At 71.9% G+C, this 44,858-nt stretch carries 37 protein-coding genes and 2 pseudogenes; 20 read left to right on the top strand and 19 right to left on the bottom strand.

Annotated features, from left to right (window positions below):
- From E9998_RS24560 to E9998_RS24545, 4 genes are all read left to right on the top strand, one after another.
- On the top strand, positions 1-914 hold a 914-nt coding region (locus E9998_RS24560; protein WP_136532385.1), incomplete at its 5' end, for an ABC transporter substrate-binding protein.
- Between the two features lie 161 nt (positions 915-1,075).
- On the top strand, positions 1,076-2,131 hold the full coding sequence (locus E9998_RS24555; protein ID WP_136532384.1) for a phosphotransferase family protein: 1,056 nt from the start codon (positions 1,076-1,078) through the stop codon (positions 2,129-2,131).
- On the top strand, positions 2,107-3,348 hold the full coding sequence (locus E9998_RS24550) for an acyl-CoA dehydrogenase family protein (RefSeq protein ID WP_240037744.1): 1,242 nt from the start codon (positions 2,107-2,109) through the stop codon (positions 3,346-3,348). Before E9998_RS24555 ends, E9998_RS24550 begins: the two co-directional genes overlap by 25 nt.
- Entirely contained in the window at positions 3,345-4,928 is a 1,584-nt protein-coding gene (locus tag E9998_RS24545; protein WP_136532383.1) for a long-chain-fatty-acid--CoA ligase, read from the top strand. Before E9998_RS24550 ends, E9998_RS24545 begins: the two co-directional genes overlap by 4 nt.
- Here E9998_RS24545 and E9998_RS24540 read toward each other — a convergent pair.
- Positions 4,919-5,344 (bottom strand): acyl-CoA thioesterase, encoded by a 426-nt coding sequence (locus E9998_RS24540; protein ID WP_204745643.1) that lies wholly within the window; start codon positions 5,342-5,344, stop codon positions 4,919-4,921. The two genes, E9998_RS24545 and E9998_RS24540, sit on opposite strands and share 10 nt — an antisense overlap.
- A 112-nt stretch (positions 5,345-5,456) precedes the next feature.
- On the opposite strand from E9998_RS24540, the gene E9998_RS24535 reads away from it, so the two are divergent.
- Together E9998_RS24535 and E9998_RS24530 are read left to right on the top strand one after the other, a co-directional pair.
- Complete coding sequence (locus E9998_RS24535; RefSeq protein ID WP_136532382.1) at positions 5,457-6,638, top strand: acyl-CoA dehydrogenase family protein; 1,182 nt, start codon at positions 5,457-5,459, stop codon at positions 6,636-6,638.
- Positions 6,639-6,665: 27 nt separating this feature from the next.
- Complete coding sequence (locus E9998_RS24530; protein WP_136532381.1) at positions 6,666-7,889, top strand: acetyl-CoA C-acetyltransferase; 1,224 nt, start codon at positions 6,666-6,668, stop codon at positions 7,887-7,889.
- A 65-nt stretch (positions 7,890-7,954) separates the two neighbouring features.
- Here E9998_RS24530 and E9998_RS24525 read toward each other — a convergent pair whose 3' ends face one another.
- From E9998_RS24525 to E9998_RS24515, 3 genes are all read right to left on the bottom strand, one after another.
- Positions 7,955-8,416, bottom strand: coding sequence for a MaoC family dehydratase (locus E9998_RS24525; RefSeq protein ID WP_136532380.1), 462 nt, complete (start codon positions 8,414-8,416; stop codon positions 7,955-7,957).
- Positions 8,413-9,162 (bottom strand): 3-oxoacyl-ACP reductase FabG, encoded by a 750-nt coding sequence (gene fabG / locus E9998_RS24520; protein ID WP_136532379.1) that lies wholly within the window; start codon positions 9,160-9,162, stop codon positions 8,413-8,415. The genes E9998_RS24525 and fabG overlap by 4 nt, the downstream gene beginning before the upstream one ends.
- A 140-nt stretch (positions 9,163-9,302) precedes the next feature.
- Positions 9,303-10,391, bottom strand: a complete 1,089-nt coding sequence (locus E9998_RS24515) for a zinc-binding dehydrogenase (RefSeq protein WP_136532378.1) — start codon at positions 10,389-10,391, stop codon at positions 9,303-9,305.
- Positions 10,392-10,465: 74 nt separating this feature from the next.
- On the opposite strand from E9998_RS24515, the gene E9998_RS24510 reads away from it, so the two are divergent.
- From E9998_RS24510 to E9998_RS24495, 4 genes are all read left to right on the top strand, one after another.
- Positions 10,466-10,699, top strand: a complete 234-nt coding sequence (locus E9998_RS24510) for a DUF4190 domain-containing protein (RefSeq protein WP_136532377.1) — start codon at positions 10,466-10,468, stop codon at positions 10,697-10,699.
- Positions 10,700-10,814: 115 nt separating this feature from the next.
- On the top strand, positions 10,815-11,450 hold the full coding sequence (locus E9998_RS24505; RefSeq protein WP_136532376.1) for a TetR/AcrR family transcriptional regulator: 636 nt from the start codon (positions 10,815-10,817) through the stop codon (positions 11,448-11,450).
- Between the two features lie 61 nt (positions 11,451-11,511).
- Positions 11,512-14,037: an MMPL family transporter gene (locus E9998_RS24500; RefSeq protein WP_136532375.1), complete on the top strand. Its 2,526-nt coding sequence runs from the start codon at positions 11,512-11,514 to the stop codon at positions 14,035-14,037.
- 93 nt (positions 14,038-14,130) lie between these two features.
- A complete protein-coding gene (locus E9998_RS24495; protein WP_136532374.1) occupies positions 14,131-14,538 on the top strand; it encodes a hypothetical protein in 408 nt (135 codons plus the stop codon).
- A gap of 36 nt (positions 14,539-14,574) precedes the next feature.
- Here E9998_RS24495 and E9998_RS27220 read toward each other — a convergent pair.
- A pseudogene (locus tag E9998_RS27220) lies at positions 14,575-15,099 on the bottom strand (TIGR03086 family metal-binding protein); the annotation flags it as partial.
- Positions 15,100-15,108: 9 nt separating this feature from the next.
- Between E9998_RS27220 and E9998_RS24485 the strand changes: the two are divergent.
- From E9998_RS24485 to E9998_RS24475, 3 genes are all read left to right on the top strand, one after another.
- On the top strand, positions 15,109-15,693 hold the full coding sequence (locus tag E9998_RS24485) for a hemerythrin domain-containing protein (protein ID WP_204745642.1): 585 nt from the start codon (positions 15,109-15,111) through the stop codon (positions 15,691-15,693).
- Between the two features lie 45 nt (positions 15,694-15,738).
- A complete protein-coding gene (locus E9998_RS24480; RefSeq protein ID WP_136532373.1) occupies positions 15,739-16,299 on the top strand; it encodes a P-loop nucleotide/nucleoside kinase family protein in 561 nt (186 codons plus the stop codon).
- 65 nt (positions 16,300-16,364) lie between these two features.
- Complete coding sequence (locus tag E9998_RS24475) at positions 16,365-16,850, top strand: DUF5956 family protein (protein ID WP_136532372.1); 486 nt, start codon at positions 16,365-16,367, stop codon at positions 16,848-16,850.
- A 72-nt stretch (positions 16,851-16,922) separates the two neighbouring features.
- Here the strand turns inward: E9998_RS24475 and E9998_RS26015 are convergent, their stop codons facing one another.
- From E9998_RS26015 to E9998_RS24435, 9 genes and pseudogenes are all read right to left on the bottom strand, one after another.
- Positions 16,923-17,066 carry a hypothetical protein gene (locus E9998_RS26015; protein WP_204745641.1) on the bottom strand — a complete coding sequence of 48 codons (144 nt, stop codon included), beginning with the start codon at positions 17,064-17,066 and terminating at the stop codon, positions 16,923-16,925.
- A gap of 39 nt (positions 17,067-17,105) precedes the next feature.
- The gene (locus tag E9998_RS24470; protein ID WP_204745640.1) at positions 17,106-18,602 is read right to left on the bottom strand and encodes an SNIPE associated domain-containing protein; all 1,497 of its coding nucleotides are present in this window, start codon (positions 18,600-18,602) and stop codon (positions 17,106-17,108) included.
- Positions 18,603-18,737: 135 nt separating this feature from the next.
- Positions 18,738-18,962, bottom strand: a pseudogene (locus E9998_RS26010) (SRPBCC family protein); the annotation flags it as partial.
- A gap of 51 nt (positions 18,963-19,013) precedes the next feature.
- Entirely contained in the window at positions 19,014-19,145 is a 132-nt protein-coding gene (locus E9998_RS26005; RefSeq protein WP_204745638.1) for an SRPBCC family protein, read from the bottom strand.
- Between the two features lie 184 nt (positions 19,146-19,329).
- A complete protein-coding gene (locus E9998_RS24455; RefSeq protein ID WP_136532371.1) occupies positions 19,330-20,541 on the bottom strand; it encodes a CHAT domain-containing protein in 1,212 nt (403 codons plus the stop codon).
- Complete coding sequence (locus E9998_RS24450) at positions 20,535-22,172, bottom strand: tetratricopeptide repeat protein (protein WP_136532370.1); 1,638 nt, start codon at positions 22,170-22,172, stop codon at positions 20,535-20,537. Before E9998_RS24450 ends, E9998_RS24455 begins: the two co-directional genes overlap by 7 nt.
- A 769-nt stretch (positions 22,173-22,941) precedes the next feature.
- The gene (locus tag E9998_RS24445; protein ID WP_136532369.1) at positions 22,942-23,976 is read right to left on the bottom strand and encodes a hypothetical protein; all 1,035 of its coding nucleotides are present in this window, start codon (positions 23,974-23,976) and stop codon (positions 22,942-22,944) included.
- A complete protein-coding gene (locus E9998_RS24440) occupies positions 23,973-25,967 on the bottom strand; it encodes a hypothetical protein (protein ID WP_136532368.1) in 1,995 nt (664 codons plus the stop codon). Before E9998_RS24440 ends, E9998_RS24445 begins: the two co-directional genes overlap by 4 nt.
- A 449-nt stretch (positions 25,968-26,416) precedes the next feature.
- Positions 26,417-27,235, bottom strand: a complete 819-nt coding sequence (locus E9998_RS24435; RefSeq protein WP_136532367.1) for an alpha/beta fold hydrolase — start codon at positions 27,233-27,235, stop codon at positions 26,417-26,419.
- A 122-nt stretch (positions 27,236-27,357) separates the two neighbouring features.
- On the opposite strand from E9998_RS24435, the gene E9998_RS24430 reads away from it, so the two are divergent.
- From E9998_RS24430 to E9998_RS24410, 5 genes are all read left to right on the top strand, one after another.
- On the top strand, positions 27,358-27,795 hold the full coding sequence (locus E9998_RS24430; RefSeq protein ID WP_240037745.1) for a MarR family winged helix-turn-helix transcriptional regulator: 438 nt from the start codon (positions 27,358-27,360) through the stop codon (positions 27,793-27,795).
- A gap of 114 nt (positions 27,796-27,909) precedes the next feature.
- Positions 27,910-29,181 (top strand): PA2928 family protein, encoded by a 1,272-nt coding sequence (locus E9998_RS24425; RefSeq protein WP_136532366.1) that lies wholly within the window; start codon positions 27,910-27,912, stop codon positions 29,179-29,181.
- Between the two features lie 69 nt (positions 29,182-29,250).
- The gene (locus E9998_RS24420; RefSeq protein ID WP_136532365.1) at positions 29,251-30,042 is read left to right on the top strand and encodes a hypothetical protein; all 792 of its coding nucleotides are present in this window, start codon (positions 29,251-29,253) and stop codon (positions 30,040-30,042) included.
- Positions 30,043-30,178: 136 nt separating this feature from the next.
- Positions 30,179-33,097, top strand: a complete 2,919-nt coding sequence (locus E9998_RS24415) for an Hsp70 family protein (RefSeq protein ID WP_136532364.1) — start codon at positions 30,179-30,181, stop codon at positions 33,095-33,097.
- Positions 33,098-33,194: 97 nt separating this feature from the next.
- Positions 33,195-35,159: an ABC1 kinase family protein gene (locus E9998_RS24410; protein ID WP_136532363.1), complete on the top strand. Its 1,965-nt coding sequence runs from the start codon at positions 33,195-33,197 to the stop codon at positions 35,157-35,159.
- Position 35,160: 1 nt separating this feature from the next.
- Here E9998_RS24410 and E9998_RS24405 read toward each other — a convergent pair whose 3' ends face one another.
- From E9998_RS24405 to E9998_RS24385, 5 genes are all read right to left on the bottom strand, one after another.
- Positions 35,161-35,904 (bottom strand): tetratricopeptide repeat protein, encoded by a 744-nt coding sequence (locus E9998_RS24405; RefSeq protein ID WP_136532362.1) that lies wholly within the window; start codon positions 35,902-35,904, stop codon positions 35,161-35,163.
- 53 nt (positions 35,905-35,957) lie between these two features.
- Positions 35,958-36,407, bottom strand: coding sequence for a hypothetical protein (locus tag E9998_RS24400; protein ID WP_136532361.1), 450 nt, complete (start codon positions 36,405-36,407; stop codon positions 35,958-35,960).
- 10 nt (positions 36,408-36,417) lie between these two features.
- Positions 36,418-36,879, bottom strand: coding sequence for a GNAT family N-acetyltransferase (locus E9998_RS24395; RefSeq protein WP_136532360.1), 462 nt, complete (start codon positions 36,877-36,879; stop codon positions 36,418-36,420).
- 68 nt (positions 36,880-36,947) lie between these two features.
- Positions 36,948-38,726 carry a chitinase gene (locus tag E9998_RS24390; RefSeq protein WP_136532359.1) on the bottom strand — a complete coding sequence of 593 codons (1,779 nt, stop codon included), beginning with the start codon at positions 38,724-38,726 and terminating at the stop codon, positions 36,948-36,950.
- A 57-nt stretch (positions 38,727-38,783) separates the two neighbouring features.
- Complete coding sequence (locus E9998_RS24385) at positions 38,784-41,066, bottom strand: glycosyl hydrolase family 18 protein (protein WP_136532358.1); 2,283 nt, start codon at positions 41,064-41,066, stop codon at positions 38,784-38,786.
- Between the two features lie 327 nt (positions 41,067-41,393).
- Here E9998_RS24385 and E9998_RS24380 point away from each other — a divergent pair, with 327 nt between their 5' ends.
- The gene (locus E9998_RS24380; RefSeq protein ID WP_136532357.1) at positions 41,394-43,247 is read left to right on the top strand and encodes a carbohydrate-binding module family 20 domain-containing protein; all 1,854 of its coding nucleotides are present in this window, start codon (positions 41,394-41,396) and stop codon (positions 43,245-43,247) included.
- Between the two features lie 108 nt (positions 43,248-43,355).
- Positions 43,356-44,729, top strand: coding sequence for an ATP-binding protein (locus tag E9998_RS24375; RefSeq protein ID WP_204745636.1), 1,374 nt, complete (start codon positions 43,356-43,358; stop codon positions 44,727-44,729).
- Positions 44,730-44,858 lie beyond the last annotated feature (129 nt).

The following is a 44,858-nucleotide window of genomic DNA, read 5'->3' as shown; positions in this document are numbered from 1 at the left end:
CCCCGACGCACTCGGCGGTCCTCGACTACCTCGACCAGCAGGGCGTCCCCGACCTGTTCGTCTCCTCGGGCTCGCTGATGTGGAACCAGCCGGGCGTGTACGAGAACACGTTCGCGTTCAACGCCGACTACGTGACCGAGGGCGCCGCCCTGGCGCAGTACGCGGTCGAGCAGGAGCCGGGCGCGAAGATCTGCGTGCTCGGCCAGGACGACGACTACGGCGAGGGCATCATCGAGGGCGTCGAGACCGTCATCGGCTCGAACGCGATCACCGAGGTCCAGATGTACACGACCTCGGCGGAGGACCTGACGGCGCAGATGGGCGCGATGATGTCGGCCGGTTGCGAGGTCAACGTGCTGGGCACCATCAACGGGTTCACGGCGATGGCGGTCGGCACGGCCGCGGCCATGGAGTGGTTCCCGCGCTGGTACGTCTCCTCCTCGGGCGCCGACTACCCGACGCTCGCGGGCTACCTCGGCGAGGACCTCGCCCCGACCCTGTTGCAGGGCATGGTGTCCGCGAACTACCTGCCGTTCAGCCCCGACGGTGAGTGGGTGGCGCTGTTCGAGGAGATCAACGCCGAGTACAACGACGGCGCGCCGTTCACCGGGAACACCGTGTTCGGGATGAGCGTCGGCTACCTGTTCGCCGAGGCCCTGGCCGCGGCGGGCGAGGACCCGACCCGCGAGTCGCTGGTGGCGGCGCTGGAGTCGGGCGACCTGGTGGGCAACGGGATCCTGCCGCTGTCGTACAGCGCCGACGACCACGCCGCGTACCGCGGCGTCGGGATCACGGTGGTGAACGAGGGCGTCCAGGACTTCGTGGGCACCGCCTACACCGTCGGCGCCGGGCAGGTCTCCGAAGTGGAGACCGAGCCCGTGCCTCTGGAGAACGAGGGCATCCCCGCAGGTTAGAACGGCTCCGCGCGGCCGGGGGTCCCTCGTCCTCCGGCCGCGCGGCTCCACCTGAAGCGCGCTTCAGGCGGCTTCAGCGCAGCTTCAGGTTCGGCGACCCACCATGGGGAGGCCGGAAGCGAACACCCCGGGCCCGAGGGCCCAGTACCGGAAGGAGACCGATGACCGAGGCGAACGGCGTGCCCGGACTCGACGTGGAGGGACTCGCCAGATGGCTGGCCCGGGAGCATCCCGGCCTGGCCGGCGAAGGCCCGCTGCGCGCGTCCCTCATCGACGGCGGGCGCTCGAACCTGACCTACCGGGTCGAGGGCGCGAAGACCCCGCTGGTCGTCCGCCGCCCCCCGCTCGGCCACGCGCTCCCCACCGCGCACGACATGCGCCGCGAGCACCGCGTCATCTCGGCGCTCCAGGGCCTCGTCCCCGTGCCGTCCACCGTGGACGTGGTCGACGACGTCGCCGCCGCCGAGGTCACCGGCACGGTCTTCTTCGTCATGGAGCACGTCGACGGCCAGGTCCTAGCCGACCCGTCCCAGAACGCCGACTGGACCGCCGAAGGCCTGCACCGCCTGGGCATCGGCGTCGCCGAGATCCTCGCCGACCTCCACGCGGTCGACCCCGAGTCGGTCGGCCTGGGCGACTTCGGCCGCCCCGGCGGCTACCTCGAACGGCAGATGCGCACCTGGCGGCGCCAGTACGACGCCTCCCGCTCGCGCGACCAGCCCGCCCTCGACCGCCTCCAGGACCGACTCGCCGCCGCCGTCCCCACCGGGCAGACCCGGGCCGGGATCGTCCACGGCGACTACCGGCTCGACAACATGCTCGTCACCGGTCCGCCCGCCTCGCCGCGCGTCGCCGCCGTCCTCGACTGGGAGATGGCCACCCTCGGCGACCCGCTCGTCGACCTCGGGATGCTCGGCATGTACTGGCACATCAGGGAACTGAGCGGCGGCGAGGCCGCCGCGGGCGCCATCGTCGCCGGCGCCGGCTACCCCGGCTTCGCCGAGGTCGCCGACGCCTACGCCGCCCGCGCCCGCACCACCACCCCCGACCTGGCCTGGTACCGGGCCTTCGCCTGCTACAAGCTGGCGGTCATCCTCGAAGGCGTCCACTACCGGTACGTCGGCGGCCTCACCGTCGGCGACGGCTTCGATCGCGTGGGCGCCCTGGTCGCGCCCCTGGCCGAGGAGGGCCTGTGGATTTCCGACCCGACGAGATGACCCGCGCCTTCGCCGACGAGGCCCGGACCTTCATCGACGAGCACGTCCTGCCCGCCGAGCCCGTGCTCGCGAAGCAGGTCGCCGACACCCCCGGCGCATGGACCGTCCGGCCCGTCGTCCGCGCCCTCCAGGAGACCGCGCGCGAACGCGGCCTGTGGAACCTGTTCCTCCCGCCCGGCCCCCACGGCCTCGGCGGCGGCCTCTCCAACCTCCGCTACGCGCCCGTCGCCGAACTCACCGGCCGCAGCCCCCGCCTCGCCCCCGCCGCCATGAACTGCGCCGCACCCGATACCGGCAACATGGAGCTCCTCGCCCACTTCGGCACCTCCGAACAGCGCGAGGCCTGGCTCGAACCCCTCCTGGAAGCCCAGATCCGCTCCGCGTTCTGCATGACCGAACCCGCCACCGCCTCCTCCGACGCCTCCCAGATCGCCACCCGCATCCACCGCGACGGCGCCGAATACGTCGTCAACGGCCGCAAATGGTTCGCCACCGGCGCCATGAACCCCGACTGCCGGCTCCTCATCGTCATGGGCAAGACCGACCCCAACGGGCCCCGCCACCGCCAGCAGTCCATGCTCCTCGTCCCGCGCGACACCCCCGGCGTCACCGTCGTGCGCCCCCTCACCGTCCTCGGCTACGACGACCGCGACCACGGCGGCCACGCCGAGATCGTCTTCGACGACGCCCGCGTCCCCGCCGCCAACCTCCTCGGCGAGATCGGTGCCGGCTTCGCCATCGCCCAGGCCCGCCTCGGCCCCGGCCGCGTCCACCACTGCATGAGGGCCCTCGGCATGGCCGAACGCGCACTCGACCTGTGCCGCACCAGGGCCAACGAACGCATCGCCTTCGGAGGCCCGCTCGCCGCCAAAGGCGTCGTGCGCACCTGGGCCGCCGAAGCCCGCGTCGAGATCGAGGCCCTGCGCCTCCTCGTCCTCAAGACCGCCTGGCTCATGGACACCGTCGGCGCCCGCGAGGCCCGGCTCGAGATCCAGTCCATCAAGATCGCCGTCCCCCGCGCCGTCCAGCGCATCCTCGACAACGCGATCCAACTGTTCGGCGCCGCCGGGCTCAGCGACGACCACCCCCTCGCCGAGATGCTCGCCGCCGCCCGCGCCATGCGACTCGCCGACGGCCCCGACGAGGTTCACCTCGCCGCCCTCGGCAAGGCCGAACTCCGTCTACCCTCAACCGCAACGGAAGGAGAAGTGCGATGACGCACCGTCCCGACCAGGCGATCGACGGCCCCGGGCAGGGGACGCTCTCGATCGCCGCCATCCTCGCCGAGGCCGCCCGCCGCAGGCCCGACGCCCCGGCCCTCCACTTCATGGGCCGCACCATCGCCTACGGCGAACTGTGGGACCAGACCCGCGCCTACGCCGGCGCGCTCGCCGCCCGCGGCATCGGACCCGGCTCCCGCGTCGCCATGCTCGTCCCGAACGTGCCCGACTTCCCGCGCGTCTACTACGCCGCGCTGGCGCTCGGCGCCGTCGTCGTCCCGATCCACCTGCTGTTCAAGGCCGAGGAGATCGCGTTCGTGCTCCAGGACGCCGAGGCCGACCTGCTCGTGGCCGCCGCGCCGCTCCTGGCCGAGGCCGCCCCCGCGGCCCTGCGCGCCGGGGTCCCGCTCACCACGGTCCTCGCCCCCGAAGGCCTCGACGTGGGCGGGGCCCCGGTCCCGCGCCTCGAAGCCGAAGCGGCCCAAGCCGAACCGATCGCCCGCTACGCGTCGGTGAACCCGCTGGCGGCGGCGACGATCCTGTACACCTCGGGCACCACCGGCACCCCCAAGGGCGCGGTCGGCTCGCACCTGGCGATGATCGAGCAGGTGCACTGCGCCCTCCTTGACTCCTTCGACGTGCGGCCCGACGACGTGCTCTACGGCGGCCTGCCGTTCTTCCACTCCTTCGGGCAGATGGCGGTGCTCAACATCGGGTTCCGGCGCGGGGCCTCGATCATCCTGCTGCCGAAGTTCGACCCGGACGAGGCGCTGAACCTCCTCGTGAAGTACCAGGCCACGCTGTTCACCGCCGTGCCCACGAACTTCGCGCAGATCGTTGAGGCCGCGAAGCGCTCGGCGCTGCGGCCGCCGCTGCGCTACGCCGTCTCGGGCGGGGCCGCGCTGCCGGTGGCGCTCCTGGAGGCCTTCGAGCGGACCTTCGGCGCCGAGGTCCACGAGGGCTACGGGCTCACCGAGACCTCGCCCACCGCCTCGTTCAACAACGTGGGCGAGCCGATCCGGCCGGGCACGGTGGGCACGAGCCTGTGGGGCGTCGACGTCGCGGTAGCCGAGTCCGAGACCGAGGACCGGATCGTGCTCCTCGACGAGCCGGGCGCGCTCGGCGAGGTCGTCGTGCGCGGCCACAACCTCATGAAGGGCTACCTGAACCGGCCTGACGCCACCGCCGCCGCGGTCATCGACGGCTGGTTCCGCACCGGCGACCTCGGCACGGTGGGCGCCGACGGCGTCGTGACCATCGTCGACCGCAAGAAGGACATGATCATCCGCAACGGCTACAACGTCTATCCGACCGAGGTGGAGGCCGTGCTCGCACGCCACCCGGCGGTGTCCATCGCCGCGGTCTTCGGCGTGCCGCACGAGACGCACGGGCAGGAGGTGCACGCGGCGGTCGTACCCGCCGAGGGCGCCGACGTCGACGCCGCCGAACTCGTCGCCTACATGAAGGAGCGGGTCGCGGCCTACAAGTACCCGCGCGCGGTGCACGTGGTCGAGGCCCTCCCGCTCGGTCCGAGCGGGAAGGTCCTCAAACGCGAGCTCCAGCAGGTCTACGGCTGACGCGCTCCGATGTGGAGCTCCGCTTCGACCGCGGCGCGGATCGGCGCCGGAATCGGCACGGGGCGTCGCTCCTTGCGGTCGACGAAGACGTGCGTGAACCGCCCCATCGCCAGCGGCGCCTCCCGTCCGGAGGCGCCCTGGCGCAGGATCGCCAGGTCCCAGGTGATCGCGGTGGTCCCGAGGCGGGCCACCGCGATATCGACCTCCAGGACCTCGGGGAACGAGGCGGGCGCGAGGAACTCGCAGGAGGAGGCGCGGGCCAGGCCGATCACGTCCCCGCCGGGGTCGAGGTCGGCGCGGCGCATCATCCAGGTGTTCACCGCCGAGTCCATCGCCTCGTAGTACACGGTGTTGTTCATGTGGCCGTACTGGTCGTTGTCGTTCCAGCGCAGCGGGAACAGATGGCGGTTGGTCACGGTCGCTCCTTCGGGGCGGTTCGCACGGGCCGCCGCGATCGAGGCGGCGCCACACCCATCCTAGTAACATACCGACTGGTCGGTTTTACCGGCTCGCACCACAGGAGGAACGATGACCGACACGCCGACCCTCGCCGCCGACTTCTACGCCTTCCAGGACCTGCTCACCCCCGTCGAACAGGCGGCGGCGCTGCGCATCCGCGAGTTCATGGAGCGCGAGGTGCGCCCCGTCGCCGACGACCACTGGGAGCGCGCCGAGTTCCCCCACCACCTCATCCCCGGGATCGCCGCCACGGGCGTCATCGGCACCGCGTGGCCCGAGTCCCGCCGGTTCGAGAACAGCGCGCTCTTCCGCGGCTGGGCCGCGGTCGAGATCGCCCGCGTCGACGCGTCCTTCGCGACCTTCGTCGGCGTCACCTCGGGACTGGCCATGGGCGCCATCGGCGTCGGCGGCTCGCCCGAGCAGCGCGCCGAGTGGCTCCCGCGCATGGGCCGCGGCGAGGTCATCGGCGCCTTCGGCCTCACCGAGCCCTCCGCCGGCTCCGACACCGCCCGCGGCCTGCGCACCACCGCCACCCGCCGCGGCGACACCTGGACCCTCGACGGCGCCAAACGCTGGATCGGCAACGCCACCTTCGCCGACCTCACCGTCATCTGGGCGAAGGACACCGCCGACGACCGGGTGAAGGGCTTCATCGTCCGCAAGGACGCCCCCGGCTTCAAGGCCGAGAAGATCGAACGCAAGCAGTCTTTGCGCGGCGTCCAGAACGCCGACATCACGCTCACCGGCGTCGAAGTCCCCGAATCCGACCGCCTCCAGCGGATCGATTCCTTCAAGGACCTCGCGGGCGTCCTGGGCCCCACCAGGGTCGGCGTCGCCTGGGAGGCCATGGGCATCGCGGTCGGCGCCTACGAGGCCGCCGTCCGCTACGCCGCCGAACGCGAGCAGTTCGGGCGGCCCATCGCCTCCTTCCAGCTCGTGCAGCAGAAGCTCGCCGACTCACTCGCCGACGTCACCGCGGGCCTCGCCGTCTGCGTCCGCGTCTCCCAGATGGAGGACGCCGGGACGCGCCGCGACGAGCACGCCGCCCTTGCGAAGGCCTTCTGCACCGGCAGGATGCGCGCCGTCGTCGCCCGCTGCCGAGAAGTGCTCGGCGGCAACGGCATCCAGCTCGACCACGGCGTGGCCCGGTTCTTCGCCGACGCCGAGGCCGTCTACTCATACGAAGGCACCTACGACATGAACACCCTGATCGTCGGCCGGGCGATCACCGGCGTGCAGGCGTTCGTCTGAAACCCCACCTCACCGAAAGGGAACACCATGACCGAGGCCTACATCGTCGCCACCGCCCGCTCGCCGATCGGGCGCGCCTACAAGGGTTCGCTCAAGGACGCGCGGGCCGACGACCTCGCCGCGCAGATGGTGCGCGCCGCCGTCGACAAGGTCCCCGGGCTCGACCCCGAACGCATCGACGACCTCATGCTCGGCTGCGGGATGCCCGGCGGCTACCAGGGCATGAACATGGCGCGCATCGTCGCGGTCCTGCTCGGCTGGGACACCGTGCCCGGCGCGACCGTGACCCGCTACTGCTCCTCCAGCCTCCAGACCACCCGCATGGCCTTCCACGCCGTCAAGGCCGGCGAGGGCGACGTGTTCGTCTCCGCGGGCGTGGAGTCGGTGAGCGGCATGGCGATCGGCTCCAGCGACCACCTCCCGGGCGCCGACCTGGAGAACCCCGTCTTCGCCGACGCCCTGGCGCGCACCGCCAAACGCGCGGGCGGCGCCGAACCCGGCTGGAGCGACCCGCGCGGGGCGGGCCTGCTGCCCGACCCCTACATCGCGATGGGCCAGACCGCCGAGAACGTCGCCGCGATCCGCGGGATCACCCGCGAGGACCAGGACGCCTTCGCCGCGCGCAGCCAGCAGCGAGCCGAACGCGCGATCGCCGAGGGCTTCTGGGCCCGCGACATCACCCCCGTCACGCTCGCCGACGGCACGGTCGTCACCGCCGACGACGGCCCGCGCCCGGGCACCACCGCCGAGAAGCTCGCCGCCCTCGACCCGGTGTTCCGCCCCGGCGGCACCGTCACGGCCGGGAACGCGTGCCCGCTCAACGACGGCGCCGCGGCGGTCGTCGTGGTGTCAGAGCGAGTGGTGAACGAACTCGGCCTCCAGCCCTTGGCGCGCATCGTCTCCACGGCCGTGACCGGCCTGTCCCCGGAGATCATGGGCCTGGGCCCCGTCGAGGCGGTCCAGCTCGCCCTGGTCCGGGCGGGCCTCGGCATCGCCGACATCGACCTGGTCGAGATCAACGAGGCCTTTGCCGCGCAGGTGATCCCGTCGGCGCGCGAGCTGGGGATCGACGAGGAGCGCCTGAACATCAAGGGCGGCGCCATCGCGGTCGGCCACCCCTTCGGCATGACCGGCGCCCGGATCACCTCGACCCTCATCAACGCCCTCGCCGACACCGGAGGCCGCTACGGCGTCGAGGCGATGTGCGTCGGCGGCGGTCAGGGCATGGCGATGGTCCTCGAACGCCTCTGACCGGACTCGACAGGAAGCGGAGCGGCCCTTGTGGGGCCGCTCCGCTTTGCGTTCTCCTCGCGAGGCTATTCGGGCACGTAGAGCGTGATCGTCTGGGCGACGAGGGCGGGCTTGTCGGCGTCCTCGATCTCGATCGTCACGGTGAACCCGGCGCGTACGCCGAGGTTGACCTGCTCGACCGAGGCGAGTTCCACGACGGCGCGGACGCGGGAGCCCACCGCCACCGGCTGGAGGAACCGAAGCCGGTCCAGGCCGTAGTTCACCGACATGGCGAGGCCGCCGATGTCGAAGAGGCCCTTCGTGAGGAAGGGCAGCAGCGAGAGCGTCAGGTACCCGTGGGCGATCGGGCCGCCGAAGGGGCCGGACTTCGCGCGTTCGGGGTCGACGTGGATCCACTGGTGGTCGCCGGTGGCCTCCGCAAATGCGTCGACGCGGCCCTGATCGACCGTGAGCCAGTCGCCGGTCGCTTTGGAGCCCAGGGCATTCGTGAGCGAACCGGGCGAGGGGACGGTGATCTGAGGGCTCATGCGCGCGGGCCTCCCGCCACGTACAGCACCTGGCCGGAGGTGAACCCGGCGTCCTCGGAGCAGAAGAAGGACACCGCGGCGGCGATGTCCTCGGGCTTGCCGACGCGCCCGACCGGCGCCTCTTTGGCCGCGTGCGCGAGGAAGTCCTCGAAGGGCACGCCGATGCGCTCGGCGGTCGCCTTCGTCATCTCGGTCTCGATGAACCCGGGCGCGACCGCGTTGGCGGTGATCCCGAAGCGGCCCAGCTCGATCGCGAGCGTCTTGGTGAGGCCCTGCATCCCGGCCTTCGCGGCGGCGTAGTTCGCCTGCCCGCGGTTGCCGAGCGCCGAAGTGCTGGAGAGGTTCACGATCCGGCCCCAGCCGGCCGCGACCATGTGCGACTGCACGGCACGGCTCATGAGGAACGCGCCGCGCAGGTGCACGCCCATGACGGCGTCCCAGTCGTCGGCGGTCATCTTGAACAGCAGGTTGTCGCGCAGGATGCCGGCGTTGTTGACGAGGATCGCGGGCGCGCCGAGTTCGGCGGCGACGCGGTCGACGGCCTCGGCCACGGCGGTTTCGTCGGCCACGTCGGCCCCGACGGCGAGCGCGGTGCCCCCGGCCTCCCTGATGGTCTTCGCGGTGGTCTCGGCCTGGTCCTCGGCGAGGTCGAGGACGGCGACGGCGTGGCCGTCCGCGGCGAGGCGGCGGGCCGTGGCGGCGCCGATGCCGCGGGCGGCTCCGGTGACGATGGCGGTGCGTGCCATGGGCTTTCCCTTCAGAGTTGACGGCCCGCGATACTGCCGGGCCTCGTACGGTGTGGAGTTGCGCTGCGGGAGCGGGTCCCGCCTGATTCGGTCGTGGAGCGCCCGGCATCGGCCCGGGCCCGCAGACCCCGGACCTCTATTCAGAAGGCGATGAGCTGTCGCAGGGCCTCTCCTGCGGCCAGTCGGTCGAGCGCCGCGGGCAGGTCGTCGAGCCCGATGCGGTCGGAGACGAGCCGGTCGAGCGGCAGCCGCCCCGACCGCCAGAGTTCGACGTACCGGGGCACGTCGTCGCCCGGTACGGCCGATCCGAGGTAGGAGCCGACGACGGTGCGCGCCTCGGCGGTGAGGCTCAGCGGGGAGATGCTCGCCCGCGCGTCGGGGTGCGGGAGCCCCACGGTGACCGTGGTGCCGCCCGGCGCGGTGAGCGCGTACGCGGTCTCGAAGGCGCGGGCCGAACCGGCGGCCTCGACCACGAGCGGCACGCGCTGCGCTTCGGCCTGGCCGGGGGTTCGAGCCTCGGCGCCCAGTTCGCGGGCCATGTCGAGCTTCGCCGGGACGGTGTCGACGCCGATCACCTCGTGGCCCAAGGCCTTCGCGACGAGCAGCGCGGCCATGCCGACGCCGCCGAGCCCGACCACGGCGACGGTCTGTCCCGCAACGGGTCTGCCCGCGTTGACGACCGCGCCGCCGCCGGTGAGCACGGCGCAGCCGAGGAGCGCGGCGATGTCGGCCGGGACGTCGGCGTCGACGGCGACGACGGAGGTCGCCGAGACCACGGCGTGGGTGGCGAAGGCGCTGACGCCGAGGTGGTGGCGGACCGCCGAGCCGTCGCGGTGCAGCCGGACCGCGCCGCCGACGAGGGTTCCGGCCGCGTTCGCGGCGCTGCCGACGGTGCAGGGGAGTCGGCCTCGCGTCCCGCAGGCCTCGCAGGCGCCGCAGCGGGGGAGGAAGGTCATGACGACGCGTCGGCCCGGGGTGATCGCGGTCCCCGGCCCGGCTTCGACCACGATCCCGGCGGCCTCGTGCCCCAGGAGCATCGGCACCGGGCGGACCCGGCTGCCGTCCACTACGGACAGGTCCGAGTGGCACAGGCCCGCGGCCTCGATGCGCACCAGGAGCTCTCCGGGCCCGGGCCCGTCGAGTTCGAGCGGCCCGATCGAGACGGGCTTCGAGGCTGCGTAGGGTGCGGGCGCACCGCAGCGTTCGAGCACGGCACCGGTGATCTCCACGGCGACCTCCTTGTCGACGATCGGGACCGACCAAGCATACCGACTGGACGGTTTGTAGCGCTACCCTCCCGCGTGTGTTTCCGCAGCGGCCTGCCCGCCCCCGCACCAACTGCTTCGCCGTCGCCGCGCTCGTGCTCGGCATCGTCGGGCTGTGCGGGTTCCTGGGCATCCTCGGCCTCGTCTTCGGCTACATCGCGAAACGGAGGATCGTCGAGCGGAACGAGGCCGGCGACGGCCTCGCGACCGCCGGGATCGTCCTCGGCCGGATCTCGGTCGTCGGCACGGTGGTGCAGTGGCGCGGCTGGTGATCGTGTAGGGCTGAGCGCGGCCATGCGCCGGTCGCCGCTTCGCCCGGCGATTGTGCGGAGGCACACATCGTGAAAACGATGCACTCAGTGCATCGTTGCATCTAGTGTAGGCGGCATGTCCGTCGCACCCGACGAGCCCGTCGACCGCCGGGCCGCGCTCAAGGCCAAGAGCCGCAAGGCGATCCTCGACGCCGCCGCGAGCCTCATGGAGGAGCGGCGCAGCACCGACTTCTCCGTCGACGAGCTCGCCGCCGCCGCCGACGTCTCGCGCCGGACCGTCTTCAACCACTTCGGGTCCCTCGAAGACGTCGTCACCGCCGTCTCCGGCGAGATGCTCGGCGAGGTCGTGGACCGCATGACCGCGCAGGCCGCCGACGCCGCCCGCGAGGCCGAGACCGTCCTCGGCGACCTCGTCGCCACCGCCGCGGCCGGGCAGCTCGTGCCCACCGTCGTCGACCTCTTCGACATCCTCGGCGGAGACCTCGCCGACCCCAGCCACCGCGAGGCCGTGCTCATGCAGCGCGCCTTCAACCTCTTCACCGAGCGCATCACCGCGGCCATGGTCCGCCGACACCCCGACGCCGACGCGCTCGCCGTCGAACTCCTCGTCGCCGCCTTCTGCGGCGGCATCCTCGGATTCGTCCACCGCTGGATCGCCGAGACCGGCGCGGCCGACACCCCCGCGTCCCGGCGCGCCTGGGACGACCTCATCGCACGGCTCACCGCAGTGCTGCGAGAGCCCGGCGCGTGACCGAACACCCGAAACCGTACGACCGAGCCGCACAACCGGGCCTTACCACCAGGAGACCACCTTGGCAGAGTTCCTGTACCGCGTCGGGCGCTGGTGCGCCCGCCGCGCCAAGACCGTCATCGGCATCTGGGCGCTGATCCTCGCCGCCGCAGCCGCCGCGTTCGTCCTCTTCGGAGGGACGCTGGCGAGCACGCTGTCCATCCCCGGCACCCCCACCGAGGAGGTCACCGACCACCTCGCCGAGGCCCTCCCCGCCGCCTCCGGCGGCAGCGGCCGCATCGTCGTGAGCACCGAGGACGGCTCCGCCTTCACCGAGGCGCAGCAGACCGCCATCAGCGCCGTCATCGCCGACGCCAACGAGGTCGACGGCGTCGAAGCCGTCACCGACCCCTTCGCCACCGAAGCCGACCGCGCCGAGCAGCAGGCCGCCGTGGACGAAGGCCTCCTCCAGATCGAGACCGGCCGCACCCAGATCGAAGAGGGCCGCACCGGCATCGCCGACGCCCGCGACGAACTCGCCACGGCCCAGGCCGGACTCGACGCCGCCTACACGCAGGCCGAAGGCGACCCCGCGGCCACCGCCGCGCTCGACGAGCAGCAGGCCCAACTCGACGCCGGCGTCCAGGAACTCGACGCCCAAGAGGCCGAGCTCGAAGCGGGCGCCGCCGAACTCGAAGCCCAGGCCGCCGCACTCGACCAGGGCGCGCGCCTCCTCGCCCTCGCCGCCGACATCCACATGGTCTCCGAGGACGGCAGCACCGCGATCGTCGCCGTCACCTTCACCGACCCCGCGCTGGACGTCACGCCCGAGATCAAGACCGCCGTCACCGACGTCTTCGAAGACTCCCCTGTGGACGGCGTCGAGGTCGACTACTCCAACGACATGCTCGACACCGTCCCGCAGATCGCGGGCGTCAGCGAGGTCATCGGCCTCGTCGTCGCCGCCATCGTGCTCGTCGTCATGCTCGGCACCCTCATCGGCGCCGGCCTGCCGCTGCTCACCGCCCTCGTCGGCGTCGGCATCGGCGCGCTCGCCACCATGTCCCTCTCCGGCGTCCTGGAGATGGTCTCGGTGACGCCGATCCTCGGCCTCATGCTCGGCCTCGCCGTGGGCATCGACTACTCGCTGTTCATCGTCAACCGCCACCGCCGCCAGCTCAAGGAGGGCTACGACGTCGACGAGTCGATCGCCCTCGCGACCGGCACCTCCGGCAACGCCGTCGTCTTCGCCGGCGCCACCGTGCTCATCGCGCTGGCGGCCTTGAACATCACCGGGATTCCGTTCCTGGGCCTCATGGGCTCGGTCGGCGCGTTCTGCGTCGCCTGCGCCGTGCTCGTGGCCGTGACGCTGACCCCGGCGATGCTCCGCTTCGTCGGTCCGCGCATCCTCTCCAAGCGCGAGCGGCGGACCCGCGACGCGCAGGAGTCGCACGCGGCCCCGGCCGCGCCGAAGCCGATGCGCACCGGCCGCGCCGTGGTGCGCGTCCTCGTGGGCGTCGGGGCGCTGATCGCGGTCGCCGTCCCCGCACTCGACATGCGGCTCAACCTGCCCGACGGCTCGCAGGAGCCGCACGACACCACGCAGTACCAGGCGTACAACACGATCGACGAGAAGTTCGGGGCCGGGCTCAACGGCTCCCTCCTCGTGGTCGCCGACCTGACGGGCACGCCCAGCGAGGCCGACACGCTCGCGGCCCAGGTCGCGGTCGCCGAGGCCGTGGCGGCCGAGGACGACGTGGTCGCCGTGGCGCCCATCGGGACCTCCGAGGACGGCACGACGATGGCCTTCCAGGTCGTTCCCGAGGACGGCCCCACCTCCGAGTCCACTCAGGAACTCGTGCACGTGCTGCGCGACCTGTCCGTCGACGGCGTCGGCGAACTCGGCGTCGCGGGCTCGGCCAGCGGCAACATCGACGTCTCGGAGATCCTCGCGGACGCCCTGCCGATCTACCTCGCCGTGGTCGTGGGCCTCTCGCTGCTCATCCTGATCCTGGTGTTCCGCTCGATCATCGTGCCGGTCCTGGCGACGCTCGGGTTCATCCTCAGCTACTTCGCGGCCCTCGGCGGCGTCGTGGCGATCTACCAGTGGGGCTGGGCCGCTAGCGTGTTCGGTGTCGAGACGCCCGGGCCGATCCTGAGCTTCCTGCCGACCATCCTGGTGGGCATCCTGTTCGGGCTCGCGATGGACTACATGCTGTTCATCGGCTCGGGCATCCGCGAGGCGTACGCGCACGGCGTCCCGGCCCGCGCGGCCGTCGTCTCCGGCGTGCGCGCCGGTCGCTCGGTGGTGACGGCCGCGGCCATCATCATGATCGCGGTGTTCGGCGGGTTCGTGTTCTCGCACTCGGCGATGATCCGGCCGATCGGCTTCGGGCTCGCCTTCGGCGTGCTCGTGGACGCGTTCCTGGTCCGGATGCTCATCATCCCCGCGCTCATGCACCTGGTGGGCGACAAGGCCTGGTGGCTGCCGAAGTGGCTCGACCGCATACTGCCCGATGTGGACGTCGAGGGCGCGGCCCTCGAACGCCGCCACCCGCACCACGAGGAAGCGGTGCCCGACGAGGCCGAACCGGCCGAGAAGGCCTGACGCCCCGCCCCGCCGCCGGTCCTCCGGCGGCGGGGCGCTCTCGTCGGTGGCCGTGCCGGAGTAGCCTCGCCGCACCCCTAACGAGGAGCGAGCATGGACGCCGCGCACCCTTCCGGCCCGATCCGGGTCCGTCACCATAGCGCGCTGAGCGCGAGCCTCATCTCCACCGGTTTCAGCGCTGGGGGTTTCGGCTTCCTCGTCTTGCAGCTCACCGGGACGCCCGTGCTGCTCGTCCTCGGCCCGATCCTGGCCGCGGTCGGATTCGCGAGCCTCAAGGTGCCGCTGTTCACGTACGAGGAGGGCACGCTGCACGTCCACGGCCCCTTCGGCGGCCGGATTCGCAGCTACGGCCGGGCCCGCGGCGAGCGGCTGCGTTCCGAAGAGCCCCATCTCTACAGCGTCGCGGCCGACGGCCGCCGACGCCGGATCGGCACCGCCCTCGCGATGCGGCACGACCTCGCGGCGCTCCACGAGGCCGTCCGCTCGACCCAGGACGACTAACGCCCGGGCCTTCCAGCTCGGATCGCGCCCGAGCACCGACAGCAGCACTTCGAGCCGGCCCGAGTCGGCCGCCGGCGCGAGGGCCGGGGCGAACGGCGCGTACGGTCCGACGCGCGCGGGCCCTTCGAGCGGGACGTCCATCGCGAGCGGCAGCACCGCCTCCAGCAGCTCCGGCTCGAACTCGACGCGGCGCCCGATCGCGGCGGCCACGTCCCAGGCGTGCACCACGTAGTCGATGAAGTGGTACCCGAGCGCGGTCGCGCCGGGCGTCGGCACCGGCGTGTCCAGGCCCGCGAGGAGCGGCCAGGTGCGCTCCAGCGCGCCGTCGGCGTTGAACGCCGCGACGACCTCGTGCGCCGAGGCCGCGAAGTCGCCGGGGACGGCCGGCAGCTCGGCCCACACTGCCGGGTCGAAGTCCTCGCCGCGCGCGGCGGCGGCGAAGCCGCGGTTCTGGCCCGCCATGTGCGCGAGGAGCGCGCCCAGATCCCATGCGGCGCAAGGTGTCGGCAGGCACATTTGTGCGGGCTCGACGAGTTCGACGATCGAGACGGCGTAGGTCATCGTCCGGCGGTGGAAGGTGAGGAGATCGGTCATGACCGGGATCCTAGGCCCGCCCCGCCCGCCGCGGTAGTATCCGTCGCGGCGCCCCTCCCGGCGGGCGGGCGCCGTACCGCGAAGGAGTCCGCCATAAGTTCCGAGACCGACCGCCTGGTCGCGTTCAGCAGTCAACTCCGTGCCGTCCACCAGCAACTCCGCAAGGCCCTCGACCTCGCCCGACGCTCCATCGACGGCGAGTTCGACGACTCGCCCGGCCACGACCTCCTCCTCTTCTGCCGCGGCTTCTGCACCGCCCTGAGCGGCCACCACCGCAGCGAGGACGGCGGCCTCTTCCCCCAGGTCGTCGCCGCCCACCCCGAACTCCAGCCGGTGATCGCCAAGCTCATGACCGACCACAACATGCTCGAACACCTCATCGGCCGCCTCGCCGCCGCGATGGACGAGAACGCCGACCCGGACGACCTCCACGACCACCTCGACGGCATCGGCGCGGTCATGGAGACCCACTTCCGCTACGAGGAGAACCAACTCCTCACGGTCCTCGATACGCTTGCGCTCGAAGGCGCCCCGACGGCGCTCCTGGGAGACCTCGCCTAGGCGCGCACCGGGGTCGCCGAACGTACCGACCACTGGAGGATTCCGATGCGCAACGACCGGGCCGCCCGTCCCCAGATCATCGCCTTCGCCGGCCTGCCCGGCACCGGGAAGTCCACTCTCGCAGAGGCGCTCGCACGCGCCTCTCGGACGCCGGTGTTCGCCAGTGACTGGCTCATGGGGGCGCTGAAGCCGTACCACGTCTTCAAGCACATGGACGATTCTACGTACGGCGAGCTCTACCACGGACTGGTCGAGTCGCTGGTGACCCGCCAACTGCTCATGGGCCAGTCGGCGATCACGGACTGCGTCATCGACGACGATACCGCCGAGCGCTGGGCGCGGCTCGCCGCCGACCACGACGCCGAACTGCGGGTGGTCGAGTGCGTCTGCACCGACCTCGACCTGCACCGGCGGCGGGTCGAAGGTCGCAAGCGCAACATCCCCAACTGGCACGAGATCGACTGGGACCACGTCGAACGCATGCGCCGCGAGCACCCGCCCCTGACCGTCGACCGCCTGACGGTCGACGCCGTCGACCCGATCGAGACCAACCTCGACAAGGTCCGGGCGTATCTCGGCGCGCCCGCGCCGGATCAGCGATCCTGATCCGAGAGGGCCCCATGCCGGCGTAGTGACACCGGGCGCTCTCGCAGATGAAGCGGAGGCTCTTGATGACTGAACCGGCCGAGACGGTGCTGTCAATGCCGCCCGATTTCGGCGATGACGGCTTCGCGCACATCGATGGCAGGGCGTTTCTCGAACTGGCCGAAACGGGCTGGGACGCCCTCATCGCCGAAGCCGCCGGGCGCGACCGGCTGCGACTGGCGCGGCACGTCGTCGCCGACCACACCGTCCGCACCATATTTGAGCACGGCGATCAGACGCGGACGGTGACCTCGCCGCGCACCAGCGGCGACCAAGACGACATCGACGGCGCGATCGACGAGCATCTGACCGAAGCGGGCCGCGCGCCGCGGCCACGCGGCTACCGCTGGTTCCTGGCCGTGCCGCCCGGCATCAGCGACCCCACTGAGTTCTCACGACGAGTCAACGTGCGCTTCGCGGAGCTGACCGGCACCGCTCCCGACGCGGCCGAGGCGTACGCGGCCCTCGCAGTGATCATCGAAGAGCTCTATGCCGATGAAACACCGGCATAGAGCCCCCGACTGAGCGCCGCCGCCGGTGCCGTAGGCGGCCCGGCTGAGATGGGAAGAATAGGCCTCCGTCCTTTAGGTGACCTTGTCTTCCGCTGCGGGAGTTCGGGTCTCGCCTCCGCTCGCGCGCCACTCGTACGCCTCGGGCTCGTCGGTGTATTCGAGCAGGTGCTCTCCCGCGAGTTTCGCCAGCGCCTCGCGGACCTCGGCGGGCGACACGTAGAAGAACTCGCGCCGCAGGTTGACCTGGTTGACGCGCTACTGCGCGAAGGCCTCGTGGAGCCGCGCTTCGAGGCCGCGCGCGTCTTCGCTGAACACGAGTGCGTGCACGTCGAACCGGAACGGCACCGAGGCGTCGCCGAGTTCGTTGACGCGGTCCATCGGCTCCAACCTGCGGGTCATGCCGATCTTGACCATGTCGGGGCCGAAGGCGCCGCGGTTGGAGATGACGTAGACGAATCCGGCGGCCGAGTTGGCCTGGCGCGTGAGCACGTCTTCGAAAGCGGCCTCGACCTGGTCGAGTTTCGCCGTCAGTTCGGCGACCGCCGCGGTGTCGCCGCTCGCTTCGAGCTTCGCGATGGCGGTCATGAGGTGCGAGCGCTCCTTGTCGAGCTTCTCGCGCTCTTTGAGCATTTCGCGTTGGGCGCGTTCCTCTTCGCGTTCGAGGGCGCGCTCCTCGCGGATGCGTTCCTTCTCTTCTGCGGTCTTGACGAGGTGGTCGGCGGTGAGGCGGAGTTCGTCGAGGCGGAAGCGGTGGTATTCGTCGGTGATGCGGATCTGCATGGTGGAGCCGAGGCGGGCGATGGTCTCGCGGGTCTTGCCGAGGCGGGTGAGGGCGGAGTCGAGCTTGTAGGGCTTCATGGTGCGGACGAGGCTGTCGGCGTCGGCGTTGTAGGCGCGCAGCATGAGCTTCGCCGTCTCGCGCACCATCTTGCGGCCCTGGGCCTCCGAACCGTTGACCTGCCAGTTGGTGACCGCGGTGAAGGCGAGGTCGTGCCGGACGAGGAGCTTGTACTGCTCTTTGATGTGCTCCAGTCGCATCTTGTAGGCGACCGCGTCCTGGAGCGGGTGGTTGTACTCGTAGATGCCGGCTTCCTGGAGCAGCACGGTGTCGCGGGTCTCGACGAGGTCGGCCTTCGCCTGCTCGATCTCGATGCCGATGCCGATGCGGTGCAACTCGACGCCGGCGTTCTGGGTCTGGACGCGAAGCTGCCGGAGCTGTTCGGCCGCTGCGGCTTCGGCGGTCGCCGTCGCGGCTCGGGCCTGCGTTTCGAGGTGGTCGACCAGCGCCTTGCGGCGGCCGATCTCGACTTGAAGCTCTGAGGCTTCGAGGCCGCCGAGTGCCTGGAGCTCGCCGACGTTCGCCGCGAGCGCCCGCTGGAGCCGCCCGGCGAACGCGGTGAGCGCTGCGACCTGGGATTCGAGGCGGGCCTTGCGGTTTCCGAGGCCGTTGTCCGCGGCGACGGCTGCCACCGGCGTGTCGAGGAGCTGCCGGAGGTCCGGGTTGACCAGTCCGTTCGAGGTCGCCGGGGCGGACGGCGGGGTCGGGACCGGCGCCGGACCTGGAGCCACCGGAGCAGGGGCCGGAGCGGTCTGCGCCGGCACGTGCGGCGCCTCGGCCGACGGCGCGACCTCCACCCACCACTGCCATCCGGGCGGGGCGCTCGGCCAGGTCGGTGGCTGCTGCCAGTGCTCAGGCGGCGTCCATCCGGGGGCTACGGGCCAGCCCGGGGGCGCGTTGAATCGGTGGGTCATCGGATCCGCTCCTTTGCCGACAGCACGATGAGTGACCTCACGATTCCATCGATGAAGGCGGTCGGCAACGGCTGAGCGCGGGAATGCATGAACGGACCGTCCGAACAGGCCGATCGGAGGATCGGCGCTCCGGCGCTAGGCCTCGGCGGCAACGGGTTCGATGGCGCGGAGGAGGCCCGGCCAACCGTTGCCCATGCCTTGGACCGCCTGACGTCCCGTCGGCGAGTCGAGGTCGAAGCCGGTGTGGTCGAGTACGAGGAGCGTGCCCTCGCCCTGGGGCTCGAGGCGCCAGGTGATGACGGTGTCGAGCACGCCCTCCGCGAAGCGGTAGGCGAGCCTGCGTTCGGGCACGACCTCGGTGACCTCGCAGCGCTGCGAGCCTCAGGCGCCCATGTCGAACGTGAAGGTGTGTCACACGACCGGTTTGACGTCGCCTTCCGCCCACCACCGTGCGTGCAGTTCGGGGACGGTCAGGGCCGCCCAGACCTTGGCGGGCGGGTGCGGAATGTACTGCTCGCAGTGGATCGAGTCGGTTTCGGTCATCGCGTTGCTCCTCGTCGAGTACGTCGGCCAGGGCCTGCATCCGCTGTCGCCAGTAGTGCTCGAACGGGTGCAGCCATTCGCCGACTTCGGCCAGTCCGCCGGGCTCCAGATGGTAGAACCGGTGCCCGCCGCGGGGCTCTTCTCCGACGCGTCGACTCTTCCCGAGGTACTAGTGGGCGGTGCCTCAGCCGTGGGCGGTGGCGAGGGCCGACCAGATGACGGGGGAGTCCTCCAGGCGTCCCTCAGCCTCCCAGGCGGCGGCCTTCATTTTCTGCCAGTCGTTCAGGGCGGCAACGGGGTCCGGTGTGTCGTGGGCGGCGTCGACCGCGGTGATCGCCTCGGGCAGGAGGCTGGTCTCGGGGGTGGCCTCTGGCGCGAAGGCTCGGATGCCCGCGTCGGTGGGGAGGGTCCAGCGGGTGGCGGTGACGTACTGGGCGCCGCCGTGGATCGCGGCGGCGACGAGGCCGACCGGTTCGGCGAAGCGGGTTTCGCCGCCGCTCTCGCAGGCGATGAACGCGACGCGGTTCGGCATCCGCCAGGGCGCGAGCGAGTCGGGGCGGTGGCCGAGCACCAGGTCCGCGGCCGTCAGGGGGCGGTGGCCCCGCACGGCCGCGCCTCGGCCGGTGGTGGCGGGGCCGCAGCTGAGGTGGAGGCGGGCGTCGAGGCCGTTCTGGGAGGTGGTCACGTGGCCGACGTAGAGGAGCCGGGCGGCGTCGGCGAGGAGCGGCTCGAGCGCGTCGCGGTCGAGGTCGTTGCGGCGGAAGGGCGTTCCGGCCGGGACGCGGCGGTCGCCGAGCCTTTCGATCAGGTCCTTGAGTTCGGGGCCCGGTTCGCCGAGGACCGAGCCGAGGCCGCTCGACGGCGGGCCGGGGACCTTCGGGTCCAAGACCGCGACGACCCTGCCGTCGGGGTTCCAGGGGGAGACGCGGCGCTCCGGGGCGTTGCGGACGGTCGCGGGCGGCAGGACCGAGACGTCGGAGTTCGTCACGAACCGCTCACCCTCGTCCACGTGCAGTGCCTCCCAAGGCACTTGCGAAGTCCACAGTGAGGGTTGGATGCGCACGTGCGGGCGCAGTCCCCGCTCCAGCATCCCGTTCAGTTCCATCGCGAGCTGATAGGGGACGAGCGCTCGGGCGAGCGCGGTCGTCAGTTCGATCTCGCGGTCGCGGTCGACCAGCGGCCCGGTGAGGGACCGTTCGAGCGCCTGGTCAACGGTCTCGCCGGGCAGCGGCGTGGGCAGGGCCATCGCGAGGTCGTTCAAAGCGGGCAGCATCGTGTCGGCGGGGACCATGATGTTCTGGATCGCGCCGAGGTCGTGCTCCCAGCGCCAGGAGTAGAAGAGCGCGTCGGTGTCGACGATCTTGAGCTGAACCGTGGGGCGTTCGGGTATCACCATGTGTCGATCACCTCGTCGGATCGGATCGGGAAGCCGTAGCGCCGTTCGGTCTCCTGAATCCACGGCTCCAATTGGGACTCACGCCAGGGGTTCACGCGCAGGCGCGGCGGGAGCGCGAAGCGCGTCGCCGGGAAGGACTCCGAGAGCCCGGTGATGAGGGCCGAAGCGGTGTAGGAGAGCCGCCCGAAGTCCTCGGGGACGTCGAGCGCGAGCGGGTCGGGGCCGAGCGCCTCGGCCAGCGGCACCGTCTCGGGGGCGGCCGGGGCGTGCAGGGAGACCGTGGCGCTCATGTGCTCCAGGAGTTCGGAGACGAGGGCGCCGTCCTGCATTGCGGCCGCGAGGTGGAGGGCGTGCGCCATCGCGGGGATCGCGACCGTGGCGGCCCACTGCTCGCGGGCGCGGCCGGGAGCGAACTGGTGGCGGATCGCGTCGGTCGCGAGCGCCGAGGGCAGCGACAGGTCGAACGCGGCCCGCAGGAGCCGCTGCGACTCGGAGGCGGTCACCGCGATCGCGCACCGCGCCGAGACGGCGAACGAGCGGCGCATGTCGATGCGCGCCAAGTGGTATCGAGCGCCGGACGCGGCGTAGACCTCGCGGGCGGCGAGGTAGGACGCCTCGGCCTCCTCGTACTCGGCCCCGGCGGCGGCGAGGTCGCCCGCGACGGCGAGCGCTTCGGCGAGCATGGTCGTGTGCCCGGACTCCCGCAGCACCGCGAGGGCGGGCCCGAGCAGGGCCCGGGCGGTTTCGACGTCCCCGGACTGGAGCGCGCCGTGCGCCCGGCCGAAGCGGATCTCGGCGGCCCGGAGCGGTTCCTCGCCGTCCGCGAACGCCTGCTCGGCCTCGGCGAGGAGTCGCTGCCCGGAGGCGAAGTCGCCCATGCGCATCGCCGCGCGGCCCTGGTTCGCGACGGCGAGCGCGGCCGCGGCCGGGTCGCCCGCCGCCGCGTGCACCTGCTCGGCCAGGCGCAGGTATTCGAGCGCGGCGCCGTGGTCGTTGAGGGCCTGGGCGATCACCGCGAGGTTCGTGTACGGGTGGCCGGTCAGGCGCGGGTCGTGCGCGGTGGCGAGCTGGAGGGTGTGCCGCGCGGCCGCCTCGGCCTCCTCCCAGCGTTCGAGTCCTATGAGGAGCACACTGCGGGTGTTGTGGAGCATCACGGCGACGAGCACATCGTCGCCGACCGTCTCGGTGTCGGCGGTTAGGGTCATGGCGGTGTCGAGGTCGGCGAGCGCGTCGTCCAGGCGGCCGACGAGTTGAAGCGTCTGGGCGCGGTTGATCAGGAGCGAGGCGTGCACGGCGGCCGTGCCGTACCGGTTCCCGGCCTCGCTCTGCGCCCGCTCGCAGGCGAGCAGGGCCTCCTCGGTGTAGCGCAGCGCCTCCCCGGGCTCGCCCCTGCCCTCGGCGAGCGCGGCGAGGTTCGCGAGCGCGCGGGCGCGGCCGTCGAGCCCGGCGGCGTCCACATCGGGCACGGTGGTCAACTCGTAGGCCTGGAGGAGCAGCGCCGTCGCCTCGGCGTTCCTGCCGTCGTTGGAGAGCATCGCGGCCCGATTGTTCAACTCGCGGAACGCGGCCCAGCGGGGCCCGGTGGTCTCGGCCCCGCGCAGGCCTATGAGGTGGTCGGGGACGTCGCTCATGCGGTCGCCTTCAGGGTCGGCGTGGTGAGGTGATCGGTCGAAGCGGTTGCGCGGCTCTCGAACCCGAAGGCCCTCGCACGCGGGTCGCGTGTGAGCGCGACCGGAACGGTCTCGCTGCGGCCGAGCGGGCCGGCCATGCGCGACGGGTCGCCATTGCACGAATCGCAGCTCTTGGCGACTGCGACTGCGGCAGTCGGCGCTGAGCGACCGAGGCGCCGGGATCGGCGATGCGGTGCGCGTGGGATTCCGGCCCGGGCGCGGCACGATCCCGGCGGGCTCGCGAGACGGCCGGTCCCTGGTGACGGGTCCCCCGGGTGGGCGGAGCGAGGCTGGAAATTCGCGGACGGCGGCGTTGAACAACCGAGGTGCCGGGGTCGGCGCACTGCCTGCATGAGTCCACTCCCGGCGCGGCGCGGCCCCGGACAGGCGGGAGGGGCGGTCAAAGTTGATGGAAGGCAGCTGCGCGAGACGTGTCCGGTTGTTGCGGTCGCGATCTGCGTTCGGGGGTTGAATCGCCTGCGTAGAAGACCGGGCGCCCGACGGTTGGCACTTCTGGCGCGGCACTGTCCAGTGCAAGCGAGTCGGCCGGTCATGGGCGAGAGAGCACTCTCGCGGGAAGCGGGCTCGGACTTCGTGGTTGCGGGGGCGGGTGAACTAGGCCTCGGGATCGGATGTCGAGCGCTCGGGTGGGTTCCGTTCGGTCTCGGCACGGTTCCGGCCGGTCGGTGGCGGGCGTTCAGGTCCGCACCTGCCGGGCATGGCTTGTCGCTCATGGGCGGGCCGCCCTTTCGGTCAATGAGGCGGCGGGGTCGGCGAGGCGTTCCGCGGCGAAGGCGAGGATTGCGGCCCGGCGGTCGGCGGCTTCCGGATCGGACGGCGCGGGGAGGGCGAAGCCGGGGGCGAACACTTGGAGCGTCCGGTCGGCGGCCGGAAGCATCATGAAGCCTTGGGGCGCTTCGATGTCGCCCGTGAATGTGTCGCCGTCGAGACTGAGCGGCAGATCGAGGCCCGCGATGCGGGCGGTGAGCGGGAGGTCGCGCGCGTCGGGGGCGGCGGGGAGGGTGACCGCGAGGGTCAGGGTGCCCGCGCGCATGGTCGCCGTCCAGGTCGCCTCGGCCGCGGCGTCGGCGAGGCCCTGCGGCATGAGAGCCCAGTCCACCGCATCGGTGCCGCTCGCGAGCACGAGGTCTCCGGACTCTGAGCCGCCCGCGGCCAGCGCCCAGTCGCTCTGCACGCGTTGCGGTTCATGTTCGAGCGTGATGCCGTGGTCTTCGGCGAGGCCCTCGACCGATGCTGCGAGCGCGCGAGCTTCGGCCCCGAGGATCGGGTGGCCCGCCAGGGTCGTCAGCGCTGCCAAGTCGATCCCGGTGAGTGCGCGTTCGACCGCCTCCACATCGTCGAGGAGGTGTTCTACCGCCGATGTGCGCCAGGCGGTCTCGGCCCGCAGGAGGCCCGGCGCGAGCGCGGGGACTCCGGTTTCGTGGGAGGCGGGCCACCAGGCTTCCGCCCAGTGCAGGTGCGCCAGCGCCCGCGCGGCGTCGAGGACCGGCGACGCCTCCTCGGTCGTGAAGGACGTGACTCCGAGCTCGAACCCGTAGGTCAGATAGGGGCCGTAGACCTCCCACAACCAGTCCGCGGCCAGCGCGAGGTCGTGGATCTCGGCGGCCGGGTGCGGGGACCGGTCGAGTACGTCCCACAGCAGCAGTGCACCCCGCGCCTCCACGAGCGCCGTGCGCTCCGGATGGGGTGGCCGGGAGCCGATGCGGATGAGGTCGCCGCTCCGCTCGATCGGGAAGCGAGTCACGGCCTCACTCCTCGTTCGAGGGAGCGGCGCAGTCGGTCTCGCTGGTCCATCACGACCGAGCGCAGGACCCCGTCGAGCAGGTCCCATACCTCGTCGGAGGCGGTCGACTCGCCGCGCAGCTCGCGCCCGTGCACGCGGGCCCATAGGCGTCGGAGGTAGGAGCGGCGCACGGTGCGGACGTCTTCGCGCAGGTCGGCGGGAGCGGCCTCGTTGTGCGGCAACCGAAGCACTCGATGCACATAGGACTCGCGCTGCCAGCGGCGCAGGAGGCGCGCGTTGGCATCGGTGGTCGGGGAGGCGGCTGCAATGCCGCTCCATGCGGCGTCCGTGGTTGCGGATTCGGCTGCGATGCCGCGTTCTGCGGCGGTGCCCGGAGCTGCCGAGGCGGCCGCGATGTCGGGGTTGGTGCCGGCGCTCGTGGCCGCGGGGGTGGACGGCTCGCCGAGGCCCGCGCTGGCGTCGCGGCCGAGGGCCATCGTGACCCGGCCGGGCTCGGTCGCGAGCTGCCAGGGGGCGGCGGAGCGGGTGATCTCGCCGCGGACGAGCGAGGGCACGTCGCCCATCGACTCGCGTTGGAACACCGAGGTGAAGGCCGCGAAGAGCCGCTCCATGATGGACCGGTCGAAGGGCTTGGGCAGTGAGCGTTTGGAGGCGCGGTCACCGAGTTCGGGGCGGTGGGGCCGGTCGGCGACCGTGAGCCCGTATCCGCGTGCGACCCCCGGCGAGTCGAGCTCGGCGGCCTCGATGCTCCCGACGCGATCGGCGGCCAACGCATCCCAGAGACCCGCGTCGGGCTCGGCGGCGCAGCCGTCGAGGAATGCGGCCAGGCGATCATCAGGGGCGGGAGCGGGCTCGGAAGAGGGGTGGAGGAGGCGACCATCGGAAACGGCCGCGGACCCGCGCCCGGGGTCGGGGGAGACCAGCCCGCGCACAGAGGTAGCAGCCGGGTCGGCAGGGCGGCGCTCAATCGCTTCGCCCGGAGTGCCACTACGGGCGGTGCCGATCGGCGCCGCGTGGCCGCGACCCGAGAAACTTCCCGGCAGAGGCGAACCAGGATTGTCGGCGCCGACTTCCGTTGCGGCCGAACCGGTCCAGGTGCCGCTCGGGCTTCCCGACTGGTTCGAATCAGGGTCGTTGCCGGGAATGCCGCGCGCTCCGGTCAGGGCGGTGTAGTTCGGAGCGGCGGCCCGAGCGGATTCGAGCGGCTGGCGATCACCAGAAGCGGGGGCGCGGTCAACCGGCGGGCGACCGATGGCGTTTCCGCGATCCGTCGTGGCGGATGGGCCGAGCCGAGGCGACTCCGTTGCGCCTACGTTCTCGCCGTGGAGCGGCTTCCCACCGACAATGGCGGTCGAGTTGCGATGGGGCGGGAGACCGTCGGCAGCGGATTGGCGGTCTGCTGGGGCCGGTGGGCCTATTCGAGTCGGGTTGGCGGTCCCGGATTCAGGCGTGCCTCTTCGTTCCCAGGCACTGCGGAGGAGGCCGGTGAGTTCGGCGGTGCGGGAGGGGTCGGTTACGAAGCGGCGCAGGCGGTCGACGGTGACCTCACCGCGCTCGGTGTGGACGTCGGCGACGGTTTCGGCGGCGATGCGGGCGGCGTCGGGAGCGGTCTTGGGATCGCCGTGGAGGTGCGCGAGTTCGAAGCAGCGCTGGAAGTAGAGGTCCTGCGGGTGGCCCTCGGTGACGCCCGCGCGTCTCCGGGCCTTCTTGACCAGTTGGAACCATGCGGCGGTCGCGGCGAGGGCCGGGCCCGCGTCGAGGATGGCGCGGCGGAGGGCGTCGACGTGTTCGACGCCGATCACGCCCCCGGCGAAGCGCGGGTGCTGGGCGGGGCGCAGGACTAGCGGGTCGAGCAGGAGCTTCACGGTGCGCGCGAGCGGACGGCCCGAGGTGTTGCTCAGCGGCGCCACGGCATCGCCGAGCTGCGCCCACGCGTCGGCGATGAGCATGCCCCGGGGCACGGCCGCGGCGGCCGCGATGCCTTGCACCATGTCGCGAAGTGTAGTCGGCCCGCGCCGCGACCGATTCGGGCGAATTCGGGGAGGAAAGGGCTCCGACACCGACTGAATACGAGGAACGCCCGCGCTCCGGCGCGGGCGTTCCGCTGTTCCCGGGGCACACCGAGTGTCCGAGTGGGCCCTGGGGAAGGCCCCCGATTTCGACCGTAGCGCGGAGAACCTGAAGCGGAGCTGAAGGCGGTGCAGTGCCAGCGAGGCCGGTTCGGTCGCATCCGAAAGAAGCGCCTCGGCGCCGGGAGAGGGCCCCCGGTTTCGACGCTAGCGCGTGGTTCCTGAAGCGGAGCTGAAGGCAGTCGGGAGTTGGTCGCGGTGGGGCCGAGTGGTGGAGGTTGACGTCTCAGAACTGCAGGCGCTGACCGGTTGGCCGGAAGGAGGCTCGGGCGGTTTGCCTGGCCCCCTTCGCAAGCGGGTTGCGACTCTTGTCAGCGGGTGCTGAATTCGGCGCGGAGGTGGTCGGCCCAGGCTCGGGGGTGGGTGAGGTTGCCGTTGTGGCCGCCGGGGGGGGGGGTGAGGGGGCGGTCGAGGAGTTCGGCGAGGTGGGCGGCGGCCTGGTGGTCGAAGGCGGTTCGGGGGGTGGTGGTTCCGGCGGCGGGGATGATGCGGGTGGTGGTCTCGTTGAGGCGGTCGCGGCAGCCGGGGTCGGTGCGGATGGCGGTGAACTCGTTGGTGATGAAGTGGGCGAAGTTCGCTCGGCGCAGGGCGTTCATGGGCTGCGGGGTGAGATCGGGTTCGGTCGGGGACGCCGGGTCGATGCCGAGTGAGGCGGCGATGGCGGGGAGGGCGGCGGCGAGGCCGTCGGTGGCGTGGGTCTGTTGGAGGTCGGCGAGTTCGCGGCGGTGCGCCGCGGCGGCGGCGTCGGGCAGGAGCCAGGGGGCGACCGGTTCGTGGGCGATGAGGGTGCGGACCTGTTCGGGGTGGTCGGCGGCCAGGTGGAGGCCGATGAGGGCGCCGAAGCTGCACCCGAGCATGAGGGCCGGGCCGTCGGCGAGGTGGGTGAGGAGGCGGTGGGCGTCCTCGGCGTGGTCGGCGATGGTGACGCGGGCCGGGTCGTCCGCGGCGCTGCGCGAGAGGCCGCGGCGGTCGTAGGTGAGGCAGGTGAAGTCGCGCTGGAGGGCGTTGACGAGGTCGACGGAGCGGTCGGCGTCGCCTTCGCCGCTTTGGGCGATGAGCAGGAGCGGGCCGGTGCCGCGCTGTTCGAAGTAGATGGTCGCGCCGTCGACGGGGAGCAGGCCGGTGGTCATGGGGTCCTCCTTGGTGGGGTGGTTCGCTGGACGCAACGATATTGCATCAGTTCTGATGCATCAAGAATGACGTATCTTTTGTGATGCATCAGTCATGATGTATTGTGGGCGGCGTGAACGGCATGGAACTGGCCCTGTTGGGCCGCACCCTCATGAAGCTCGGCGAGGCCGCCATCCCCACCGAGGGCATCAGCGGCCACGGCACCAGCGAGCAGTCGGTGATCATCGTCGCCGCCGACATCAAGGCCCACCCCGGCACGCCGGTCAAGGACGTCGCCGCCCGGACCGGGTTCCCCCAGAGCAAGGTCTCGGCCTGCGTCGCCCGCCTGAAGGAAGCGGGCGCCGTCGAGAGCGAGGCCGACCCGGCCGACCGCCGCCGCACCCTCCTGCGCCCCGCCGGGCGCGTCTCGGCCCGGCTCGCCGAGGTCCGCGCCGCCGACGTCGACCCGATCCTGGCCGCGGTCCTCGACGACCCCGACCGGCTCGCCGAGGTCAAGGCCGCGCTGCGCCTGCTCGCCGACCGGCTCGACCCGAGCGCACTGGGCCGCATCGGCGCCTGACCGCGCCGAAACCGTACGTCGCCGAACCCGTACCGCGCCAAACCTGTGATCGGTAGGGCGGGCCGGGGAGCGACGCTGTGGGCGTCGAGCGCTTGTTGCCGAAGGAGGCCCACGATGAGCTACCACGACCCCGCCCGCAATCCGCTGCCCGCGCACTCGCCGACAGTGCGGTCGCCGTACGGCACCGCCGCGCATCCGCTCACCCCCAAGGCGCGCAAGGGCCCAGGGCTGCGATTCGTGCCGCTGTTCCTCATCCCGACGATCGGCATCGGCGCGTTCGCGATCATGGGCGAGCACCTCACCGAAGGCGAACCGGACATCACCCTCCAGTCGGGCATCGGCTTCGCGACCGTCGACGGGACCGAGGTCGCGCTCGTGCCCTACGACCGCACCGGCGGGTCCGGCATGATCGAGTCGATCGCGAACGACATGTTCGAAGTGCGGATCGCCGCCGTCGACCTCGACTCCGGGGACACCCTGTGGGACGTGCAGCTCGCCGACGAACTCGTGTGGGGCGCCGCGGTGATCGCCGCCGGGGAGACCTACGCGTACCTCGCGACCGACGACGGCCTCACCGTGCTCGCCCTCGCCGACGGCGACACCGTCGCCGAGCCCGGCGAGATCGCCGGACTCGCAGGGGCCCAAGCGGCTTCGGGCACCGCGTACGCCTACGACCCCGGCGTGGGCGCCGTCGTCGCGCTCGATGTGAACGGCGCCCTCCACACCGTCGCGCTCGACGCCCTCGAAGCCGCGCCCGCCGACGAGGCCACCGCCGCGACCTGGTCGGGCCTGCTCTACGCCGACGGGACCGTGCCCGACATCGGCGGCCTCACCTCCACGGAGGCGCTGCTGGCCGACGGCGAGAGCACCGTGCGCCTCGAACCGACCGCGGACGGCGCGCTGGCCTCGTCCCTCGCCCTCCACGGCGCCGAGACGCGGGCGCTCGGCACTCGCGTCTACTACGGCGCCGCGATCGTCCTCGACCAGACCTCGCCGGTGTCGACCGCTGTGGACGTCGATGTGGACGCCCTCATGGAGGACGTCCTGGGCGGCGGCGAGATCGACACCGCCGAACTGTGGGCGGGCCTGGGGAACACCGCCGCGGGCGCCGCCTCCGGGCACGTGCTAGTGGAGCACACGCCCGAGCCGAACGGCGAGGCCGTCGCCCTCACCGTCGTCTCGCTGGACACCGGCCAGGTGACCGCCTCGCTCGACGTCGGCGGGCGCCTCGGGCGCGCCGCGACCGGACCAGCGGGCCACACCGTCGTCATCGCCGCGCCGCCGGGCGGCTACATGCAGAGCGACCTCGTGATCGTCGGACCCGAAGGGTCCGTGGTCCGCACCGACCTCGGCGAGAGCGACTTCCTCGGCGACCTCTTCCAGTGAGAAACCTGTGACCGGTAGCCGCCGCGCCGGCCCGACACTCGATACACCTCGAAACACAAGGAGCACCTCATGTTCAAGGCCATCAGCTGGCTCGTCTTCATCGTCGGCGCCCTCTGCACCGTCATGTTCGTCCTCACCGGCATCAACAGCGACGAACCCACCGCCTGGGTGAACGGGTGGATGGTCGGCCCGATCCTCCTCCTGTTCGTCCTCCCCACCACCGCCTCGGTCGGCCGCCTCGCCGACGGGCCGCTGCGCGAGCTGCGCGGCCTCGGCGCCAAGGGCTTCGAGGGCGCCCCGATCGGCATGGGCACCGTCGTGTCCGCCTCCCGGACGGGCCTGAGCATCAACGACCAGCCGCAGCTGGAGATCCTCTTCGACGTCGACACCGTCGACGGCCAGTCCTTCCGCGGCGTCGCCAAGACCATCGTGGACATCACGGAGCTGGCGGCCGTCGTGCCCGGCGCGATCCTCCCCGTCCGGTACGTCCCCGGCAGCACCGACGGCAGGGTCGCCATCGCCGCCGACGCCCCGCAGGCCGAGATGCAGGCCGCGCTCGACCGCGTCCGCGTCGCCAAGGGCCTCGTGACGCCCCGCCAGCTCCAGATCGCCGAACAGGGCGTCGAGGCCAAGGCCGTCGTGCTCGCCATGAGCCCGACGGGGGAGATCCGCGGCGACCGGGCCGTCATGGACCTCGACTTCCGCGTCACCCGCGCCGACCAGACCACGTTCGACCTCCACCAGCAGAAGCCCGTGGACGCGAGCGCGATCGCCCAGATCCAGCCGGGCATGGTCGTGCGGGTCCGCTACCTGCCGCACGACGAGTCCGAGATCGTGGTCCTCACCGCCCTCAACCCCTGAACGGTGCCCCGTCGGCCCCGCCTCGGCGGGGCCGACGCGTCACTCCGGCCCTGTATCCTCGCGTCAGGCCGCCGCCCGCGGCCCCGCCCCCCGCACAGCCCCGCAGCCCAGCCCCGCAACGAGTGAGTAGGACAGAGTGCAGACCCCCGTTCGGCTTGCCGTCGACCTCGGCACCACCCACACCGTCGCCGTCGTCGGCCGCGCCGGCCAGGAACCGCGCTCGCTGCTCTTCGACGGCTCGCCCCTCCTCGCCTCCGGCGTCTTCCTCGACGCGGACGGCACACTCCACACCGGACGCGACGCGCAGCGGCTCGCCGCGGCCGAGCCCGAGCGGTTCGAGCCGCATCCCAAGCGCCGCATCGACGACGGCAGGGTGCTCCTGGGCGACCGCGAGGTCCCCGTGGAGGAGCTGCTCGCCACCGGCCTGCGCCGCGTCGCCGAGGAGGCCGCGGCCTCGGGGCTGCGGCCCGCCGAGGCCGTCATCACCCACCCCGCCGACTGGGGCCCCTTGCGCCGCAACGTGCTCGAACGGGCCGCGGCGATCGCGGGCCTGGACGAGGTCCGGCTCGTGCCCGAGCCGATCGCCGCCGCGACGTACTGCGCGAGCGTGCTCGGCCAGGAGATCCCGCGCGGCGGGACCGTCGCGATCTTCGACTTCGGCGGCGGCACCTTCGACGTGGCGGTGGTCCGCCGCGACGACGACGAGGCCGCCCGGCTGCGGACCCTCGCGTTCGGCGGCCTCGACGACCTGGGCGGCCTCGACGTGGACATGGCGCTCACCGCGCACCTCGGACGCATCGTCGCCGAGCGCGACCCCGAGCTGTGGCAGCGGCTCAGCCACCCCGAGACCACCGCCGACCTGCGCGACCGCCTCGCGTTCTGGAGCGAGGTGCGCGCGGCCAAGGAGATGCTCTCGCGCACCTCCACCGCGCCGGTGGCCCTGCCCGGCCACAACCCGATGGGCCTGCACCTCACCCGCGACGAGCTGACGAGCCTCGCCGACCCGCTCGTGGCCCGCGCGGTGGACGAGACCCGCCGCACCCTCGAACGGGTCGGGGTCGCCCCGGCCTCGCTCGCCGCGCTGCTCCTGGTCGGCGGCTCCAGCCGGATGCCGTTGGTCGCCACCAGGCTGCACGCGCGGCTCGGCGTCGTCCCGTCCGTCCCCGAGCAGCCCGAACTGCCGGTCGCCTACGGCGCGTACCAGCATGCCGTCGCCGAACCGGACGCCGCGCCCGTCACCTCCCCGCCGCAGACGCCGCCCGCTCCGGCCGCGCAGTCCCCGGTCACCTACGCGCCCTTCCCGATCCCGGACCTGCGCGCCGCCGCGCCCGTGCAGCTGCCGCCCGTCTCGACCACTCCGGCCGCCGTCCCCGGCGCGGCGCCCTCGGAGCCGCAGCCCGCCGCGAGTCCCGCGCCGTCGCCCCCGGCGCCCGGGTTCGCGCCCGAGCCCACGCCGCCGGTGCAGGACCCGAACCGCCCGCCGGGCTTCGCGACTCCGGACGCCGAGCCGCGCACGCCCGCCGGGCCCTACCAGGCCCTCCCGCCGCAGGTCCACACAGGACCGCTGCCGGTGGGCGGTCCGCCGCCGCGCAACTGGGTCGCCGTCTCGGTGTTCTCCTCGATCGTCATGGTCGTGGTCGTCGCCCTCGTCGTCGCGCTCTCTCAGACCGACTGGGGCTCCCTCCTCGACTTCGGCGGCGACACGCCCGTCGAGGGCGCCGGGACGGGCACCGACGGCACCGACACCGGCGGCCTCGCCGAAGAAAACACCTCCGAGCAGGCCGCGCTCACGCTCGTCGCCGAACGTGAGCTCAACGCCAGCGGCGCCTCCGCCGTCACCGTCGGCGACGGCGCCGCCTACCTCGCGCAGGTCGCCGAGGGCGCCACCACCGTCTGGGCCGTCGGCGCCGACGGCGCGGAGCTGTGGACCGGCACGTACGACCTCGAACCGACCGAGTTGCACCTGGTCGTCGTCGGCGACGTGCTCGTCATCGACGCCTACGAGTCGGCCACCGACGAGGGCGAGAGCATGCGCGCCGCCGTCGACACCGCCGACGGCGACTTCCTGTGGAAGCGGGCCTGGGACCAGTACTACCGCAACGACGTCGCCTTCTACGGCACCGACGTGCTCGTGGAGCAGCGCGACGGCTTCGACGCCAACGCCGCCATCCGCATCGACCTGCGCACCGGCGACGAGGTCTGGTACGAAGCCGGGCCTGAGGACCTCTACATCATCGACGACTACCGGATCAAGGCCGAGACCGTCTGGGACACGGGCGAGGACGAGCCGGGCACCGCGCCCCCGAACTCGTACTCCCTCTACGACAACCTCGCCGCCACCGACCGCTTCGTGGACCTCGACCCCGATGCGGGCACCGCCGTCGTGCGCGACGCGGGCGACGGCGGCTCCCTCGACAGCGGCGACCTGCCCTTCGACGCCGAGCTCTGGACCGCCTTCGACGGCCGCGCCATCGGCAAGCTCTCCGACGAGGAGTCCCCGGGCCGGGCCGTGCTCGCCGCGTACGCCCTCGACGGCCTCGGCAAGGACTGGACCCTCGAGTTCGAGGCGGGCTTCAGCATCAAGCACGTCAAGCCCTGCGGCCCCGACCTCGTCTGCGCCGCGCTCGACCACCTCAACGCCGACGACCAGTACAAGACCATCGCCGTCGACACCGAGACCGGCGAGCAGGTCTGGCAGCTCGTCACCGACTGGGCCTTCGACGACCACTGGTACGGCGCCGAGAGCGGCATCGCCTTCGGCGACCAGGTCTTCGACACCCTCGACACCGCCTCCATCCTCTACTTCGACGGCACCGTGCGCTCCGGCGGCGCCCTGTTCACCAACATCGTGGCCGTGCGCGGCGACCTCGTCGTCACCGAGTCCTACGGCACCGAGAACGAGTTCGCGGTCATCGACGTGGCCACGGGCGGCGGCGCCGCGCCGCAGTCGATCGGGTCGGCCTACATGGAGCACGCGTCCGTCGCGGGCGACCTCGTAGCCGTCCTCACCGACGGCGGCCTCGCGCAGGTGTTCACCGTCCCCGACCTCGGCTGACCGACAGTCCACTCGGGACGCCCGCGAGGCGGCCCTCCTCCGTTGACCGGGCCGCGTAGCCTGGTGCACCGATCCCCCGGAGGAAAGGCCGCTTCCCATGCCCGAGTTGCTCCTCACGCTCATCGGCATCGCGGTGAACACGGCCGCCGTCGCCTACGTCGCCACCCGCCTGCTCGACGTCCGCTACACCGTCTGGCGCCTCCTGGTCGTCAGCGTCTGCGGCTACACGGCCATCCAGTACGGGCTCCTGCCCGCGCTCCTCGAACCGTTCCGGCACCGCGAGCCGACCGGCGACGAGATCCCGGCCGTCCTCGCGCTGTGGATACTCGTGCTCGTCTGCGCGCCCGTCATCGCCATGGTCCTGCTCGTCGTCTGGGAGGCGGTCGTCCCCACCGGCGCCGTCCCGCCCGTGCGCACCTGGTTCAAAGGCCTGCGCGCCCGCCTGCGCCGCACCCGCCGCTACCTCCAGATCCTCGCCATCGCCGCCCGCCACGGCCTCACCGGGCTCCTGCGCGGTCGCCGCCAGGACGCCCAGGACGCCGAACTCGCCCGCGCCCTGCGCCGCGCCCTCGACGACGCCGGGGTCACCTTCGTCAAACTCGGCCAGATCCTCTCCACCCGCCGCGACCTCCTCCCGCCCGCCTACATCGCCGAACTCGCGAAACTCCAGGACCAGGCCGCCCCACTCCGCGGCACCGACGCCGCCCGCCTCGTCGAAGCCGCCGCCGGGGCGCCGATCGAGGAGGTCTTCGCCCGCTTCGACCCCGAACCGGTCGCCGCCGCCTCCATCGCCCAAGTCCACACCGCCGTCCTCCACGGCGGGGAGGCCGTCGTCGTCAAGATCCGCAGACCCGGTGCGGCCCAGACGGTTGAACGCGACCTCGACATCATCCGCCGGCTCGCCCGCCGCCTCGACCGCCACACCGAATGGGGCCGCTCCATGGACGTGCGCGGCCTCGCCGACGGCTTCGCCGAAGCCCTCCGCGAAGAGGTCGACTTCACCGTCGAGGCCCGCAACCTCGCCCAGGTCGCCGCCGCCCACGACCGGCGCCGCGCCGAGGTCCGCGTCCCCCGCCCCCACGCCGACCTCTCCGACGAACGCGTCCTCGTCATGGAGCGCCTGCCCGGCGTCCCGCTCGCCTCCGCGCGGCTCGCCGACCGCGGCCTCGACGGCGGCGCGCTCGCCGCCGCGCTCCTGCGCGAGATGTTCGACGAGATCATGGTCGACGGCATCTTCCACGCCGACCCGCACCCCGGCAACCTCATGCTCCTCGACGACGACCGCATCGGCCTCATCGACTACGGCTCCGTCGGCCGCCTCGACCGCGACCTGCGCACCTCCTTCGAGGCCATCCTCCTGGCCGTCGACCGCCAGGACGGGCCCGCGCTCGCCGACGCCCTCGTGGCCGTCTCCACCCGGCCCGACGAACTCGACCAGGTCGCCTTCGAACGGGCGCTCGGCTCGTTCATGGCCCGCCACCTCGTCCCCGGCGCCGCCCCCGGCATCCGCATGTTCACCGAGCTGTTCCGCATCATCGCCAAGCACCGCATCGTGATCCCGCCCGAACTCGCGGCCGTCTTCCGGGCGCTGGCGACCCTGGAGGGCTGCCTGACCGCCCTCGACCCCGGATTCGACCTCATCGACACCGCCCGCGACGTGGGGCGCCGCTACGCCGAGCGGCGGATGCGCCCGGCCGCCGTCCAGGAACTCGTCATGGAGGAGGTCGCCGACCTCATGCCGGTGCTGCGCAAGCTCCCGCGGCGCTTCGACCGGCTCTTCGCCGCCGCCGAGTCGGGGCAGCTGACCGCGAACGTGCGCCTGCTCGCCCGCGCCGAGGACCGCCGGGTGGTCACCGCCTGGCTGCACCAGATCCTGCTGACCGTCCTCGCCGCCGCCTCGGGCCTCATGGCGGTCATGCTGCTGGGCAACGAGACCGGGCCCGACCTCACCGAGGAGCTCGGGCTCTACCAGTTCTTCGGGCTCTCGCTCCTGCTCATCGCCTCGGTGATGGCTTTGAGGGTCCTGGCCGACATCTTCACCAGGCGCGGGCACCGGGACTGACTCAGCGCAGGCGGGCCCGCCAGGCGGCGGCCTGGTCGGCGCGGCCGGTCCGCTCGAGCAGGTCGGCGAGCAGCTCGACCGCGCCGAAGTGGCCGTCCTCGGCCGCGGCGGCGAGTCGCGGTTCGGCGTCCGCGAGCCGCTCGGCCTTGTAGAGCAGGCGCCCGAGGTTCGCCGTGGCGTCGGTGCTGCCCGCGTCGGCGGCCCGCGTGAACCAGTGCTCGGCCTCGGCCGCCCGGCCCTGGAGGATGTGCTGGATGCCGAAGTTGTTCATGCCCGTCGCGCTCCCGGCCTCGGCCGAGCGCCGGTACCAGTCGAAGGCCTCCTCGCCGCGCCCGGCGCGGTTGAGGCGCGCGCCGAGGTTGTTCATCGCCAGGGCGTGGCCGGACTCGGCGGCGCGGCGGTACCACTCGTCGGCCTCCTCCTGCCGGTCGGTCTCGGCGAGCGCCAGGGCGTGTTCGAACTGGGACCAGGGGTCGCCCGCGGCGGCGCCGCGCTCGATCCACAGGTGGGCGTCGCGCTCGCGCCCGGCCTCGCGGCTGAGCCAGACCATGCACTTGATCGCGATCAGGTCCCCTTGGGCGGCTTCGGGGTTGAAGTGGAGGGCGGCGGCCTCCAGCATCCCGAACTGGGCGAGTTTCGCGCACCACAGGGCGAGGGCGTCCTCGTCGTCGGCGGCGGCGGCCTCCGGCAGGATCGCCATCGCTCCGGGCCCGATGCCCTTCGACAGGATCTCGTCGTCGTTCATGCCGTCAAGCTACCGAGGCCCCGCCACCCCAAGGGCCGCAGGGGGACCGTGTCCTAAAGGGCGGCGGCGCGGTGCTCCTCCAGGATCGCCAGGGTCCGCTTGAGGGACTTCGGCTTCACGAACCCCTTGAAACACTTGAGCGCGCCGGGGCGGTGCGAGCCGGTCGCGGTGCGCACCTCGACCTCCCAGGTGTGCGAGTCGCCGCCGACCTCGATAGCCGTGATCTCGTCCCAGCGGAAGCGGACCTCGTCGGCGGACTCGACGAAGGTGACGCCCTCGCCGTCGAGGATCATCTTGCACCGCAGGCCCATCGCCTGGCCGATCGCGGCGCCGAGTATGAAGAGGTAGAGGACGCCGCCGCACAGCAGCGCCATGATCCCCTGGTCGTTGCCCTCGACGACGAGGTACGCGGGGACGGCGATCGACATGTACCCCAGGAGGGCCACGGCGACGACGCGGCGGCCGACGGCGGCCCGGCAGCGCAGGGTGAGGGGAGCGTCCATGTGCAGCAGGCTAGGGGAGCGTCGCCATGAGGAGTTTGGGCGAGGCCTCGAAGCCGTTGCGGGCGTATACGGGTATCGACTTCGTTCCCGAGTGGACGGTGACCCGGTCGAGCCCGAGCTCCCGGGCGAGGTCGAGGACCGCGGCCACCATCCGCGAGCCCACGCCGCCCGAGCGCTCCTCGGGGACGAGGTACACGGACTGGAGGTCGCCGGCGGCGCGCTCGAACGCCAGGGGCGTGGGGACGCGGGGCGCGACCGCCAGCCAGGCCATGCCGACCACCGCGCCGTCCCGGACGGCCGCGACGCAGCGGAACGCCGCCTCGTTGGCGGCCGCCCAGGCGGCGAACCGGGACGCGAACGCCTCCGGCTCGACCGCCGGGGCCTCGCCGTTCTCCACCTCCCACCGCCACCGCAGCACGGCGACGGCGGCGTACTCGTCGGGGCGGGCGGGGCGCACTTCCACGGGGCTCATGGAACGCATTCTGCCCCAGGCGCTTCAGAGGCCCGCGGGAGCCGCCGCAGGCTCCCGCGGGCCGGTTCCTAGGGCAGCGCGTCGAGATACGGCCGGTGGCTCTCGGCGAACTCCCAGCCGTAGTACCGGTCCCAGTTGATCGACCAGGTCATGAGGCCACGGAGATCCGGCGAGGCCCCGCCCCGCAGCGTGTAGCCGCCGCAGTTCGTTCCGGCCGTGAGGCAGTCGAGCGCCTGGTGGACCTGCGCGGGCGGCGTGTGGCCGTTCCCGGCGCTGACGGCGGCGGGCAGCCCGAACGCGATCTGATCCTCGCGCAGCCCCGGGAAGGTCTGCCCGGTGTTCGCGACCGTGAAGCCCGCCTTGAGCATGTCGGTCATGGCGATGTGGAAGTCCGCGCCGCCCATCGTGTGGTACTGGCCGTCGAGGCCCATGACCGGGCCCGAGTTGTAGTCCTGCACGTGGAGGATGTCGAGGTCGTCGCGCAGGGCGTGGATGACCGGCAGGTACGAGCCGGTGCGGTTGTCCCCGGCGCTGGTGCCGCCGTAGAACTGGTGCCCCACCTGGACGAAGAACGTCTCGGGCGCCATCGTGAGCACGAAGTCGTCGCCGTACCGGGCGCTGAGCGACTTCAGCGCGCTGATGAGGTTGACGATCACCGGCGTGGTCGGGTTGCGGAAGTCGTCGTCGCCCGCGTCGAAGTACAGCGAGTGGCCTTCGAGGTCGACGTCCAGGCCGTCGAGCCCGTACTCGTCGATGATCGCGCCCACCGAGGACACGAACGCGTCCCTCGCCGCCGCGGTCGTCAACTGCACCTGCCCGTTCTGGCCGCCGATCGACAGCAGGACCTTCTTGCCCTGGGCCTGCTTCTGCGCGATCGCGTCCTTGAACTCCTGCTCCGACTCCACATTGGGGCATTCGCTCGCGGGGCACAGCGAGAAGCGGATGTCGCCGGAGGTCGGCGTCGTCGGCTCCCCGAACGCGAGGTTGACGACGTCCCAGTCGGCGGGCACGTCGGCCATACGGATGTAACCGGACCCGTTGGCGAAGCTCGTGTGGAGGTAGCCGATGAGCGCGTGGTCGGGGATGCCCGAATCGGGGCAGCCGGTGGTGCGCGCGGTGACCTGCGCGCCGGGACCGGCACCGTCACCGTTGAAGGCGCTCACGGTGAACGCGTACGTGGTGCAGGCGGTCAGGCCCGAGATCGAGGCGCTCGTGGCGGTGGTCTCCACCGCCGCCTGCCCGGCCCGCTCGACTCGGTAGCCGTCCACAGTGCCGCTCGCGGCGCTCCACGTGAGCGCCACGCCCGTGTCGGTGGCGCTGGCGCGCAGGGAACCGGGCGCGCCGGGCAGGTCGCCCTCACCGCCGCCGTCGCCGGGCGGGCCGTCCACCACGACGTCGTCGACCCAGAACTCGCCCTGCCCGTACCAGCCGTGGACGTAGACCTCGGCGCTCGTCTGCGCCGCGCCGGTCGTGAAGGTCGTGGTCAGCTGCGTGAACGCGCCGGGCGAACCGGTCCACGTCGAAGCGCCGCCAGTCGATCCGATGTAGACGTACGATCCGCGCACCCAGGCGCTGAACGTGTACGTGCTCGACGGCTGCACCGAGACTTCGAGCGCGCACCGCCCTATCCCCGCCGCCGAGGCGGTCGAGCGCAGCGCGTGCGTCCCCGACTTCGCGGTGCCGGTCGCGACCTGCGCCGAGTCGCACGCCCACGGCGCCACCGAACCCGACTCGAAACCGGGGTCGGCGACGATGTTCGCCGCGTGCGCGGGCGAGGCGCCCAGCAACGCGCCCGCCAGGAGCGCGACGGCGGCGGCCAGCGCCGCCACGGAACGTGGTCTTCTCATGGGTTCCTCCAAAGGGGATGGGGGCGCGGCGGGCGCCGCGCCCCCGTCGATGAACGGTCAGGACAGGCCGGTGTCGATGGCGCTCATGAGGGTGCCGTCGTCACCCGACATCTCCCAGACCATGACGCCGAGCAGGTTCTCCGCGGCGACCCAGTCGGTCTTGAGCCCGATCGCCCACGGATCGTCGAAGGACCACCACTGCCCGCCGTTCCCGGTGAAGCAGTACGTCGCCCCCGCCTGGACGTCGTGGTAGACGGTGCAGCCGGGCACCATCGCCTTCAGGTTGGCGTAGCCGCGGGTCCCGGCCTCCTCGGCGAACTGGCCCGGCGCGGCGCCGGTCGCCGACTGCCACTCGCCGTTGACGCCTCCGGCGGTCACGCCCTGCCAGCCGCGGCCGTAGAACGGGATGCCGATCGTCAGCTGCCGCGGGTGCACGCCCGCGTCCAGGTAGGTGCCGATCGCGATCTCGTTCGAGAAGTGGAACGAGTACGGGTCGTCGACGTCCGTGGTCTGGTTCGCCTGGTGCCCGGTGAGGTTCGGCTCCCACGAGTTGTCCGAGCCCGAACCGTGGAAGTCGTAGCCCTGCACGTTCGCGAAGTCCATGTAGTCGAAGACGCTCGGCGTGCCGTCGGTCGTGGTGATGTCCCAGCCCGCGTCCACCTTCGCCGGGTCCGCCGGAGTGAACGCCGTGAGCAGGTAGTCTTTGCCGGTGTCGGCCGACAGGGCGTCGAGCTGGCGGCGGAACTCCGCCATGAGCAGCGTGTTGTTCTCCTTGTCCGCGGCGCTGACGTTGTTGCCCGGGTGTCCCTCGGCGCCCGGCCACTCCCAGTCGAGGTCGATGCCGTCGAAGACCCCGGCCGCGACCCCGTCGCCGCCCGCCCCGTTGTACGCGGGCAGGTTCCCCTCGATGTACAGGTCGATGCACGAGGCCACGAACTTCTCGCGGGAGGCCTCGGTGGCCGCCACGTCCGAGAAGTACTTCGAGTACGTCCAGCCGCCGATCGACATGAGCACCTTCAGGTGCGGGTGCTTCTCCTTCAGCTCCAGCAGCTCGTTGAAGTTGCCGCGCAGCGGCTCCCAACCGGTGTCGCCCACGCCGTCGACGGACTGGGACGCGGAGAACGCCCGCCCGTAGTCGGCCTCGGCGTCACCGGCCCCGGTGCCCTGGTTCGGGTCCTGCGGGTCCGGCGTCGTGCCCTTGGTGACGCCGTTCATGCACGTCAGGTTCACGGGGTCGATGTTGGAGAACGCGTAGTTGACGTGCGTCAGCTTCGCCGCCGCGCCCGAGGTGTCGAGGTTCTTCACGAAGTATTGGCGCCCGTAGATGCCCCACTGCACGAAGTACCCTACTTTCGCGTGCTCGCCCGCGCCGACCGCGTCGTCGGTCACCGCGGTGACGGGTGCGCTGTGCGCCGACGCGTTGTCGTAGGAGTCGCGCGCGACCACCGTGAACTCGTAGGTAGAGACCGGCGCGAGACCCGCGACGACGGCGCTGGTCTGGGCGGTCGAGGTCGCGTACTCGCCGTCGCGGTACACGTCGTACCCGGCGATCCCCGACGCGTCGGACGAGGCCGCCCACGTCAGGGTCACGCTGCCGGAGGTCACGCCCGCGACCTGGAGGCCGGTCGGCGCGCTCGGCGCCACCGTGTCGTCGGCCGGGTCGAGGGTCTCGACGGTGACCGGGGCGCTCTCGGCTCCGGCGCCGCCGCGCACGTCGACGGCGCGCACGGTGAACTCGTTGGCGCTGGCGGGGGTGAGGCCCGAGACGACCACGTTCGTGGCGGAGGTCGTGGCGGCGACGGTGCCGCCGCTGAGGACCTCGTAGTGGTCCACGGGGTGGTCGCCTTGTGCGGCGGCGTCCCAGGCGAGGGTCACGGAGGTGGTGGTGCGGGCGGTGGAGCGGAGGTTCGCGGGCGCGCTCGGCGGGTCGGCCGGGGTGCCGTCGCACTTGTCGCCGTTGATGAGGCAGCCGGTGGGCTCGGCGCTCGAGGAGGCGAGGATCCAGGGGCTGTAGGGCTCCAGGCTCCCTCCGGCGGGCACGGTCGCGTTGTAGTGCTCGTTGACGATGGTGACGTGGCGGCCGCTCTGGGTCGCCTTGCCGTAGAAGACCTGTCCGAGCTGCGCGCCTTCGGGGAGGTCGAATTCGAGGGTCCAGCCGGTGACGGGCGTGGAGCCGGGGTTGGCGATGACGTACTTGGCCTGCCAGTACGAGCCGTAGTCGGCGGCGACGAAGGTGGCGGTGAGGGACTGGGTCTGCGCCGAGGCGGGCGCGGCGAGGAGCAGGAGCGGGAACAGGAGCAGTGACGCCAGCGCGGGGAGCGCGCGTCTGATCGCGGTCATGGCGATCTCCTTTGGATCCGGTGGGAGGGAGGCAGGTGGGGATCCTTAACTGACTGTAAACCTTACTAATAATAAACGTCAATATGTCGATGTCGAAAGGCGAGCGTTCGGTGACCTGGGATGGCACCGCTTACAAAACCATTCGGCGCCTTGCGTTCCCGTCATCCGGAATGGTTGCGCAGGTGGCGGGGTGGTGTGCCGCTTGACATCGCTCCTCGGTGCTGGATACGCTGAGCAAGATTCGCAAGTTTCTATATGTAGATCGTTGTCTTTCGACATCCTTCTGCAAAATCTTGCAAGTGAAGTGAACGGAGAACCCTCATGTCCATGAGCAGAGTCCGCACCGGGCGGCGCGCCGCCGCGGTGGCCGGCGCGCTCGCCGTCGCCGCCGGGGCCCTCGTCGCCGGCCCCGCGACCGCCCAGGAAGTCGAGGCCGCCGCCCCGGCCGTCACCGGCGACTCCTCGATCATCGAGCTGTTCGAGTGGAACTGGAACTCGATCGCCCAGGAGTGCACCGACTTCCTCGGCGACTCCGGGTACACGCACATCAAGGTTTCCCCGCCCCAGGAGCACATCCTCGCCTCCGACACGAACACGCCCGACAACTGGTGGATCCAGTACCAGCCCGTCAGCTACGAGCTCGACTCGCGCCTGGGCACCCGCGCCGAGTTCGAGTCCATGGTGGATACTTGTGCGGCCGAAGGCGTCGGGATCATCGCCGACGTCGTCATCAACCACATGGCCGCCGGGTCCACCTCGACCCGCTACGGCCAGGCCGGCAGCGAGTACCGCCAGTTCGACTACCCCGCCGCCGGCTACGACGCCTCCGACTTCCACAACACCGGCTCGTCCTACTGCGAGATCTCGGACTACACGAACCGCTGGCAGGTCCAGAACTGCCACCTGGTGGGGCTCAACGACCTCGCCACAGAGCAGGACGACGTGCGCGCGACCATCGCCGCCTACCTCCAGGACCTCCTCGACGTCGGCGTGGTCGGCTTCCGCGTCGACGCCTCCAAGCACATGCCCGCGGCCGACCTGGAGAACATCTTCGGGCGCCTCTCGGGCGACCCGTACGTCACGCACGAGGTCATCTACGCCCAAGGGTCCAACGAGCCGATCGTGCCCAGCGAGTACTACGGCTCGGGCACGGTGCAGCAGTTCGACTTCTCGCGCTGGATGCGCAACCACTTCGCGGGCGAGTCCAAGGCCTCCTACCTGCTTAACCTCGGCGAGAGCTGGGGCCTGTCGCCCGACGACAAGGCGCAGGTGTTCGTGCAGAACCACGACAGCCCGCGCGGCGGCGACGCCGGGAACTACCTCGACTACTACACCGGCGGCAAGGACTACCTGCTCGCCAACGCCTACATGATGGCCTACGACTACGGCGTGCCCTCGCAGATGTCCGACTACTCCTACTCCAACAAGGACCAGGGCCCGAACCTCGTCGGCGGCGTCAACTCCGAAGTGGCCGACGTGGACTGCGACGCCGTCACCGGCCGCTGGACCTGCCAGCACCGCGGCGCCTACTTCGCGGGCATGGCCGGCTTCCGCGAGTCGGTCGCCGGGACCGCCGTGAACAACAAGTGGCACAACGACGAGGACGCCTTCGGCTTCGGCCGCGGCAGCGCCGGCTACGTCGTCCTCAACTCCGAGTCCTCCTCGGTGAGCGCCACCTTCACCACCTCCATGCCCGCGGGCCAGTACTGCAACGTCCTCGGGACCGGCACGGTCACCGTCGGCGCTGGCGGCACCTTCACCGCCACCGTCGGCGCCGACGAGGCCATCGCGATCCACATCGGAGCCCCCTACGTGAACGGCGCCTGCGAAGGCACGGTCGACCCCGACCCCGACCCCGACCCCGACCCGGGCGACGGCACCGTCTGCGTCGACGTCAACGTCAACGCCACCACCTGGTTCGGCCAGGAGGTCTACATCACCGGCTCCCTGACCCAGCTCGGCACCTGGACCGCCGCCTCCACCGCCCACCTCGGCGCCCAGGACTACCCCGTCTGGCGCGGCACCGTCACCCTCCCCGCCGAGACGACCTTCGAGTACAAGTACATCAAGGTCGCCCCCGGCGGCGCCCTCGAATGGGAGTCCGGCACCAACCGCACCTTCACCACCCCCACCGACGCCCAGACAACCTGCGCCACCCTCAACGACACCTGGCGCTCCTGACGAGAGCGGCGCGGGCGGGTCGTCTCGACCCGCCCGCGCCGCCGCGACCTGCCCGGAATCAACCTACGGTCGAGGTAGGCTACGTCGATGGTAGGTTTCGTGAACAGGGTGAACGAGCTGACATCGCTCGACCGCTGGTGGAATCTCGACCCCGGCAGGCCCGGCCTGGTGTGGGGTCGGCGCCGGGTCGGCAAGACCGCCCTCATGGCCCGCTTCGCCCAGGGCAAGCGCACGGTCTTCTACACCGGCATCGGCGGCCCGGCCGCGATGGAGCTCCAAGGGCTCTCCGAAGAGGCCGCGTTCCTCGCCACCCCGGAACGGAACCTCGCCGACCACCCGTTCGGCGACTGGCGGGACGCGCTGCGATTCCTGTTCGCCAGGGCCGAGGAGGCGCCGCTGCTCCTCATCCTCGACGAGTTCCCCGAACTCCTGGTCGGCAACCCCGAGCTGCCGGGGCTCCTGCGCGCGGAACTCGACCGCCACGGCGGCCGTCCGAAGCTGAAGATCCTGCTCAGCGGCTCTTCGATGCGGGCGATGTGGCAGATGCAGGAGTACCGCGCGCCGCTGTACGGGCGCTTCGACCTGACGCTCCAACTGCATCCGTTCCGCCCGCACGAGGTGCCCGAGATCCTCACGGACCTCGCCCCCGGCGACCGGGCCCTCGTCTACGGCGTCCTCGGTGGCATCCCGCTCTACCTGAGCATGTGGCGCCAGGACGAGCCGGTCGGGGAAAACCTGAACCGGCTCCTGCTCAGCAGCGAGACGCCCCTGTACAACGAGGGGAAGCTGATCCTCGCCACCGAACTGGGCGCCGGGCGCCTCGCGGGCCAGGTCCTCACCGCGATCGCCACGGGCCGCACCCGCTTTCACGAGGTGGCCGACGCGGTCGGGACCGATCCGACCCGCACCATCGAGCGACTCACCGAACTCCGCCTGGTCGAGCGCATCCTGCCGGTCACCGAGGACCCCGCGAGACACCGGCGCAAGATCTACCGGGTCAGCGACAACTTCCTCCGCTTCTACCTCGGCGTCCTCGCCCGCTACCGGTCGCGCATCGAGTCGGGCGCGCTCCAGACAGTCCTGCCGAGCATCCTGGCCTCGCTCGACGACTTCATGGGCGGCGCCTGGGAGGACGCCTTCCGCGACCACCTCGCGCTGCGCGCCGAGCAGGTCCACCCCGAGACCGTCGACATCGGACCCTGGTGGCGCGGCGACGGGCAGGACGAACTTGACGCCGTCGCCCTGGCAGGCGTTCGCAGGATGCCCGTGCTCGTCGGAGAGGCGAAGTGGGCCAAGCGTGTACGGGCGCCCCGAATCCTCGAACGCATGCGCACCAAGGCGGCGAACCTGGTCGACGACCCCGGCACCCTGCGGTACGCGATCGCGGCACGAGAGGCCGTGGAGGACGCCCCCGAAGGAGTCTGGACGGTGACCGCCGCGTCGATCTTCTCGTCGCAGGCGGGGAACGATGCCCGACCTTGAGTGAGGGCCGAGCCCTCGCACCTCCTGACCGGCGCCCCTCGCCTCGACCGGCGGAGGCCAACGGCACTACCTCGCCCGCTCGCACCTCCTGACTGGCGTCGCTCGCCTCGACCGGTTCGTACCCTCAGG

This window comes from Glycomyces paridis, assembly GCF_004912155.1.
Lineage (GTDB): Bacteria > Actinomycetota > Actinomycetes > Mycobacteriales > Micromonosporaceae > Glycomyces > Glycomyces paridis.
Note: the sequence above shows the minus strand (reverse complement) of the source record. Positions and strands in the feature narration are given on the sequence as shown.

What these genes read in the sequence shown, in the direction of transcription:
- E9998_RS24390 (WP_136532359.1), bottom strand. Translation starts at nt 38,726, where the DNA reads ATGAGAAGACCACGTTCCGTGGCGGCGCTGGCCGCCGCCGTCGCGCTC.
- E9998_RS24420 (WP_136532365.1), top strand. Translation starts at nt 29,251, where the DNA reads ATGTTCAAGGCCATCAGCTGGCTCGTCTTCATCGTCGGCGCCCTCTGC.
- E9998_RS24440 (WP_136532368.1), bottom strand. Translation starts at nt 25,967, where the DNA reads ATGGTGCAAGGCATCGCGGCCGCCGCGGCCGTGCCCCGGGGCATGCTC.
- E9998_RS24555 (WP_136532384.1), top strand. Translation starts at nt 1,076, where the DNA reads ATGACCGAGGCGAACGGCGTGCCCGGACTCGACGTGGAGGGACTCGCC.
- E9998_RS24470 (WP_204745640.1), bottom strand. Translation starts at nt 18,602, where the DNA reads ATGACCCACCGATTCAACGCGCCCCCGGGCTGGCCCGTAGCCCCCGGA.
- E9998_RS24480 (WP_136532373.1), top strand. Translation starts at nt 15,739, where the DNA reads ATGCGCAACGACCGGGCCGCCCGTCCCCAGATCATCGCCTTCGCCGGC.
- E9998_RS26005 (WP_204745638.1), bottom strand. Translation starts at nt 19,145, where the DNA reads ATGACCGAAACCGACTCGATCCACTGCGAGCAGTACATTCCGCACCCG.
- E9998_RS24385 (WP_136532358.1), bottom strand. Translation starts at nt 41,066, where the DNA reads ATGACCGCGATCAGACGCGCGCTCCCCGCGCTGGCGTCACTGCTCCTG.
- E9998_RS24530 (WP_136532381.1), top strand. Translation starts at nt 6,666, where the DNA reads ATGACCGAGGCCTACATCGTCGCCACCGCCCGCTCGCCGATCGGGCGC.
- E9998_RS24525 (WP_136532380.1), bottom strand. Translation starts at nt 8,416, where the DNA reads ATGAGCCCTCAGATCACCGTCCCCTCGCCCGGTTCGCTCACGAATGCC.
- E9998_RS24535 (WP_136532382.1), top strand. Translation starts at nt 5,457, where the DNA reads ATGACCGACACGCCGACCCTCGCCGCCGACTTCTACGCCTTCCAGGAC.
- E9998_RS24505 (WP_136532376.1), top strand. Translation starts at nt 10,815, where the DNA reads ATGTCCGTCGCACCCGACGAGCCCGTCGACCGCCGGGCCGCGCTCAAG.
- E9998_RS24430 (WP_240037745.1), top strand. Translation starts at nt 27,358, where the DNA reads ATGGAACTGGCCCTGTTGGGCCGCACCCTCATGAAGCTCGGCGAGGCC.
- E9998_RS24435 (WP_136532367.1), bottom strand. Translation starts at nt 27,235, where the DNA reads ATGACCACCGGCCTGCTCCCCGTCGACGGCGCGACCATCTACTTCGAA.
- E9998_RS24425 (WP_136532366.1), top strand. Translation starts at nt 27,910, where the DNA reads ATGAGCTACCACGACCCCGCCCGCAATCCGCTGCCCGCGCACTCGCCG.
- E9998_RS24545 (WP_136532383.1), top strand. Translation starts at nt 3,345, where the DNA reads ATGACGCACCGTCCCGACCAGGCGATCGACGGCCCCGGGCAGGGGACG.
- E9998_RS24405 (WP_136532362.1), bottom strand. Translation starts at nt 35,904, where the DNA reads ATGAACGACGACGAGATCCTGTCGAAGGGCATCGGGCCCGGAGCGATG.
- E9998_RS24455 (WP_136532371.1), bottom strand. Translation starts at nt 20,541, where the DNA reads ATGGTGATACCCGAACGCCCCACGGTTCAGCTCAAGATCGTCGACACC.
- E9998_RS24450 (WP_136532370.1), bottom strand. Translation starts at nt 22,172, where the DNA reads ATGAGCGACGTCCCCGACCACCTCATAGGCCTGCGCGGGGCCGAGACC.
- fabG (WP_136532379.1), bottom strand. Translation starts at nt 9,162, where the DNA reads ATGGCACGCACCGCCATCGTCACCGGAGCCGCCCGCGGCATCGGCGCC.
- E9998_RS24475 (WP_136532372.1), top strand. Translation starts at nt 16,365, where the DNA reads ATGACTGAACCGGCCGAGACGGTGCTGTCAATGCCGCCCGATTTCGGC.
- E9998_RS24495 (WP_136532374.1), top strand. Translation starts at nt 14,131, where the DNA reads ATGGACGCCGCGCACCCTTCCGGCCCGATCCGGGTCCGTCACCATAGC.
- E9998_RS24395 (WP_136532360.1), bottom strand. Translation starts at nt 36,879, where the DNA reads ATGAGCCCCGTGGAAGTGCGCCCCGCCCGCCCCGACGAGTACGCCGCC.
- E9998_RS24410 (WP_136532363.1), top strand. Translation starts at nt 33,195, where the DNA reads ATGCCCGAGTTGCTCCTCACGCTCATCGGCATCGCGGTGAACACGGCC.
- E9998_RS24380 (WP_136532357.1), top strand. Translation starts at nt 41,394, where the DNA reads ATGAGCAGAGTCCGCACCGGGCGGCGCGCCGCCGCGGTGGCCGGCGCG.
- E9998_RS24400 (WP_136532361.1), bottom strand. Translation starts at nt 36,407, where the DNA reads ATGGACGCTCCCCTCACCCTGCGCTGCCGGGCCGCCGTCGGCCGCCGC.